48 protein-coding genes and 1 pseudogene (1 of these 49 running past the window's edge) are annotated in these 57,671 nt (G+C 62.8%); 18 read left to right on the top strand and 31 right to left on the bottom strand.

Translation table 11 applies throughout. From position 1 onward, the window contains the following. Positions 1–273, bottom strand: partial view of an alcohol dehydrogenase AdhP gene (gene adhP, locus T5B8_RS05945; protein WP_353177066.1) — the 5' portion only. The gene continues 753 nt to the left of window position 1, outside the view; the window shows 273 of its 1,026 coding nt (coding positions 1–273); the start codon lies at positions 271–273; its stop codon lies beyond the left edge, outside the window. A gap of 193 nt (positions 274–466) precedes the next feature. Between adhP and T5B8_RS05940 the strand changes: the two genes are divergently transcribed. From T5B8_RS05940 to T5B8_RS05920, 5 genes are all read left to right on the top strand, one after another. Further along, on the top strand, positions 467–1,987 hold the full coding sequence (locus tag T5B8_RS05940) for an aldehyde dehydrogenase family protein (RefSeq protein WP_353177064.1): 1,521 nt from the start codon (positions 467–469) through the stop codon (positions 1,985–1,987). Positions 1,988–2,147: 160 nt separating this feature from the next. Then, positions 2,148–4,007, top strand: coding sequence for an ABC transporter ATP-binding protein (locus T5B8_RS05935; RefSeq protein ID WP_353177062.1), 1,860 nt, complete (start codon positions 2,148–2,150; stop codon positions 4,005–4,007). Then, positions 4,007–4,909 carry a DMT family transporter gene (locus tag T5B8_RS05930; RefSeq protein ID WP_353177060.1) on the top strand — a complete coding sequence of 301 codons (903 nt, stop codon included), beginning with the start codon at positions 4,007–4,009 and terminating at the stop codon, positions 4,907–4,909. Before T5B8_RS05935 ends, T5B8_RS05930 begins: the two co-directional genes overlap by 1 nt. Before the next feature lie 152 nt (positions 4,910–5,061). Then, positions 5,062–6,318 carry an ATP-binding protein gene (locus T5B8_RS05925; protein WP_353177058.1) on the top strand — a complete coding sequence of 419 codons (1,257 nt, stop codon included), beginning with the start codon at positions 5,062–5,064 and terminating at the stop codon, positions 6,316–6,318. After that, positions 6,315–6,869, top strand: coding sequence for a response regulator transcription factor (locus tag T5B8_RS05920; protein ID WP_353177057.1), 555 nt, complete (start codon positions 6,315–6,317; stop codon positions 6,867–6,869). Before T5B8_RS05925 ends, T5B8_RS05920 begins: the two co-directional genes overlap by 4 nt. Here the strand turns inward: T5B8_RS05920 and T5B8_RS05915 are convergent. From T5B8_RS05915 to T5B8_RS05900, 4 genes are all read right to left on the bottom strand, one after another. Further along, positions 6,866–8,296, bottom strand: a complete 1,431-nt coding sequence (locus tag T5B8_RS05915) for a PepSY-associated TM helix domain-containing protein (RefSeq protein ID WP_353177055.1) — start codon at positions 8,294–8,296, stop codon at positions 6,866–6,868. The two genes, T5B8_RS05920 and T5B8_RS05915, sit on opposite strands and share 4 nt — an antisense overlap. Beyond that, on the bottom strand, positions 8,293–10,488 hold the full coding sequence (locus tag T5B8_RS05910; RefSeq protein WP_353177053.1) for a TonB-dependent receptor: 2,196 nt from the start codon (positions 10,486–10,488) through the stop codon (positions 8,293–8,295). Before T5B8_RS05910 ends, T5B8_RS05915 begins: the two co-directional genes overlap by 4 nt. Before the next feature lie 137 nt (positions 10,489–10,625). Next, positions 10,626–11,339, bottom strand: a complete 714-nt coding sequence (locus tag T5B8_RS05905) for an RES family NAD+ phosphorylase (RefSeq protein WP_353177052.1) — start codon at positions 11,337–11,339, stop codon at positions 10,626–10,628. Next, positions 11,336–11,758, bottom strand: coding sequence for an antitoxin Xre/MbcA/ParS toxin-binding domain-containing protein (locus tag T5B8_RS05900; RefSeq protein WP_353177050.1), 423 nt, complete (start codon positions 11,756–11,758; stop codon positions 11,336–11,338). The genes T5B8_RS05905 and T5B8_RS05900 overlap by 4 nt, the downstream gene beginning before the upstream one ends. Positions 11,759–11,894: 136 nt before the next feature. On the opposite strand from T5B8_RS05900, the gene T5B8_RS05895 reads away from it, so the two are divergent. From T5B8_RS05895 to T5B8_RS05885, 3 genes are all read left to right on the top strand, one after another. Then, positions 11,895–13,145 (top strand): dienelactone hydrolase family protein, encoded by a 1,251-nt coding sequence (locus T5B8_RS05895; protein ID WP_353177048.1) that lies wholly within the window; start codon positions 11,895–11,897, stop codon positions 13,143–13,145. A 55-nt stretch (positions 13,146–13,200) separates the two neighbouring features. After that, positions 13,201–14,079, top strand: a complete 879-nt coding sequence (locus tag T5B8_RS05890) for a DMT family transporter (RefSeq protein ID WP_353177046.1) — start codon at positions 13,201–13,203, stop codon at positions 14,077–14,079. A gap of 78 nt (positions 14,080–14,157) precedes the next feature. Continuing rightward, positions 14,158–15,054 (top strand): NAD(P)-dependent oxidoreductase, encoded by an 897-nt coding sequence (locus T5B8_RS05885; protein ID WP_353177044.1) that lies wholly within the window; start codon positions 14,158–14,160, stop codon positions 15,052–15,054. Between the two features lie 199 nt (positions 15,055–15,253). Here T5B8_RS05885 and T5B8_RS05880 read toward each other — a convergent pair whose 3' ends face one another. Then, positions 15,254–15,850 (bottom strand): cyclodeaminase/cyclohydrolase family protein, encoded by a 597-nt coding sequence (locus T5B8_RS05880; protein ID WP_353177042.1) that lies wholly within the window; start codon positions 15,848–15,850, stop codon positions 15,254–15,256. A 131-nt stretch (positions 15,851–15,981) separates the two neighbouring features. Between T5B8_RS05880 and T5B8_RS05875 the strand changes: the two genes are divergently transcribed. Next, a complete protein-coding gene (locus T5B8_RS05875) occupies positions 15,982–16,344 on the top strand; it encodes a SpoIIAA family protein (protein WP_353177040.1) in 363 nt (120 codons plus the stop codon). Positions 16,345–16,374: 30 nt separating this feature from the next. On the opposite strand, the gene T5B8_RS05870 is transcribed toward T5B8_RS05875, so the two are convergent. The 8 genes from T5B8_RS05870 to T5B8_RS05835 all read right to left on the bottom strand — a co-directional run bounded on the left by T5B8_RS05870 (position 16,375) and on the right by T5B8_RS05835 (position 26,918). Then, positions 16,375–18,174: an IucA/IucC family protein gene (locus T5B8_RS05870; RefSeq protein ID WP_353177039.1), complete on the bottom strand. Its 1,800-nt coding sequence runs from the start codon at positions 18,172–18,174 to the stop codon at positions 16,375–16,377. Next, positions 18,174–18,764 (bottom strand): GNAT family N-acetyltransferase, encoded by a 591-nt coding sequence (locus tag T5B8_RS05865; protein WP_353177038.1) that lies wholly within the window; start codon positions 18,762–18,764, stop codon positions 18,174–18,176. Before T5B8_RS05865 ends, T5B8_RS05870 begins: the two co-directional genes overlap by 1 nt. A gap of 55 nt (positions 18,765–18,819) precedes the next feature. After that, the gene (locus tag T5B8_RS05860) at positions 18,820–20,160 is read right to left on the bottom strand and encodes a lysine N(6)-hydroxylase/L-ornithine N(5)-oxygenase family protein (RefSeq protein ID WP_353177036.1); all 1,341 of its coding nucleotides are present in this window, start codon (positions 20,158–20,160) and stop codon (positions 18,820–18,822) included. After that, entirely contained in the window at positions 20,153–21,739 is a 1,587-nt protein-coding gene (locus T5B8_RS05855; RefSeq protein WP_502950781.1) for a pyridoxal phosphate-dependent decarboxylase family protein, read from the bottom strand. Before T5B8_RS05855 ends, T5B8_RS05860 begins: the two co-directional genes overlap by 8 nt. A 142-nt stretch (positions 21,740–21,881) precedes the next feature. After that, positions 21,882–24,188 carry a TonB-dependent siderophore receptor gene (locus tag T5B8_RS05850; RefSeq protein WP_353177034.1) on the bottom strand — a complete coding sequence of 769 codons (2,307 nt, stop codon included), beginning with the start codon at positions 24,186–24,188 and terminating at the stop codon, positions 21,882–21,884. Positions 24,189–24,405: 217 nt separating this feature from the next. Beyond that, the gene (locus T5B8_RS05845) at positions 24,406–25,260 is read right to left on the bottom strand and encodes an SDR family oxidoreductase (protein ID WP_353177032.1); all 855 of its coding nucleotides are present in this window, start codon (positions 25,258–25,260) and stop codon (positions 24,406–24,408) included. 110 nt (positions 25,261–25,370) lie between these two features. Continuing rightward, positions 25,371–26,186, bottom strand: a complete 816-nt coding sequence (locus T5B8_RS05840) for a thioesterase family protein (RefSeq protein ID WP_353177030.1) — start codon at positions 26,184–26,186, stop codon at positions 25,371–25,373. 75 nt (positions 26,187–26,261) lie between these two features. Next, complete coding sequence (locus T5B8_RS05835; protein WP_353177029.1) at positions 26,262–26,918, bottom strand: HAD hydrolase-like protein; 657 nt, start codon at positions 26,916–26,918, stop codon at positions 26,262–26,264. 116 nt (positions 26,919–27,034) lie between these two features. On the opposite strand from T5B8_RS05835, the gene T5B8_RS05830 reads away from it, so the two are divergent. Continuing rightward, the gene (locus T5B8_RS05830) at positions 27,035–27,391 is read left to right on the top strand and encodes a septal ring lytic transglycosylase RlpA family protein (protein ID WP_353177028.1); all 357 of its coding nucleotides are present in this window, start codon (positions 27,035–27,037) and stop codon (positions 27,389–27,391) included. A gap of 9 nt (positions 27,392–27,400) precedes the next feature. Here the strand turns inward: T5B8_RS05830 and T5B8_RS05825 are convergent, their stop codons facing one another. Together T5B8_RS05825 and T5B8_RS05820 are read right to left on the bottom strand one after the other, a co-directional pair. After that, entirely contained in the window at positions 27,401–29,059 is a 1,659-nt protein-coding gene (locus T5B8_RS05825; RefSeq protein WP_353177026.1) for an FAD-binding dehydrogenase, read from the bottom strand. A 90-nt stretch (positions 29,060–29,149) separates the two neighbouring features. Next, a complete protein-coding gene (locus T5B8_RS05820) occupies positions 29,150–30,142 on the bottom strand; it encodes an alpha/beta fold hydrolase (protein WP_353177025.1) in 993 nt (330 codons plus the stop codon). A gap of 12 nt (positions 30,143–30,154) precedes the next feature. Here T5B8_RS05820 and T5B8_RS05815 point away from each other — a divergent pair, with 12 nt between their 5' ends. Both T5B8_RS05815 and T5B8_RS05810 read left to right on the top strand, forming a co-directional pair. Beyond that, positions 30,155–30,286 (top strand): hypothetical protein, encoded by a 132-nt coding sequence (locus tag T5B8_RS05815; RefSeq protein WP_353177024.1) that lies wholly within the window; start codon positions 30,155–30,157, stop codon positions 30,284–30,286. A gap of 186 nt (positions 30,287–30,472) precedes the next feature. Further along, positions 30,473–31,537, top strand: coding sequence for an aldo/keto reductase (locus tag T5B8_RS05810; RefSeq protein ID WP_353177022.1), 1,065 nt, complete (start codon positions 30,473–30,475; stop codon positions 31,535–31,537). Positions 31,538–31,747: 210 nt separating this feature from the next. Here the strand turns inward: T5B8_RS05810 and T5B8_RS05805 are convergent. Further along, positions 31,748–32,869, bottom strand: a pseudogene (locus T5B8_RS05805) (IS481 family transposase). Positions 32,870–33,767: 898 nt separating this feature from the next. Here T5B8_RS05805 and T5B8_RS05800 point away from each other — a divergent pair. After that, positions 33,768–34,670, top strand: coding sequence for a PHP domain-containing protein (locus T5B8_RS05800; RefSeq protein ID WP_353177020.1), 903 nt, complete (start codon positions 33,768–33,770; stop codon positions 34,668–34,670). A gap of 290 nt (positions 34,671–34,960) precedes the next feature. Here the strand turns inward: T5B8_RS05800 and T5B8_RS05795 are convergent, their stop codons facing one another. Then, on the bottom strand, positions 34,961–37,093 hold the full coding sequence (locus T5B8_RS05795; protein WP_353177018.1) for a TonB-dependent siderophore receptor: 2,133 nt from the start codon (positions 37,091–37,093) through the stop codon (positions 34,961–34,963). Between the two features lie 488 nt (positions 37,094–37,581). Continuing rightward, positions 37,582–39,756: a TonB-dependent receptor gene (locus T5B8_RS05790; RefSeq protein ID WP_353177016.1), complete on the bottom strand. Its 2,175-nt coding sequence runs from the start codon at positions 39,754–39,756 to the stop codon at positions 37,582–37,584. A gap of 76 nt (positions 39,757–39,832) precedes the next feature. On the opposite strand from T5B8_RS05790, the gene T5B8_RS05785 reads away from it, so the two are divergent. Then, entirely contained in the window at positions 39,833–40,096 is a 264-nt protein-coding gene (locus T5B8_RS05785; protein WP_353177014.1) for a hypothetical protein, read from the top strand. On the opposite strand, the gene T5B8_RS05780 is transcribed toward T5B8_RS05785, so the two are convergent. The 10 genes from T5B8_RS05780 to T5B8_RS05735 form a co-directional block, all read right to left on the bottom strand. Then, positions 40,084–40,410: a DUF3325 domain-containing protein gene (locus T5B8_RS05780; protein ID WP_353177012.1), complete on the bottom strand. Its 327-nt coding sequence runs from the start codon at positions 40,408–40,410 to the stop codon at positions 40,084–40,086. The genes T5B8_RS05785 and T5B8_RS05780 overlap by 13 nt on opposite strands. Beyond that, on the bottom strand, positions 40,403–42,109 hold the full coding sequence (locus tag T5B8_RS05775; RefSeq protein ID WP_353177011.1) for a PepSY-associated TM helix domain-containing protein: 1,707 nt from the start codon (positions 42,107–42,109) through the stop codon (positions 40,403–40,405). Before T5B8_RS05775 ends, T5B8_RS05780 begins: the two co-directional genes overlap by 8 nt. A 13-nt stretch (positions 42,110–42,122) precedes the next feature. Continuing rightward, positions 42,123–42,428: an iron uptake protein gene (locus T5B8_RS05770; RefSeq protein ID WP_353177009.1), complete on the bottom strand. Its 306-nt coding sequence runs from the start codon at positions 42,426–42,428 to the stop codon at positions 42,123–42,125. Positions 42,429–42,650: 222 nt separating this feature from the next. Next, positions 42,651–44,219 (bottom strand): sulfite reductase subunit alpha, encoded by a 1,569-nt coding sequence (locus T5B8_RS05765; RefSeq protein WP_353177007.1) that lies wholly within the window; start codon positions 44,217–44,219, stop codon positions 42,651–42,653. Positions 44,220–44,437: 218 nt separating this feature from the next. Next, on the bottom strand, positions 44,438–46,375 hold the full coding sequence (locus tag T5B8_RS05760; RefSeq protein ID WP_353177005.1) for a NirA family protein: 1,938 nt from the start codon (positions 46,373–46,375) through the stop codon (positions 44,438–44,440). 411 nt (positions 46,376–46,786) lie between these two features. Beyond that, on the bottom strand, positions 46,787–49,462 hold the full coding sequence (locus tag T5B8_RS05755) for a molybdopterin-dependent oxidoreductase (protein ID WP_353177003.1): 2,676 nt from the start codon (positions 49,460–49,462) through the stop codon (positions 46,787–46,789). Beyond that, positions 49,462–50,730, bottom strand: a complete 1,269-nt coding sequence (locus T5B8_RS05750) for an NAD(P)/FAD-dependent oxidoreductase (RefSeq protein WP_502950780.1) — start codon at positions 50,728–50,730, stop codon at positions 49,462–49,464. The genes T5B8_RS05755 and T5B8_RS05750 overlap by 1 nt, the downstream gene beginning before the upstream one ends. A 10-nt stretch (positions 50,731–50,740) precedes the next feature. Then, positions 50,741–52,108: a NarK family nitrate/nitrite MFS transporter gene (locus tag T5B8_RS05745; protein ID WP_353177001.1), complete on the bottom strand. Its 1,368-nt coding sequence runs from the start codon at positions 52,106–52,108 to the stop codon at positions 50,741–50,743. Positions 52,109–52,167: 59 nt separating this feature from the next. Further along, positions 52,168–53,544, bottom strand: coding sequence for a CmpA/NrtA family ABC transporter substrate-binding protein (locus T5B8_RS05740; RefSeq protein ID WP_353177000.1), 1,377 nt, complete (start codon positions 53,542–53,544; stop codon positions 52,168–52,170). 332 nt (positions 53,545–53,876) lie between these two features. Further along, positions 53,877–54,446, bottom strand: a complete 570-nt coding sequence (locus tag T5B8_RS05735) for an ANTAR domain-containing response regulator (protein ID WP_353176998.1) — start codon at positions 54,444–54,446, stop codon at positions 53,877–53,879. Between the two features lie 184 nt (positions 54,447–54,630). Between T5B8_RS05735 and T5B8_RS19985 the strand changes: the two genes are divergently transcribed. Next, on the top strand, positions 54,631–54,747 hold the full coding sequence (locus tag T5B8_RS19985; RefSeq protein ID WP_502950779.1) for a phage tail protein: 117 nt from the start codon (positions 54,631–54,633) through the stop codon (positions 54,745–54,747). A gap of 242 nt (positions 54,748–54,989) precedes the next feature. Here T5B8_RS19985 and T5B8_RS05730 read toward each other — a convergent pair whose 3' ends face one another. Further along, positions 54,990–55,784, bottom strand: a complete 795-nt coding sequence (locus T5B8_RS05730) for a hypothetical protein (protein WP_353176996.1) — start codon at positions 55,782–55,784, stop codon at positions 54,990–54,992. 62 nt (positions 55,785–55,846) lie between these two features. On the opposite strand from T5B8_RS05730, the gene T5B8_RS05725 reads away from it, so the two are divergent. Next, positions 55,847–56,305, top strand: a complete 459-nt coding sequence (locus tag T5B8_RS05725; protein ID WP_353176995.1) for a phage virion morphogenesis protein — start codon at positions 55,847–55,849, stop codon at positions 56,303–56,305. Here T5B8_RS05725 and T5B8_RS05720 read toward each other — a convergent pair. Next, complete coding sequence (locus tag T5B8_RS05720) at positions 56,289–56,810, bottom strand: hypothetical protein (protein WP_353176993.1); 522 nt, start codon at positions 56,808–56,810, stop codon at positions 56,289–56,291. The two genes, T5B8_RS05725 and T5B8_RS05720, sit on opposite strands and share 17 nt — an antisense overlap. A gap of 121 nt (positions 56,811–56,931) precedes the next feature. Between T5B8_RS05720 and T5B8_RS05715 the strand changes: the two genes are divergently transcribed. Both T5B8_RS05715 and T5B8_RS05710 read left to right on the top strand, forming a co-directional pair. Beyond that, positions 56,932–57,093 carry a hypothetical protein gene (locus T5B8_RS05715; RefSeq protein WP_353176991.1) on the top strand — a complete coding sequence of 54 codons (162 nt, stop codon included), beginning with the start codon at positions 56,932–56,934 and terminating at the stop codon, positions 57,091–57,093. Between the two features lie 3 nt (positions 57,094–57,096). Then, entirely contained in the window at positions 57,097–57,330 is a 234-nt protein-coding gene (locus T5B8_RS05710) for a phage baseplate assembly protein V (protein WP_353177338.1), read from the top strand. Positions 57,331–57,671 lie beyond the last annotated feature (341 nt).

The raw sequence follows: 57,671 nt of genomic DNA, 5'->3' as shown, positions 1-57,671 counted from the left end.
CCAGGCGATACCGACCGAATCCCCTTCCTTGAGATGGCTGACGCCTTCACCGACCTCAACCACCACGCCGGCGCCTTCGTGGCCGGGAATCAGCGGCAGGTTGGGCTTGACCGGCCAGTCGCCGTTGGCCGCATGCAGATCGGTGTGACACACGCCGGTCGCCTTGATCTGCACGAGCACTTCGTTGCGCCCGGGCGTGGGGATATCCACTTCTTCGATCGTCAACGGCTCGCCAAAGCGATGCACGACGGCCGCTTTCATCTTCTTGGCCATGATTGCGCCTTTCGGGTTCAAACCATTACCCGAATCTAGCGCCGCACGCCGTGCACGGGTTGATCCAGATCAACCCGTGGGTCAATCGGGGCGCGCCATAGTCATGACAATCAGTTCGCGCGACCCAATCGATCGGCGATCAGCGATCGGCCGACGGCGCGGACAGCCTCCATTTCAGCTCAGGAGCGACGTCATGGACGAAAAGGTCGACCCCCGCACACTCGAACAGCAAAACCTGCGCCAGCGCTACGATAATTTCATCGGCGGCGAATGGCGCGCCCCGAACAAGGGCCGCTACTTCACCAACAAAAGCCCGATCGACGAAAGCGTGCTCTGCGAAGTCGCCCAATCCGATGCTACCGATGTCGAACGCGCACTCGATGCCGCACACGGCGCACGCGCGGCCTGGGCACGGACATCGCCGGCCGAACGCGCCGACGTGCTCTACAAGATCGCCCAGCGCATCGACGACAATCTGGAGCTGCTCGCACGCGTGGAAACCCGCGACAACGGCAAGCCCATTCGTGAAACGCTCAATGCCGACATCCCGCTGGCGGCCGATCATTTCCGGTATTTCGCCGGCTGTATTCGGGCCGAGGAAGGGTCGATCGGTGAGATCGACCACGACACTGTGGCCTATCATTTTCGCGAACCGCTGGGTGTGGTCGGCCAGATCATCCCCTGGAACTTCCCGTTGCTCATGGGCGCCTGGAAACTCGCACCGGCCCTGGCGGCCGGCAACTGTGTGGTGATTAAACCGGCTTCGAATACGCCGATGAGCATGGCCGTACTCATGGACCTGGTCGGCGACCTGCTACCGCCCGGCGTGCTCAATGTGGTCTTCGGCCCCGGCGGCGAGGTGGGCAATGCCCTGGCTTCCAGCCCGCGTATCGCCAAGATCGCATTCACCGGCGAAACCACCACCGGCCGGCGCATCCTGCATGCCGCGGCCGACAACCTCATTCCACAGACCATGGAGCTGGGCGGCAAATCGCCGAACATCTTCTTCGCCGACGTGATGGACGCCGACGACGACTTCCTGGACAAGGCCCTGGAAGGCCTGGCGCTGTTCGCCTTCAACAAGGGCGAAGTCTGTACCTGCCCCTCGCGTGCGCTGGTTCAGGAATCGATCTTTGATGCGTTCATGGAGCGCGCGGTCGAGCGCGTGGCCAATATCCGTGTGGGCGACCCGCTGGACCCGCAGACCCAGATGGGCCCGCAGTGCTCGAGCAGTCAGTACCAGAAGATTCTCGAATACATCGACATCGGCAACAACGAAGGCGCGAACTGCCTGACCGGCGGCGAACGCGCACAGCTCGACGGCAATCTCGCCAACGGCTACTTCCTGCGCCCGACCGTATTCTCCGGCAACAACAAGATGCGTGTCTTCCAGGAAGAGATCTTCGGCCCGGTACTGTCGGTGACCACGTTCAAGGACATCGACGAGGCCATCGAAATCGGCAATGACACGCCCTATGGCCTGGGGGCCGGCGTCTGGTCGCGCAGTGTGCACAATACCTATCGCGTGGGCCGCGCCATTCAGGCCGGGCGCGTATGGACGAACTGCTATCACCAGTATCCGGCCCATGCCGCCTTTGGTGGCTACAAGGAATCCGGCTTCGGCCGTGAGACCCACAAGATGATTCTGGATCACTATCAACAGACCAAGAATCTTCTGGTGAGCTATTCCACCAAGGCTCAGGGTCTGTTCTAGGAATTCGGGCGGACGATCGAGCGCACGCCCTTGGCGCGCGCTCGGTCGCACCGCTTTCCGCATCAAGACCGCCGCTTCGACCCGCCCCGGCTGCCCGCCGGCCAGGCATACGCTAGACTGGCGCGCCTTTCGTAATCCGGCGCTGGTCGCCCGTTCGCCCATGTTTGGTCTGTTCGAACGCCTGGTCGCACCCTTTCCCGACGAGGCGCGCACGCCACCGCGCGACAGTCTGCTGCGCTATATCGCCTTCTATGCGAAGCCGGTGTGGCCGTTGCTGGTGGCCATGGCCGTGCTGACCACGGCCATTTCGGTGATCGAAGTCTCGCTGTTCGCCTTTCTCGGGCATATCGTCGACTGGTTTGCCAACTCGCCGCGCGAGACATTCGTGGCCGACAACGCCCTGGCGCTGACCGGCATGGCGCTGGTCATACTCGTGGTTCTGCCGCTGCTGGTGTTCGTGGAAGGGCTGGTAACGTTTCAGGCGTTATCCGGCAATTTTCCGATGCGTTTTCGTTGGACGGTCCACCGCTGGCTGCTCGGCCAGTCGCTGACCTTCTTTCAGGACGAGTTCGCCGGGCGCATCGCCACCAAGCTCATGCAGACCGCACTCGCCGTGCGCGAAACGGTGATGAAGTTCCTGGACGTGATGCTCTACGTGGCGGTGTATTTCACCGGCATCGTGGTGCTGGTCGCCGGTGCGGACTGGCGCCTGGCGATACCGTTCGTGTTCTGGCTGGCGGGTTATATCGCCCTGCTGCGCTATTTCGTGCCCCGCCTGGGCCGGGTGGCCGAGCGTCAGGCCGATGCGCGCGCGGCAATGACCGGGCGCGTGGTCGATGCCTATACCAATATCGCCACGGTCAAGCTGTTCGCCCATACCGAGCGCGAAGGCGACTACGCCCGCCAGAGCATGCAGACGTTTCTGAGCACGGTCTATGCGCAGATGCGCAAGATCAACGGCTTCTATGCCAGCCTGTATCTGCTCAACTCGCTGCTGTTGATTGCGGTGGCCGCCCTCGGTATCGGGCTGTGGCAATCGGCGGCGATCAGCGCTGGCGCGGTCGCGGCCGCGCTGGGTCTGGTGCTGCGTATCAATGGTATGGCGCAGTGGATCATGTGGGAGGTGTCGCAGCTGTTCGAGAATATCGGCACCCTGCGCGACGGCATGGCGACATTCTCGAAAAGCCGGGCCCTGGTGGATGCGCCCGAGGCCAAACCGCTGGTGGTGCACGACGGTGCGATCGCGTTCAACGATATCGGCTTTCACTACGGCCGTGGTTCTGGGGTGATCGAGCATTTTTCGCTTGCCGTCGCGCCTGGCGAAAAGATCGGTCTGGTCGGGCGTTCCGGCGCCGGCAAGTCCACGCTGTTGTCGTTGCTGCTGCGCTTTCACGATGTGGAATCCGGCCGTATCACTATCGACGGCCAGAACATCGCCGACGTGACTCAGGCTTCGCTGCGCGCGAATATCGGCATGGTCACCCAGGACACGGCCCTGCTGCACCGTTCGGTGGGCGACAACGTGCGTTATGGCCGGCCCGAGGCCAGCGATACGCAAGTCGAGGCCGCGCTGATTGCCGCCCAGGCACGCGATTTCATCGACGATCTGGTGGATGCCCAGGGCCGGCGCGGCTTGGAAGCAATGGTGGGCGAACGCGGCGTGAAGCTCTCCGGCGGCCAGCGTCAACGCATCGCCCTGGCCCGCGTCATGCTCAAGAACGCGCCGATTCTGTTGCTCGACGAGGCCACCTCGGCGCTGGATTCCGAAGTCGAGGCGGCCATTACCGGCAACCTGCATCGTCTGATGGAAAACAAGACCGTCATCGCGATCGCGCATCGTTTGTCCACCATCGCCGAACTCGACCGGCTGATCGTGCTCGACGAGGGCGCGATCGTGGAGGCCGGCACGCATGCCGAGCTGCTGGCCGCGGGCGGGCTGTATGCGCGTCTGTGGCAGATGCAATCCGGCGGCTTTCTCGCCGAACAGGTCACACCCGAAAATCGCACGCATACGGCGTAATGCGATCGTTCGCATCGAAGGCCGCACTGGCCTATCCGCTGCTCGTTGCCACCACGCTGGCCTGGGGGCTGAACGCGGTGGCCGGAAAATTCGCGGTCGGCCATATCAGCCCGTTGCTGCTCACCCATTTGCGTTGGGGGCTGGCCGGTCTGGCTGCCCTGCCGTTCGCCTGGCCGCATCTCAAACAGGACTGGCCGGTGATTCGCAGCCATATGCCGCTGCTTTTCGCCTACGGCGCGATCGGTTTTACCGGTTTCAACGCCGCCCTCTACAGCGCACTCAATCATACGAGCGCGATCAACGTGGTCATCGAACAGGCCGGCATGCCGGGCGTGATCTTCGCGCTCAATTTTCTGGTGCTGCGCGAAACCATTACCGCCCGACAGTTGCTGGGTTTCGTGATTACCGTGGCCGGGGTGGCGCTGATCGTATCGGGCGGCCAGTTGTCGCGTTTACTCGCGCTGGATCTCAATCGCGGCGATGCGCTCATGCTGGTCGCGATCACCTGCTATGGCGGCTATACCGCCGCCCTGCGCATCAAACCGCCCATGCACTGGCTGAGCTTCATCGCCGTGATTTCGGCCACCGCCTGGCTCGGTTCGTTGCCCTTCGCGGGCTGGGAATACGCCCGCGGCACGATCATCTGGCCGGATGCAGTCGGTTTGGCGGTGGTCGCATTCGCCGCCCTGGTGCCGGGCCTGATCGCCCAGACCGCCTTCATTCGCGGCAACGAGCTCATCGGCGGCAACCGCGCCGGCGTCTTTCTGAATCTGGTGCCCATTTTCGGGACGTTGCTATCGGTGGTTCTGCTCGGCGAAAGCCTGCACCTGTTCCATGTGGTGGCACTGAGCCTGGTACTCGGCGGCATTACTCTGGCCGAACGCGCCGGGCGTTCTTATTAACGCGGCAGGCTGGCCCGACACATGATCCCGGCTGCGACCGATTGTCGCAGACATACCGATACGTCGGGCCAGCCGCTATCATGGCGGGCTGGCGCCCGAATCCATGCCCGAGGCCCGCTCGCCGCAGCGCCCGGCACAGGGCAACACTGCCCATGCAGACTGTGTTCAAACTCACGCCCCTGCGTCTGCTCACCTGGCTGTACTGGCTGCGCTGGGCCGCGATCGCCTGCGTACTGCTGGCCGTGGCCGCCGCGCCCGCGCTGGCAACAATCAGCCTCGATAGCCGTGCGCTGATCGCCGTCACCGCGGTCGTCGCCGGGGTTAATCTGCTTATTGGCTGGAGCCTGCGCCGCACGCGCCCGGCCACCGAAGCCGAACTGCTGGCCCATCTGCTATTCGACGTGGCCGCACTCACTGCCTGGCTTGTCTGTACCGGCGGCTCGGCCAGCGCCTTCGTTTCCCTCTATCTGTTGCCGATCGCGATCGCGGCGACCACCCTGCCGCGCCGGCGTGCCTGGCTGGTCGCGGTCCTCGCGGCCAGTGCCTATACCGTATTACTGCTGCGTTTTTTCTACGCCCAGCCGATGGCCCATCACGGCGATTTCGCCCTGCATGTGCTGGGTATGTGGGCGAGCTTCGTCGTCAGCGCGGCATTGCTGGTAATCTTCATCGGCCGTATGGCCACGGCCGTACGCCAGCGGGATCGCGCCCTGGCCGACGCACGCGAACAGATGCTGCGCAACGAACAGATCACGGCCATCGGCGCGCTCGCCGCAGGCGCGGCGCATGAACTGGGCACGCCGCTGTCGACCATGGCCGTGATCGTGTCCGAACTGCGCGACACCCAGGCTGCGGATACATCACTGCAAGCCGATCTGGCGACGCTCGACCAGCAACTGGCGCTGTGTCGTCATCAAATCGGCCAGCTGCTGGGCGTGGCCGAGCCCGCCGAAGACGCATCCCGGCCCGTCGCCGTCACCGGCGCGCTGGAAAATATCGTTGCACGCTGGCGACTCATGCGCCCGGATATGCAAGCGCCGCTATCGATCAGCCCCGACCTCGACTCGGCCAGGCTCGCCGACGAGCCCGCCTTCGGCCAGGCGCTGACCAATCTGCTTAACAACGCCGCCGACGCATCGCAGGCCAACGCCAGCGATCGGGTCGACATCGCGGCCGGACGCGATGCCGATCGGCTGGAGGTGGTTATCGACGATCAGGGCACCGGTATTGCCGATACGGATACCGCCCGCGCCGGCCGGCTGCGTTTTTCCAGCAAACACGATGGCCGTGGCCTGGGGTTGATCGTGTCGCATGTCAGCCTCGAACGTCTGGGCGGCGAAATCAGCCTCAGGCGCCGGCCCGAAGGCGGCACGCGTACCCGACTTCTCCTGCCGCTTGCGTCGATATGAAATCGAACACCGACACAACGCCCATGCGCGTACTCATCGTCGACGACGATCATGTATTCGCCGCCACACTGGCACGCGCCCTTGGCCGCCGCGCAATCGAAACCGCGATTGCCCATGACGGCGACAGCGCGCTGGCCCGGGCCACGCAATGGCAACCCAGCCATGCCCTGCTCGATCTGAACCTGGGCAGCGATACCTCCGGACTGGCGCTGATCGAGCCACTGCGCGAACGCGTGGGCGATTTGAAAATCATCGTGCTGACCGGCTATGCCAGTATCGCCACCACGGTGACCGCCATGCAGCGCGGCGCGGCCGGCTATCTGGCCAAACCGGTGGATGCGCCGGCCGTGCTCGCCGCATTGGCCGGCGAGGCCGACGACCGCCCCGAGCACGATCCCGGCGAGCGCATGTCACTCAAGCGTCTCGAGTGGGAACATATCCAGCGCGTACTCGCCGAGCACGAGGGCAATATCTCGGAAGCCGCCCGTGCGCTGGGTCTGCATCGGCGGACCCTGCAGCGCAAGCTCGACAAGAAGCCGGTGCGGTACTAGCTCGGCACGGGCGCGCCGCGCCGCAGCATCTGAAACAAGCGGTCCCCGATCAGGACCGCAATCAGGCTGGCCCCGGCGAGCGGGAACAGCACGGCCATGGCGATCATGATCACGCCCAGATAACGCAACCGGATCGGTGCGCGCCGCGGCGGCGCACCCAGGCCGCCGGCCGGGCGACGACGCCACCACATCACGAAACCGGTACTCACGAGGATGACGATCGCCAGGCAGGTGGCGAGCATGACGAGCTGGTTGGCCAGTCCGAAGTAATTCCCCATATGCAGGGCAACGCCCAGTTCGATGGCCTTGCCCGCCACGCCGTAATCGCTAAACGTGATATCGCCCAGCACCGCCCCCCTGTAGCGGTCGATGAATAACGTGCGCTGCCCCTGTGGGCGATCGGGATACGTCTGCGCCTTGTACACGCCGGTGGCACCGGCGGGCAGCATGAGCCAGTAGTCCTCGGCCAGGCCCTGTTCGGCAAGGATCCGACGAACGCGATCCACGCCAATATCGGGCGCGGGCAGCGGGCGTTCATCGCGTGGCATGGCACCGCCGTGGTGTTCATGCCCGCCCGACGACATCGGCGCGGTCACGTTTTCCAGCACCCAGGGCGTGCCGCGGCCGCGTTCGGCCGGGGTGGTTCGCGGTGCCTCGGCCGCCGACGTCGGCGGCGTGCGGGCGCCGGCATACCCCAGGCCCAGGGCTTCGACGGCGGGCGTGAACAGCTGACCGCCCCAGATACCGGCCCAGGGCAAGCCAGTGAAGATCAGAAACAGAATCAGCGCCGCCGCATAGATTCCCGTAATCGCATGCAGATCGCGCCAGAAACGCCGGCCGCGCGCCGCCAGACGTGGATACCACACGCCCGCCCGGCCGCGGCGTCGTGGCCACCACAAATACAGGCCGGTCACGATCAGAATCGCCGCCCAGCAGGCCGCCAGTTCGACGAGCGCATCCCCCACCCAGCCGAGCATGAGCGACCCATGCACCGTATCGGCAATGCCCACGAGCGTGCGTTCATAGACGAACGAACCCAGCACCGCGGCCGTGGCCGGATCCACGAATACGCGCCGCGGCGCGCCCTGCGCCGGGGTCAGGAACAGCATCGCACTGCGACCGAGGGCGGTCGGCATATTGATTCGCGTGACGGTAGCGCCCGGAAAGGCCTGTTCGGCGCTGGCGACCCATTGGCTGGCGGGCATCGTCGGGCCGCTGCCGTCGACGAACATCAGATCCGGATAGATCGCATCGTTGAGCTCGGTATTGAACAGATAGATCGCGCCTGTCACGGCCAGGATCAGCAGAAACGGCGCCACCACCAGGCCGGCATAGAAATGCCAGCGCCAAACGGTCGCATACCAGCGCCCAACCGGGCGTACTTTCGATACGCGCGCCGTCGCCTCTGGCTGATCGGTTACGCTCAAAACGCGCCCGTCCAGGCCAGCTCCACGCTGCGCGGCGCACCGATATAGATCTGGCTCGCACTGTAACCCGACCACTCGCCATAGAATTCATCGGTGAGATTGCGCCCGCGCAGGGTCAGCGTGCCGTCTGCGCCGAAGGTATCGAGCGGCATGCTCACCCAGGCCCCGAACACCGTATGCCCGTCGACCCGAATGGTATTGGCCGTATCGGTATGGAAATCGCCTGCGTGCTGCACATCCGCGCCCACGGTGAATGGCAGTTGCGCGAGTGTGTAATAGCTGGACAGATTGGCCACGTGCTCCGGCACGTTCACTGGCGTGTTGCCGGACAGATTGCGTCCGCTGCCATCGAAAAGCCGGGCGTATTCGGCATCCAGCACGGCGAGATTGGCATCCAGCTGCCAGCGCTCGGTCAGGACCAGACCCAGATCCAGTTCCACGCCGCGCGATTGCAGGCTGCCACCCTGCACCGTCTGCTGCGGGTTGTTGGGGTCCTGGGTGAGGATATCGTTCTGCTTGATCTGGTAGAGCGATGTGGTCAGCGTGGCGCGGTCGCCCCAGAAGCGATTACGCAGGCCGATTTCGATGGCATCGCCCTCCGACAGATCGAACTCCGCGCGCGCGGTGTTCGACAGCAGCAGGCTGCCAACGGGCGCGACCGCATGGTTGAACTGGGCATAGAGCTGATCGCGGTCGCTGAGTTCATATACCGCCCCCACACGCCAGGACACCGGATCGAACGAACGGCCGAAGGTCGTGCGCGTATCGGCGGCCAGGTCGTCGATACGCCGATCCAGATCGATATGTTCGTAGCGCACGCCGGCCACGAAGATGAATTCGTCGGTGAGGTTGAGCGCGTTCTCGGCGAATACGCCGACCGTATCGACCTGACTGTCGTAGTTCACGCGGGTGGCGAAGTTGGCCGCGCTATCGCCCGGCACATGGCCACGATCCGGGTCGGCGACAGTCACCGACGTCGCGCTGCCGAAACGCCGCGGGGTGGTGAAATTGCTGTGTTTGTATTCGCCACCGACGGCGAAGCGATTGCGATGGCCGGCCAGTTCTCCGTCGAAGTGGGTATAGGCGCGTTCGCTGACGAAATCCTGATCGTGGGCGATCCGTCCGGTCGAGCGATCCAGCAGCCCGGTCGCCGGATTGAAGGTATAGCTGTCGGTTTCCACCCAGTTGCGATCGGCCGTGTAATAGGCCAGTTCGTTGATGAATTCCCACCGATCATTAAGCGTGTAGGCCGCGCGTGTGCGCAGCCAGTGGCTGTCCGATTCCATCACGGAATTGCGCGGGTTGTAGTTGGTATCGCGCTCGGCTTTGTCGAGCACGAGATCGCCCGGCGCGCTGACGATATCGGCGGGATCGCGGGCCACTGCACGGCCTACCAGCGGCGCGCCGTAGTACGACGCCGCATAGTGGTCACGAAAGTAGTCATAAGAAGCAGACAGCGACAGCCGGTCGGTTGCCTGGAACAGCACGCCGGTGGTGAGCTGGGTCGTGCGCGAGTCGTTGTCGTCGATGAAACCCTCCGAGCGGCGATGCGACAGATCCGCGCGCACCGCAACCCGATCCGAGAGCACGCGATTGCCGCCGATGCCGGCACGCAGCGTATCGAAACTGCCCACACTCGCCATCGCTTCGGCGCTGTTGGCCTCGAGCGTGGGTTTCTTGGTGACCAGATTCACTGTGCCGGCCAGGCCGCCGTCGCCGTGCAACACCGAGGCCGGGCCCTTGAGAATCTCGATACGCTCGAAGTTGAAGGTATCGAAATCGCGCACCACCAGTTCCGAATCGGCCGCGCGCATGCCATCGAACAGGTAGTTCACATTGCCGCGCGGCAAACCGCGCATCGACAACGATGCGGGCGAACCCGGGATATTGCCGCCGGTCACGCCCGGCAAGGTGCGCGCGGCTTCGGTAAACGTGGCCAGTCCGCGGCGCTGCATGGTGTCGCTTGTGAGCGTATCGACCGTGGCCGGGGATTCCTCGGCGCTGAGATTCAGGCGATTGCTGACTTCGGTTTCGCCGGCAATGGCTGGCACCAGGGCACTGTCTTCGATGGTCAACGGCGCGAGCGTCTCGCCTGCCGCATTATCGGGCTGGGCCAGACTCGGCGCTGCACTGAAAGACAAAGCCACAAGAAAACCCACACGCGGCCACGCCGCGGCAATACGAATCCGCATGAATCATTCCCCTGAGCAAGCGACGGCAAGCTTAGGGGCGGCCCGGGCAATTGCCCATGAGGCAAATTGTCGCAGCACGGTGCCAAACGACTGTCATGGCTCGAAAAAACGCGGGCGGCGCTAAGGCCGCACGCAGCTCAACCGTGGGGTGTGATCCCGCTTTCGCCGAGGGTGACCACATCGGTGATCCGCGCGCCGTCCCAGATATAGCCGAAATGCCGGCCCTGAACCGCGGGGGCGAGTACCGGCGTACGCATGACGGCCACACATTCGCCGCCGGGATCTCGCACGCTGGGATAGACGATGCCCGGCTCGCCGGCCATATACACCTGCACCCCGTAGCGCTGCGACTGGGCATAGCTGTCGCCATCGAGCAGCGGCAGGGCGGCAGGTCGATCGCCGCGCAGGTCGCGCAGATCGCCGTCGAGATCGACCCGATAGACCCGCATTTCGATGGTCATCGGCGGCTGCTGGCTATCGGCAAGAAACCGCTCGCGATGAAACACCGTCTCGCGTACCGCGGTGGCTTCGCTCTTCGCGGCATAGAAAACGCCGAAGCTGCCGTCGGAAAAACGCGAACCAGCCGGATTGACGTGGGTGAACGCCGCCATCACCGGCGTCGCGCCCGGGCCGGTCATACGCTCGTCGACCGGCACCCGCGACAGCTCGCCGACTTCGTCGCGCAGACGGTCGTTGGTGAGCGACTCGACCGCGAAAGTGGCTTCCAGATCGGCCGCGTCGGCGACACGATCGAACAATCCGCGCGGCGGAAACCGCGAGGGCACGAGCCGATAGCTGGGCTGCCAGCGCACACGCCGGCGCGCGAAATCGTCGACAGCCAGCCCACTCATGCCCAACCGCCCCGCTCGGCATCGAGATGACGCCGTACCACGGCCAGATCTTCGATATGCCCGGCAAGCATGCGCTCCAGCGGGGTCTTGCCGCCGAACAACGGGTTGTGGTTGGGCTGCTTGATCCAGCCATCGGCCGCATCGGCACGCGGCAGCAGCATTTCCAGGCTCTTGTAGATACCCAGTAGTAGCGACAAACGCTCCATCTGGCCGACGTCGAGGGTGATATTCGGGGCGCGCTTCCAACGCCGGTAGGTACTCACCGGCGTGCCCAGCAGGCGTGCCGCCTGAATATCGGTCAGGCCCCATTGCGTGGCGATCGCAAACCAAGTGCGCAACGCCCCGGGGCTGACCCGCCGCCGCAGCTCGGCGTCGTGAATATCGCCCGGGGCGGCCTGTTGGACAGCAGCAGATGTCATGACCGACTCCGATTAATCATATGATCACTTTATACTATTTTATGATCATTTGATACTTTCCATGCCGGCGCCACGTTTGGCCTCGATCCGCCGCTGTTCGATAATGCGCACCCGTTGCATGAGCCAGACAGTATTTATGAGTGCCGACACTATTCAGATCGATGCCCCGGACGGCAGCCGTTTCGACGCCTACCGCGCCCTTCCCGAAGCCGGCCACGGCCCGGCCGTAATCGTGCTGCAGGAGATATTCGGCGTGAATCGCCATGTTCGCGAGGTGTGCGATTTCTATGCCGAGGAAGGCTATGTCGCCATCGCGCCGGACCTGTTTCATCAGTTCGAACCGAATATCGAACTCGGCTACGCCCCCGAGGACTTCGAACAGGCATTCGGCTATTTCCAGAATCTGGATATCGAACGCACCATGGCCGATATCTCCGCCACCGTGGCCGCCGCTCGGGCGCTGGACGAAGTCGTCGCCGAACCCGGTCGTGGCGATGTGGGCGTCGTCGGTTTCTGCCTGGGCGGCAAGCTCGCCTATCTGGCGGCCGCCCAGTGTGATGTGGACTGTGCAGTCGGCTACTACGGCGTGGGTATCGACGAGTCTTTGCACCTGGCCGAGGCCATCGACTGCCCGATGGCGTTGCACTTCGGCGGCCTGGACAAGTTCTCGCCGCCCGAGACGATCGACAAGATCCGCAGCGTCTTTGCCGGCAACCCGGACGTGCAGATCTTCGTCTACGACAACGCCGATCATGCCTTCAACCGCTGGGGCAACGACCACTACAACCCGGGCGCGGCCCGATTGGCGCATACGCGCACGCTGGGTGTGCTGCGCGCCGCCCTCGGCCCGCGCTACGACCTGGCCGCCCTGGCCGATCATCACTTCGAGCTGGAATTCGCGGCCCGCGACGTCGACGAAACCATGAAGACCATGGTCGCCGAGCCCTATGTGAACCATGTCCCAACCATGACCGGCGGCACCGGCCACGACTATCTCAAACGCTTCTACAAGCACCACTTCATCCCGAAGAACCCGGCCGACCTGCAGATGAAGCCGATTTCGCGCACGGTGGGCGTGGACCGCATGGTCGACGAATTCGTGCTGTGCTTTACCCACGACTGCGAAATCGACTGGCTGCTGCCGGGTATCGAGCCCACCGGAAAATACGTCGAGATTCCTTTCGTGGCGATCGTGACCTTTCGTGGTAACAAGCTCTACAACGAGCATATCTACTGGGATCAGGCCTCGCTGCTGGTCCAGATCGGCAAGCTCGACCCGACTGGTTTGCCGATTGCCGGGGTGGAAACCGCGCACAAGCTGCTCGACAAGGAACAGCCCAGCAACGACCTCATGCCCAACTGGGCCACCAGTGCCGATCTCGACTGATGACGGCACATCGCGCGCCATATCGCCGTCGCCCTGAATCGACCGGAGCGCCGTAATGCTCGCCCGTGCCCTACCGTTGCTGTTCGTACTGATCTGGTCGACCGGCTTCATCGCCGCGCGGCTGGTCGCGCCCTATACCGATCCACTGACCTTTTTGTGTTATCGCTATCTGCTCACGATTGCCGCCTTTGCGGTAATCGCGATCGCGGTGGGCGCGCCCTGGCCGCGCGGTCTGCGCGCCTGGACGAACGCACTGGTCGCTGGCGTGCTGTTACAGGGTATTTATCTGGGCGGGGTGTTCTGGGCAGTCAATGACGGACTCCCCGCCGGCATCGCTGCGCTCGTGGTGGGCCTGCAACCGCTGCTCACCGCGGTGCTGGCCTTCCCGCTGCTGGGCGAAACGGTGGGCATACGCAAATGGCTCGGCATCGCCCTGGGTTTTGGCGGCGCACTACTCGTGCTGGAACCGCGTCTGGCCGTGGATATGGCCGATATCAGCGCCGCCCCGCTGCTGGCCGTGTTCGCCGCCATGTTCGGGATTACGCTAGGCACCATCTGGCAAAAACGCACCGGCTCGGCAGCCGATATCCGCACCAACGCCGCCGTACAGTTCATCGGCGCGACCATCGTCACCGCGCCGGTCGTGCTCTGGCTCGAAAGCGGGCGTTTCGAGATGACCTGGCAGGCCTGGACCGGCTTGCTGTGGTCATCGCTGGGGCTGTCGGTAGGCGCGATTTCGCTGCTGCTGTTTCTCATCCGCCGCGGCTCGGTGGCCAGCGTGGCCTCACTGTTCTATCTGGTGCCGCCGGTGGTCGCGATTCTCGCCTATCTGTTGTTCGACGAAACGCTCAATACGCTTCAGATCGTCGGCATGGGCGTGGCCGTGGCCGGTGTGGCGATTGCCAGTCGAAGTGGACCGGCGGCCAAAACCTAGCCAAGCCCATCGCGATACTCCGTGCATCATGCACGTGATAGCGTATGACGCCTTTCTCGTCCTGACTCGGAGCGATTCATGAAAACAGCTTTTCTCGGGCTCGGCACCATGGGCGCGCCCATGGCCCGCAACCTTCTGGCCGGCGGCGCGGACCTGACCGTCTGGAACCGTTCGCAGGCCCCGGTGGACTCGTTGCGCGAAGCCGGCGCACAGGCCGCCGATTCACCTGCGGCCGCGGTGGCCGATGCCGACGTCGTGTTCTCCATGCTCGCCGACGATGCGATCTGCGAACAGGTGACGGTGGAATCCGGCGCGCTGGCGGCGATGAAGCACGGCGCGATCCACGTCAACATGGCCACGGTTTCCGTACCATTTGCCAAGCGCATGGCGGCTCTGCACGCCGAACACGGGGTGGCCTATGTTGCGGCACCGGTGATGGGTCGAGCCGATGTGGCTGCTGCCGCCAAACTCAATATTCTGGCGGCTGGCGATCAACAGGCGATCGACACCGCCACCCCGCTGCTGGAAAAAATCGGCCAGAAGGTCTGGCCGGTGGGCGATTCGGCCGAAATGGCGAACGTGGTGAAGATCCAGGTCAACTTCATGCTGGCGGTGGCGATCGAGTCCATGGGCGAAGCCTGTGCCCTGGGCGAGGTCTACGGCATCGACACGGGCAAGTTCCTGGATATCGTCACCAACACACTGTTCGCGTGTCTGGGCTATCAAAGCTATGCAGGCCTGATTCGCGAATCCAGATACCGGCCGGCGAACATGCCGGCCACACTCGGTAACAAGGATGTGGGCCTGGCGTTGTCGGCCGCCAACGATCGTCAGGTACCGCTGCCGCTGGGCGGCGTGGTGCGAGACAGCCTCAACGAGATCATTGCCAACGGCGACGGCGACAAGGACTGGGGTGCCCTGGCCGAATACGCGGCCAAACGCGCGCGTATCGACCGTTCGCGGGAGCGTTCTTGACTCGCCAAGGAATAGCGTTAATTGTGTATGAGGTCGGCCGCGTTCATACAAGCATGCTGTCCGCAAATGAACGCCAAGAAGCGCAAATAAGGCATCAAAGCGCGAGATCGAAGTAACTGAAATCGGCGTCGCGGACCTGGTGCCGGTCTTTGTACATCAGAAATGACGTCACGGTGCCGGATTGTTAAGGCGTGCGCGATTACGAGCGAGCGCGAAGCAAACGCTCGAGCAGCCGGTCGGCCTCGGCCTGTAGCGAGGCGCGCTGGTCGGCCAGCTGGCGCCGCTCGGCTTCGTCTTCGAGCCCGTCGATGTTGGTATCCACGTTGATCAACACCATCGACAGACCGGCGTGGATGAGCTGTGCGCCGGCCCGGGCATCGCTTTGCAGCGCAGCCTTGATATCGCCTATGGCCTGTTCGGTGTATTCGAGGGCCTCGAGACAGCAGCGGGCCGTATCCAGCGGCACCTGATTGATGCGCTCCACAGCCTCTTCCAACTCCGCCTCCGAATCGCTCTTATCGTTGCGTTTCTTGGCCGCCAGATAAGCCTTGAAGGCGGCGATATCTTCGTCGGCATAGTCGCCGAGCTGTTCCAGCAGCCGCTGCGCCTGCGCGATCAAGCGCTGGGCTGTGCCATCGTCGTCGTTGGATTGCGTCAGCCGCAGCCCCTTGAGCACCAGGGCAAGACCGTTGGCCGCGGCGTTGGCCGCGACCGCGCCGCAGCCCGGCATGGCGCGGGACTGGATATCGTCTCGAAACGCGTCCAGCGTGATCTGCGTAATGGTTGATGTGGCCATGCCAATCGGCTCGTGTCGAATCAGATCGCCGAGTGTCGCACGGGCTGCCCGGCGCACCTCGCCCCGTGTCATCGAAACGCCAGCCATCTCTGATAGCGTGACGGTTCATTTCGAAACCGTAGAGCTACACGATGCTACGTATTGCCCCGTTCAAGCCCGATGTCGACTATGTCGTGCCCATCGAAATCGACGGCGAAATCAATTCCCGCGATTTTTCGAATGTGCTGTCCAAAATGGAAGAACAGCTGGCCAAGCACGACAAACTGCGCCTGTATGTGGAAATCAAGTCGCTGGGCGGCATGTCGGCGTCGACCGCGTTCAACGAACTCAAGGACGCGATCAAGCACTGGGAGCGTTTCGACAAGCTGGCCGTGGTGTCCGACGTGGAAGGCATTCGGACCGCCACCACGGTGATCGACAAGCTCTCGCCGAACACCGAATGCGAAACCTTTCGCTCGGCCGACCGCGACTCGGCCCAGGCCTGGGTGGCCTGAAGCCTGCGATGCGCCCGCGCCGGCCGGCGGCTAAGCCGGCGGCCGTGCGATCGGGTTGGCCAGCGTACCGGCAAACTGCAGATTACCGGCCGGATCGTCCAGATCGATCATCTGGGCGTTGTTGCGCAGTTGCAGCCGGTTAAGACAGGAGCGCTTGAACTCGGGCGCGAACAGGTCGTAGCGCGCGAACTTGTCGGCGAATTCCGGATGGGCGGCCTGATAGTCGTGCACGCAGTCGGCCACCTGCTGCCAGAACGCCTGCTGCGAATAGCCACGTTCGGTATGCAGAATCGCGCCGATGTAACGAAAGATCAGGTCGAACAGGTCGGTAAACAGGCTGAGCACCTTCAGCTCTTCGGGCACCTCGACCGATAACCGGGCAACCTCGCCGGGCAGCTCGACCTCGGTATTCATGATGCCGACCTCTTCGGCGATATCCTTCATGATCGCGCGTACCGGCACATTGTCTTCCAGCACTAGAATGATGTTCTCGCCGTGCGGCATGAACGCCAGATCGTGGGCGTAGAAACAGTGCAGTAGCGGGCTCATGTAGGCATCGAGATAGCGCGCCAGCCAGCTGTCGATATCCAGCGGTGAGGCATCGATGAGCGCGCCGATTACGGACGCTTCATCGGCGTCGCGATGCAGCAGCGCGGCCATGGTCATCAGGCGCTGACCCTTCTCGATCTGGTTGATCGGGCTTTCCCGCCAGAGCGCGGCCAGCATCTTGTTGTAGGCATCGGTTTTCGCCGCGGCCGCTTCGAACTGCGGGTGGCGGTAACCGATGGAGGCGACTTCGCGCAGGATGGAAAAGCCCTTGGTCTGCAGATAGGCATCGCTACGTATCAGCGTGTCGATCCAGTCGTTGATTTCGGGCGTGCCGCGCATGTAATACGGCGACAGGCCACGGGTGAAGCCCATATTCAGAATCGATAGCGCCATCTTCACGTAGCAACGCGCGGGGTGGTCGCGATTGAACAGCGTGCGTATCGATTGCTGGGCCTGGTAGGTATCCTGACCGAAGCCGAGATAAACCAGATGCCGGCTCGCGATCTCGCCGGCAAACAGATAGACCAGCTTGTTGTGCCATTGCCAGGGATGCACGGGCATAAGCAAATAGTCGGCGACATCCAGTCCGGCATCGGCCAGGCGCTCGGTGAACGCGGCATGGGTTGCGCCGTCCAGCTCGGCAGCCATATGTTCGGCGTAACTGCGGTCCGCGCTGCAGACGAACTCGGCACGACTGATATGGGCCGCGACCCAGACCAGCCGGATGGGGGCGGCGGCTTCCGGCGTGTAGGCACGATAGTCGATACTGTCGAATCCGATACGCCCGCTATTGGCCACGAAGGCGGGGTGCCCTTCGGTCATCGCCGCTTCGATACGCTGAAAGTCGCCGTCGACGAAATCGGCGGCCACCGGCCCGCCATGCGCGATCTTGTAGGCGATGCTGTAGAGCGTGGCGGTGATTTCTTCCAGATAGATGGGCAGCGCGGCCGGGCCGATGCCCAGCACGTCGCGCAGTTCGGTAACGAGCATGACCGCATCCAGGGCCGCGGGCACGTCGTCGACCGTCTTTTCCAGTGTGCCCGGTTCGATATGCCAGTGCTCAAGTTCGAGCACACGCGCGGCAAAGCGATACTGCACGCCCTGTTCGAGTGCCAGCGTATAGAAACCGTCACCGCCGGCCGCCAGCTCGGGCGTAATCAGCAATTCGTGGCTGAATTCGCTGAGCATCTTCGTGACCATGCGGGTATTGGCCGCACGCCAGGTACGTTCGTCGAGATGGGCGATGGCCTGTTCGGTGGCGGTGATGGGCATACGGGTCATCAGGCAGAATCCTTGGCTGTGAAGTCGCAGAGTGCGTCGCGGTAATCGGCGCGCGTACAGGTCGCAAACCAGGCGGTCTTGCCCGGCAATGCGACCTGACGGTGGTAGACGAAGCCGGCCCGACGGTTGATCGGATGAATCGCTTCGTTGGTGACGTCCGGCTCGACCACCACGCGCTCGACGCGCGCATCGCTGAACAGAAAATCCATGATCTGAACGAACACCGCCCAGGTGAATCCGGGGATGCGCTTGTCGGCCGGGGCGACCAGCACATGCATGCCGATATCGCCGGGCTGCACGTCGTAGTGCGCGCCGATGGCTTCGGCGGCCGGCGCGTAGCGCTCCACGAGAAACGTGGGCCGGCCCTCATGCAGGCCGATGAAGGCATCGAAATCGGGTGACGCAGCCAGCTCGACGAAATAGTCATGGACCTGCTGCGCATCCAGCGACTGCATGCCCCAGAAACGGGCATGGTCGCTACGCAGCCAGGCGTGGGCCGTGGGCACATGGCGCTCGATATCGAATGGCGTGATCGCCAGTTCGCCGATACCGGGAATCTGGCGCGCCTGAAGCACGGGGCTATCGCTCACGCGGGTTTCCTTGCTTGAAGTTGAAAAGATCGAAGTCGACCGATGTACGGGCCGCTCAAGCCGGGGCACGGCGTCGATCCGTGGCCGGCGCGCCGGGCGTATCCACCGCGAAATGCTGGAAGGCGATGCGCTGCTCGATCGCGTAGTGCTCGACGCCGGTCAACGCCCGCAGAATGCAGGCATTTCGATAACAGGCCATGCCCAGATCGGGCGTGACGAAACCATGGGTATGAATTTCGGCGTTCTGTACGAAGATCTCGGCGTTGTCGTGGTCGACTGCGTAATAACGTGATGCATCGAAACGCCCCTGGGCGTCCCAGCGGATACGATCGGCGATTCCGTCGATATAGTCCGGCACGCGATAGGCAAAACCGGTGGCCAGCACCACGCGCTCGCTGCGATGGGTGAAACCCGCGCCCTGCTCGTGCTGGAAGAAGTCCAGCTCGATACCGCCGCCATCGGCGCTATTGCGGGCATCGCGCAATTCCACATTCGCCTGCAGGCCGACATCCAGCGTGCCGGCCACGTCGCGTTCGTACATCAAGTCGTAGATGGCATTGATCAACGACTCGTCGATGCCCTTGTAGAGCGCCTTGTGTTCCTCGCCGAGCTTGTGGCGCCGGTGTTCCGACAGGCCATGGAAATAGTCGACATACTCCGGCGAGGTCATCTCCAAGGTGAGTTTGTCGTAGTTCAGGGCAAAGAACCGCGGCGAGCGGGTGAACCAGTCCAGCCGATAGCCGTGGCGTTCCTGCTCCAGCAGCAGGGCATGAAAGACCTCGGCCGCGCTCTGGCCACTGCCGACCACGGTGATCGAATCGCTGGCCTGGAGACGCTCGCTTGCCGGGCCGAATTCGCAGGCATGGATCGCGCGTTGGTCCAGGTCGCGACAGCACGCCGGCACATACCGATCGGGGCCGCTGCCGACCACCAACGCCCGGGCGTAGAGCGCACGTCGCTCGCCGCTGGCGGTATCCTCGAGGGTGAGCACGTAGCAGGCGTTGGCGTCATCGTAGTCGGTGGCCACCACCCGCGTGGCAAAGACGAGGTTATCCAGTCGCTCGGCGACCCAGCGACAGTATTGGTTGTATTCGCGCCGGAGCATGAAGAAGTTTTCGCGAATATAGAACGCGTAGATCCGCCCGGTCTGCTTCAGGTAGTTGAGAAAACTGTATTCGCTGGTCGGATCGGCTAGCGTGACCAGATCCGCCATGAACGGCGTCTGCAGGGTCGCGCCGTCGAGCAGCAGACCCGGATGCCAGTCGAAATGCGCGTTTTCGTCGATGAACACCGCGTCGAGCTCGTCGATGGGCGCGGCGAGTGCGGCCAGCCCCAGATTGAACGGGCCGATACCGATACCGGCCACGTCGTGGATGGGAGGTTGGCACTTATCCATGGCGGCGATACTCCGGGTTCGCGACCGGCGCGGCGTCGATCGATGTCGCGCCGGTTTCGGCGGCCATGCCGTAGGCCAGAATCAGATCGACGATTTCACCCATCTGCTCGACCGTGGTGGCCGGGTTGAGTAGCGTGAACTTGAGATAACGCCGGCCATCGACCTTGGTGGCCGCAATCATGGCTGCGCCGTCGCGGGCCAGCTGAGAACGAATGCGCGCATTGAGCGCATCCAGCTCGGCTTCGGAGGCGGTGAGACACGGCCGATAACGAAACACGATCGTGCTGAGTTCGGGCCGGTGCAACAGCTCCAGGCGTGGCTCGGCGAGCATGAGCTCGTAGGTCGCACGGGCCAGCGCCACCGCGCCGTCGAACGCCTCGCCGATGGCCTCCGCGCCCAGCGTACGCAGTGTCAGCCACAGCTTGAGCGCGTCGAAACGCTTGGTGGTCTGCAATGATTTATTGACCTGATCCGGTGTGCCGGCGGCTGCCGCTTCGACCGGGTTGAGGTAATCCGCATGATGGGTGATCAGCCCCAGGTCGGCGCCGCGGCGCACGATGAACGCACTACAGCTAACCGGCTGGAAGAACGCCTTGTGGTAATCCACGGTCAGCGAATCGGCGTTTTCGATACCGGCGCATTTGTGGCCGTGTCGGTTCGAAACCAGCAGCCCGCAGCCGTAGGCTGCGTCGACGTGCATCCATAGATGCTCGTCCCGGCAAACCGTCGCGATCGCATGCATGTCGTCGATGCTGCCGAAGTCGGTCGTGCCACAGGTGGCCGCGACCGCGATGGGAATATCGCCCGCCGCCCGACAGTCGGCGATCGCCCGCTGCAATGCCCTGGTATCCATACGCATGGCTTCGTCGCAAGCCACGCCCACCACTGCGTCGTGGCCCAGGCCGAGCAGTGCGGCGGCCTTGGACAGGCTGAAATGGCTGACTTCGGACACGAACACCCGTAGTCTCGCCGCTTCGCCCGGCAGGCCCTGCTTCTGCACCGTACCGTGGCCGTATTGGCGCGCGCACCAGCCGTCGCGCATGAGCAGCATGGCCATCAGGTTCGACTGGGTGCCGCCGCTGGTGAATACACCATCGGCCGCTGCGCCCAGACCGGCGCGATCGGCCGTCCAGGCAATGAGCTTTTGTTCGATGAATGTGGCCCCCGCGCTCTGATCCCAGGTATCCAGCGACGAGTTGATGGCACTGAGCACCACTTCCGCGGCGATCGAGGGCACCAGCACCGGGCAGTTCAGGTGGGCGGCATAGCGTGGGTGATGGAAATACACCGCATGGTCGAGATACACCCGACGTAGTTCGGCCAACGCCGCGCCCATGTCGTCACAGGTTTCATCGAGGTCGAGCTTTTCGAAGTCGGGCGCGAGTTCGCTGGGCAGAACCCCGCTATGTACACGCTTGGCGCGCCGCATGGCCGCGGCCACCGCGTCGGCGGCCTGATCGACCTGATCACGAAACAGGTCGAGATTGTGTTCGTTGAATACCTGCGCCCGGCGGGCGGTTTCGGCTGCTTCGATCGACTGTTCGCCGTGTATCGATGCCGGCTGATTCGAGGTGCGCAACACGCAGGCCTCCTTTTCGAGATAAAAACGCACGATCCCGCGCACGCAGGCTGCGCGGCCCTTCTCCCCTCGCTTTTATTTCGACATATCAGCGGCCCGTCATCGTCGCGACGACGGGCCACCTCATGAGTGGGTCAAAACCCTAGAACTGATAATCCAGCGTGGCGATCACCTCGCGGGCATAGCCGTAGTAGCAGTTGTTGGGGCTGAAGCAGGCCTCGACGTATTCCTTGTCGAATACGTTGTTGGCGTTCAACCGCAGCGTCGCCCCGTCAAGTGACGGCGCGAATTCGCCCAGCTTCACGCTGACCATGGCGTCGGCCAGGGTGTAGTCCGGCACTTTCACGTTGTTCGCGGCATCGGCATAGCTTTCGCCCACATAGCGCACGCCGGCGCCCACATCGATGGCGGAAGTCAGGTCGTATTTCGCCCAGGCGGAGGCCAGCTGATCCGGCGTACGGGTGAAGGTATTGCCGGCAATCACACCCTGATCGGGCACGCTGTCCTGATACTCGACATCGCTATTCGAGTAGGAGGCGATTACGTTGAGTCTGTCGGTGATATCTGCACGCGCGGACAACTCGATGCCTTTGGACTGTACGTCGCCCACGCTATCGAAGCGGGGCGGGCTCACGGCGAAACGCTGCAGCACGTTTTCCTGCGTGAGATCGTAGACCGCCAACGTAAACATCGCATCCACGCCGGGCGGCTGGTATTTCAGACCGGCTTCGTATTGATGGCTTTCCACGGGCGGCGCCACGCTGCCGTTGGCCGGCGTATAGGCCGTCGGGTTGAAGCCTTCGCTATAGGACACATAGGGCGACAACCCAAAGCGAGACTGATAGAGCAATGCAGCACGCCCGGTAAATGCATCGTCGCTACGATCGGCACGTTCGCCGCTGGTGCCGTTGACGTATTCACGCTTGAGATAATCCTGGCGCCCGCCCAGCACGAGATGGAACCGATTCCATTCCATCTGATCCTGCAGATAGAAGCCGACCTGGCGGGTCTTGCGATCATTGGGTGCAAGCAGGCTGTCGTCGTCGAGAATCGGGTCGCCGCCGTAGTTGGGGTCGAACGGATCCAGCGAGGTCGCCTGAAAGCCGCCTGCATAACGTACCGTGTTGTCGCGCTCTTCGTAGCCGAAACCGACAACCATACGATGCTCGATATCGCCGGTATCGAATGCGACTTCGCCGTAGTTATCGAAGCTCAGCGCCTTGAGATTTTCTTCGGCCCGGGAGTAGAAACGCGTTAGCGTGGCCGGCGGATCGCTGGGGTCGGCGGTGAAGCCGTTCTGATAAACCTGCTTGAGCGAGGTATCGACGTCGGAGTATCGACCTTTCGAAGTCAGCGTCACGTTGTCGTTGACTTCGTGATCGAGCTGGAACGAGAACAGGTTGATATCGCGGTCGAAATCCTCGTAGTTGCGTGCGCTATCCACCCATTCGTCATCCACCGTGCGGCCGAAGCGATCGCCGTTCACGCTGATGTCGTAGGGCACCGACCCATGGAAGCCACCTTCCGGGTCGCGCTGGATATAGGCCTGCAACAACAGCGAGGTGTCGTCGGCGAGATTGAAGCTGACCTGCGGCATGATCGTGAAGCGTTCGCGCTCGACCACGTCGTACTGGGTATCGCTGGTTTCGCCGCTGACCGTCACCCGGTAATTACCGATATCCGCGTTCGGCAAAGGCCCGGTCACATCGAGGCCCGCGCCGTAGGTACCGAAGCTGCCGCCGTAAACCCGGGCCAGGCCCTGCTGCTCGTCGAGCGGCTTCTTGGTGACATAGTTGACCAGCCCGCCCGGCTGGGCGCGCCCATACAGTGCCGAGAGCGCGCCCTTGATCACGTCGATGCGCTCGAGAAAGAACGGATCGATCTGGATGTTCGAATAAGCGCCCGGGTCATTGGCCAGGCGCATGCCATCGAGGAAAGTGTTATTGATATCGCCGCCGGGAAAACCGCGCAGTGCGATGGTGGTCTGGCGCGACGACGAGCCCGCCAGACCGGTGAATACGCCGGGCGTATAGCGCAGCGCATTGTTGATCGTGCGCGCGCCCTGATCTTCAACCTGCTCACGCGGAACCACGTCGATGGCCTGCGGCGTTTCGATCAAGGGCGTATCGGTCTTGGTCGCCGCGCGCGTGGCATCGGCGGAATAGCCGGTGGTGGGCGCGTCCGCACTGTTGATCGCCTCGCCTTCGACCATCAGCGGGGCCAGCGTCTGCGAACCCAGGCGCTGATTCCTCGCGCCATCGTTGCTGCCGGCATCGATCGTGGGCAGCGATTCGACGGCGCCGTCGGCGTTTTCAGAATCACCCGACTGCGCGAACGCGCTCGCCGGTAACACCGATATCCCGAGGCCGAGCGCGCTACAGACGGCGATATGCACCCAGAACCGGCGGTTGATTTGCGCGTGTGCTGCCTTGTGTTCGAAATCCGACATTCCCCACGTCTCTCCCTGACGAAATGAACCCGGTGCCACAGTCGAATTACGCGACACACTTGTTAATGAGAATGATTGTTATTCATATTATCGATCCCGTCAATGAAACTGGCATGACAGTTTCGCCCGGGCACAAAAAAGCCTGGACACAGACGATGCTGTGTCCAGGCTTGGGGAAAGCCGCTGTTGAGCCGCGGTCGCTGGCAGCTTGGCTGCCTTAGGTATTGAGAATGACCCCGCCGTTGAGATGCAGCGTCTGGCCGCTCATGTAGGACGACTCTTCACAGGCCAGATAGACATAGGCCGGAGCGATTTCACTGGGCTGCGCGGCCCGATCCATGGGCACCTGGCCACCGAAGTGGGCGGTTTTTTCAGCGTCGAAGCTTGCCGGAATGAGCGGCGTCCAGACTGGGCCGGGCGCGACCGCATTCACGCGTATGCCACGCCCGACCAGCGACTGGGCGAGCGAACGCACCAGCCCCTGGATCGCGCCCTTGGTGGCCGAATAATCGATGAGCGTATCGTTGCCCTTGAAGGCATTCACCGACGACGTGGCGATGATCGTATCGCCCCCGCCCATCTGCGCCGATAACGCCTTGCACAGATAGAAGTGGCTGAAGATGTTGGTCTGGAAGGTGCGCAGCAGCTGGTCGTCGGGAATCTCGGTGATATCGTCCCAGTCGTACTGCTCAGCGGCATTGTTGACCAGGATATTCACGCGCCCGAACGCGGCCAGCACGTCGTCGGCCAGCTGATAACAGAACGCGGGATCCCCCACGTCGCCGGCATATACCGTACAACGCGCGCCGCGGGCTTCGACCAGGCGTTGCGTCTCGGCGGCATCGTCGTGCTCTTCCAGATGCACGATCGCCACATCCGCACCTTCTGCGGCGTAATGCACCGCGACCGCGCGCCCGATGCCGCTATCACCGCCGGTGATGAGCGCGACCTTGCCCTTGAGCCGATCCGTGGCCCGATAGCTATCACGGATATATTCCGGCTCGGGCCGCATGGCCGACTCGTCGCCGGGCTGTTCGGACTGGGACTGCTTGGGCTGCTTCTGATCACTCATGGCGGCAGAACTCCTTGGGGATAAACGCTCCCGACTCTAGTTCTGCCGCCGCGGTGCAACCATCCGTTTAAATGCCGAGACGCCAGGCGCTGGCGTCCTGCGGCAGGGCCCTAATGGAAAATCGCGACGTTCTGGCGACCCACCACGATCGGCTGGCCGGCATGATTCCAGACCCGCATGGCCTGCGAGGAATAGCCATCGGCGCTGTGCTCGGCCACGCTCTGGCTCAACCACCAGCCGTTTTCGGTACGCGGGTCGTCGTCAAGCACATCGAACATCCAGGTCATGGTGCTGATCGGCGCCAACTCGCTGAAACTGGCCATCGCCGCCGGCGGCAACGCATCTGCCAGGGCCGCCAGGCCCACCACCACCGGGTCGATTTCAGCGTCCCGGTGGCGTAGCCAGATGACATATTCGGGATTATCCGATCCGCTGACCGGCATCGAGCCGCCGGCGAAACGGCCTTCGAAATGCTGGGTGAAATTCGGGGCGGTGCCGCCGGCGCGCTCGAAGAACGACTCACACGCATCGGGGTCAGCCACTTGCGGCGCGGGAAGATCTGCCTGGGCCACCTTCGAATCCCGGGCCTTGCCGAAGCAGAAAGTAGCCCGCGCGGCGATCTTGTCGTCGCTGAGCATGTCGACCGTAATGAACGCCGTGGACTTGCCCTGGCGCACCACCACCGGGCGCAGTGCCACATCGGGCCCCGCCGGGCCGATGAAACTCAGCAGCGCGCTACGCAGGGGCGGCAAGTCCCGGCCATGCTGCTCGTAGATCGACTGCAGACACAGCGCCGCGGTCAATCCGCCGTAAATGGCGCGCCCTTGCAGCCAGTCATCCGGCACATGAACACGACAGACATCGTCATCACAGGTCATGCCCGCCAGCAGTTGCGATAGCGGCGTACGCGCATCGGCATCGGTCATCTTCGAAATCCTTGCACAAATCAAAGCGCAAAGATTAGCGCAATACGCTAGCGTATGGAAAAGTAGCGGATGCTGTCAGGCGCGACAGGACAACAACGTGCGCTGCATATCGGCCAACGTGGGGAAATAGTAGTCGGGCGCTTCGGCCTCGAGTTCGGCGCGACTGCCATAGCCGTAGCCCACCGCCGCGTTGGCCACGCCGTTGTGGCGCGCCCCCATGAGATCGAACGACCGATCGCCGATCATCAGCGCATCGCCGGCCGCGATCTTCTCTTCGCGCAGGATATGCGCGATCAGGGCATGCTTTTCGGTACGCGTGCCGTCCAGTTCGCTGCCGTAGACACTGCAGAAGTACGAATCCAGCCCGAAATGCTGCACGATCTGGCGCGCATAGAACCAGGGCTTGGAGGTTGCGACGAACAACTGGCGACCACTGCCCTTCAACGCGGCGAGCAGTTCGACAATGCCCTGATAGAGCCTGTTCTCGTACATGCCGCTGCGCCCGAATCGCACCCGATAATCGTCGACCGCGGCCTGCGCCTGCACCGCGTCGAACCCATAGAATTCGATGAACGATTGCTTGAGTGGCGGCCCGATGAAACATTCCAGCCGGGCCAGATCGTCGACCTGAACGCCCTGACGGGACAACGCATACTGCACGCAGCGCGTGATGCCTTCACGCGGATCGGTGAGCGTACCGTCCAGATCGAAAAGCAGAACCTTATGGCGCATAAACGAAACTCTCTCCTGGCCCTCGCACCGTATTATCGCTTGCGCGCCGCGAATGGCTCGCGACGCCTATGAAACATATGCAAGAACCCGGCCGCCCGCGGTCTAGCGCAATCGCGATGTTGCTAACCGTCGTGCTGCTCGCGTCGCTGGCCGGCTGTGCCAGCGTGCAAAACCAAGGCGCGATCTATCAGCGCGGCGAGGCGGCCTATTACGCAAGCGCGTTCGACGGGCGCCGCACAGCCAGCGGCGAGCGCTTCGATTCGCGCCGTCTGACCGCCGCCCACCGGAGCCTGCCTTTTGGTACCCGGGTGCAAGTCACCAATGAGAACAACGGCCGCCATGTCGTTGTGACCATCAACGACCGCGGGCCCTATACGCGCGGACGCATCCTCGACCTGTCGCGGCGCGCGGCTGAACAAATCGGCATGATTCGTAGCGGCATCGCGCCCGTCACGCTGCGGGTGATCGACTAGCGGATATTCCTAGAGTTGTGCGGCCGCATGCCGGCCGGCACAGCGCCCGGAAAAGATGCAGCCGCCCAGGAATGTGCCTTCGAGCGCGTTGTAGCCGTGATAGCCGCCGCCGCCGAAACCGGCGACTTCGCCGGCCGCATACAGGCCGGGAATCGGCTGGCCTGATCCATCGAGCACCTGCCCGTCGAGATTGGTATGCAGGCCGCCCAGCGTCTTGCGGGTGAGGATATGCAGACGCACCGCGATCAGTGGGCCGTTGGCGGCATCGAGCAGCTTGTGCGGCGTGGCGGTACGAAACAGCTTGTCGCCCAGATAACGCCGGGCGCCGTGGATCGCGGTGATCTGCGCATCCTTTGAATAGGCGTTGTCGATCTGGGCATCGCGGGCCACGATCTGGGCTTCGAGCGCAGCGCGATCGATCAGATCGCTGCCGGCCAGCCGGTTCATGCCCGCCACCAGTTCGTCGAGGTTGTCGGCCACGACGAAATCCTCGCCGTGCTGCTTGAACGCCTCGACCGGCGGCGGCGCGCCTTTCGACAGTCGGCTCTTGAGCACTTCGCGCCACTGCTGCGAGGTCATGTCCGGATTCTGTTCGGAACCCGACAGGGCAAACTCTTTTTCGATGATCTTCTGGGTGAGTACGAACCAGGAGTAGTCGTAGCCCGTTGCCAGAATTTCGCGCAGTGTGGATAGCGTATCGAAGCCCGGCAGACAGGGGGCGGCCAGACGCTGGCCGGTCGCATCGAACCACAACGAAGACGGCCCGGGAATGATACGAATGCCGTGCATGGGCCAGATCGGATCCCAGTTCTTGATGCCTTCGGTGTAGTGCCACATGCGATCGCTGTTGATAATCGCCGCGCCCGCGTCACGGCTGATATCGAGCATGCGTCCGTCCACGTGATGCGGCACGCCCGAAATCATGTGCGCCGGCGCCGGCCCCAGTCGTTCGACCGGCCAGTTGGCGCGCACGCGTTCGTGATTGCCGCCGATGCCGCCGGCCGTGACCAGCACCGCGCCGGCGCTGAATTCGAATTCGCCTTGGATGTCGCGGCTGGATTGCTGGCCCCGCTCGACCGTGCTGGGCGCGAGGACCTCGCCGGCCACGCCGGTGGCCGCGCCGTCGGTCATGATCAGCCGGCTGACCTGATGCCGGCACTTGAGCGTGATCCGCCCGCTTTGCATGTGTTCGCGCACGCGGCGTTCGAACGGCGCCACCGTGCCGGGGCCGGTGCCCCAGGTCAGATGGAAACGCGGCACCGAGTTGCCGTGCCCGCTGGCCAGTGAACCACCCCGCTCGGCCCAGCCCACGACCGGAAACCAGCGCATGCCCTGTTCGTACAACCAGGGCCGCATTTCGCCCGCGGAGAATTCGATGAACGCCTCGGCGACCTTGCGCGGCCAGTAGTCTTCGTCACGGTCGAAGGCGGCCGAGCCCAGCCAGTCATTGAGCGCGAGTTCGGGGCTGTCCTTGATGCGCATACGCCGTTGCTCGGGCGTATCGATCATGAACAGCCCGCCCAGCGACCAGAACGCCTGGCCGCCGACCGAGTTCTCGCCTTCCTGTTCGACGATCAAAACCGACTTGCCGGCATCCGCCAGCTCAGCGGCTGCGACCAGCCCGGCCAGCCCTGCGCCGACCACGATACTGTCTGCGTCTTTCGCCATTCGCTGCCCCTCGTCCCGCACTATTTTTTATCTGGTCCGAGTGTAGCCACCCGCTCTAACAGCGGCTAGTCGACACGGATAGGTAAATTTCTAGTCACGTGCGATCAGCCAATCCGCGATCTCGCCCCAGGTTTCGGCCAAGGCCGTTTCGCTGGATACGATGCCGACGTGCCCGCCCTTGATCGTACGGCAGGTTACATCGTCGCTGGCCACGAAGCGCGTCATCGCCTGGCTGCAGGCGGGCGTGACGATCGGATCGCCGCGACCGCTGATATTGAGAATCGGTGCCTGCACGTCCGACAGGTCGGCGGGCGGATCGGGCATGGGCAGATGGCCTTCACCCAGCACGTTGTCGATCCACAGATAATCGATGAAATCAGCCACTACACCGCCCGGGTAGGCCACCATGTCGTCGAGAAACGCGGCGTTGGTGGCGTGATTGCTGACGTAGTCTTCGTCATGCAGATTCGCTAGAAGGCCCATATAGCTGCGAATCGCGGCACTCGGACTCGTGGCCTTGAACACTAGCGAGTTCAATACACCCGGCGAGCGCAATAACGATGTGGGCAGGCCATGCGCGCTCAGCCCGGTCTTGTCGTGGGTCCAGTGCCCGGCCCGGGCCAATGCCTTGTAGCGCTCGCCGAGCACGCCGTTGTCGTGGTAATCAACCGGCGCGCCCACGAGCACGAGATTGGCAATGCTGTCGGACGCGATCGCGGCATGACAAAGACTGAACAGGCCGCCGAAACTCCAGCCGTGCAGACTCAACCGCTGCACGCCGCTGTGCGCACGCACACGATCGAGCGCGGCCGGCAACAGCCGATCGAAGTAGTCCGCCAGATGCAGGTCATCCTGGCCACGGCCAGGCCGGCCCCAATCCACGAGATACAGCTCGAAGCCGCGTGCGCGCAGATACCGGACCAGGCTGCGCTCGGGGAACAGATCGTAGATAAGCATGTTCACCGCCAGCGGCGGCACGATCACCAGCGGCGTGCGTTGTGTCGTCTGGGCCACCGCGACGCGGCTGCCATCGGCGAGCACGATTTCTTTCTCGGCCAACGGCGGGTAATAGCGCAACGACACCAGACCGTCGTCGTGAATGATCTCAAACGGCGTCTGGCCAGCCTGCACGAGCGCCTGCCGGTCAAAGACACGCTGTCGCAAATGCCGTATCCGCGCCCGGTTACGGTCGAACTGGCGGCCGATACGCGTAGCGGCGGTGGATAACAAGGACATGGACAAACGCGCCTCGATCTCGAAAGGTACCGAGTCTAGGCGATTTTGCTGCGCCGCAACAACTCGCCCCGGTTGCGTTCGATCGCCTGGATCGGATTCCGGCGCAACGCCGATCTTCGTTTGAAACGTCGATCGGTCATACCAACCGTCCTCGCACATACAGCGACGGAGCCCGTCATGCAGTCCCGCACGCTCGGCAACAGCGGCCTGAAAGTTTCCAAACTCACCCTCGGCACCATGACCTTCGGCGGCGAAGGCTTCATGTCCAAGCTCGGGAATACCGGCGTCGATGATGCCCGCAAACTCATCGACATGAGCATTGATCACGGCGTGAATCTGTTCGATACCGCCAATATGTATTCGGCCGGCATGTCCGAGGAAATCCTCGGCAAGGCGCTGGGCGACAAGCGCAACGACGTGCTCGTAACCACGAAAGTGCGTTTTCCCATGGGCGACGGGCCCAACGAAGGCGGCCTGTCGCGCCTGCATATCCGCGAACAGATCGAGGCCAGCCTCAAGCGGCTGAACACCGACCATATTGATCTCTACCAGCTGCATATGTGGGACGGCACCACGCCTTTGGAAGAAACGCTGCAGCTCATGGACACGCTCGTCGGCCACGGCAAGATCCGTTACTACGGCATCTCCAACTTCTCGGCCTGGCAGGCGATGAAGGTGATGGCCGTCTGCGAACGCGAGGGCTTCACCAAGCCGATCAGCCAGCAGATTCACTACACGCCGCAGGCGCGTGAAGCCGAATACGAGCTCATGCCGATGGCTCACGACGCCGGTCTCGGCACGATGATCTGGAGCCCGCTCGCCGGCGGCCTGCTCTCCGGCAAGTATCGGCGCGACAAGGATGCGCCGGAAGGCACCCGCTTTTCCGAAGGCTGGCAGGAACCGCCGATCCACGACGAAAAGCGTCTGTTCGACCTGATCGAAACCCTGGTCGAGGTCGGCGATGCCCACGGCGTATCCGCGGCCCAGGTGGCCCTGGCCTGGATCACCGAACGCCCGGGCGTGACCACCGCCGTGATCGGCGCGCGCAAGGCACACCAACTGGAAGATAACCTCGCCAGTGCCCAGCTCGAACTCGGCGCCGACGAGCAAGCGGCGATCGAAAAGGTCAGCCGGCCGCATCTGGTCTATCCCTACTGGCATCAGGCCCTGAACGCGGCCGACCGCTTTGGCGCGGCGGACTGGGTGTTGCATGCCGATCACGCAGAGGATTATTCAGATTGATGATCCTGTGTCGCCACGCGACGCGAAACCGCAGGTTGGCCGGGCTTCCCAGCACCAATGGAGTCGCGGCCTCGGATCAACGCGGTTTGAATCAACGGTGCGGGTTCATTTTCACTTGAGGTTTCGCGCTGATGCGCGAGTGTCTTTTATTTGCTTGTCTGTACGGACCGGAGACATGGGTAACACCCGTGCCAGGACATGGGTAACAGTTTAGCGCGCGTTGCGTAGGTCGATCCGGGTCAGGTGGTGGTGGGCGAAATACAGCGAATAGCAGCCGTCGTTATAGGCTTACCGGTCGAAAGGCGACCGGTAAGCCACGTAGCGCGCAGGAGACTTTTACGATTCGCCCCTTGAAAGGCACGACGCCGTTGGCACGCACGGCGACAATCATATCGTCGGGCGCATACGTGATGGGCGCTAGAGTGCTCGGGAACGCACGCCCACTCGTGCGATAACGCGTGCTCGGGGTGGCCAGACCCAGTGAATCGTGGGGTCGTACGGTGTTATAGATTTCGCGCCAGTGATCGAATGCGCGCTGCAGCTGCGTTCGATCGGTGAAGGCGCGACCGTTGAGCACTTCACCAGCCAGCGCGCGATGAAAGCGCTCGTCCTTGCCGTTGGTCTGTGGATGAGCCGGGCGGCTGAAGCTGACACGGATGCCCAAACGCACCAACCAGATACTCAGCACGGTTAGCCCGCGCGAGTGACCCCGCGGGCTGCCCCAGGGCGAACCGTTGTCCATGTTCATTCGAACCGGTAAACCGTAGCGCCGGAAGGTGTCGGTCAATACCTTTTGCACCGTGGCGCTGCGCATGTCGGGAATGGCGCTCAGCGCCAGGTTATAGCGTGAGTGATCGTCCAGGACCGTCAACGGATCACAGCGGCCGCGGCCGAGCGCAATCGTGCCCTTGAAATCCATCTGCCAGAGATCGTTGGGCGCGTCGTGCTCGAAGCGTTGCCAGGGCTGGCTACGCGCCGCGTCGCGCTCGGGCATTAAGCCGTGTCGGCGCAGGATATGGGTGATGGTGCTGGGCGCCGGCACATCGGTATGACCGCGGTCGAGCAGCACCTGGCGCAACTTGCGCCCGCCCCAGGTCGGATAGCTGCGACGCAGCGCGATCACCGCCTGTTCGAGTGACGCATCCGTACGCGTGGGCGACGTGAGCGATCGGACAGTGGTTGTCCGGCCTTGGCACGGGCCAGCCACTTGTAAGCGGTCTTACGACTGATCCCGAAACGCCGGGCCAGCTCCGAGAGGTTCACGTCCTCGTTGCGGGCCAAAGCAATGAACTCGGTACGTAAGGTCATCGATGTGTGTTCCTTCCAGGGCATGAATCGGCACCTCGACGTCACCCATGAGCGGGCGTCGAGGTGTAACCCATGTCCTGGCACACCTGTTACCTATGTCTCCGGTCTATACACTTGTCCAAATAAAAGTCACCAAAACAAAAGACACCCTGTCTTGCGCCGATGCTACGCATCGGTGCCCTGCGCGGCTCCGGCCGAAAGAGGACAGCCGGAAACTCGCCGCGCTACGCGCGGCTCAGACATCCGGCTGTCTTTTTCTCTTTCGGCCTACACTGCTCGGCGCTGCGCCCAAGGGACCCAATACAGGCAAGCTCGCTGTCGCTCGCTCAAGGTCGCGTTCCTTAACGTCCGCCTGCGCATCCGCCGAAGCCAACGAGAACCACGTCGCGTGTTGGATTTCGGCTAACACGGCAAAGGCGACTCTTGCTGCGCGCTTGGCGTCTGTATTCAGGCCCGTTGCACGGCGACGGAGACACGGAGTGGCGACGGGTGTCCGGCGCACCGCGCCGGTGCGGCCAGCCTGTTTGAGCGTCGCCAAAGCGACGCGAGTTCTGGCCGCATCCCGTCGCCGCTGCGTGTCGGAGTGAACCGGCGCTTTGCGCCGGCGCTGTGCCCGGGTGTCCTTTTCCTTTGCTTACTTTCTTTTGGACAAGCAAAAGAAAGTGAGTCGCACTGCAGTGCGAAATCATAGGTCCGAAAAACTCGTGGAAGGACCAAAATACTCGTAGCCCAAATCAACCGTTATCGAACCGGCAACCGGGACGAGCTAATACATCAGCCCACTAACCACAGCGCCAAGGATCAAACAAGTCCAGACACCAACAGCATGCCTGCTGCGATTTGGACGCCGCGCCTGAAACCGCAAACCAACGGTCTGCAAACCCAACCGGGATCCACACACCGAACATGCGACCATACACGCGTGATCGATCTCCACGCCCACTCCACCTGCTCCGACGGCCGCCTGACGCCGACCGCGCTCGCCGCACGCGCAGCCGAAGCCGGCGTGACGACCTTCGCGCTCACCGATCACGACACCGTCGACGGCCTCGACGAGGCCCGAACCGCCGCCGATACGCACGGCATGACGTTCATCAACGGCGTCGAAATTTCGGTTACCTGGCAGCGACGAACCCTGCACGTCGTCGGCCTGGCGTTCGACAGCCGCAATCCATCGCTGGTCAACGGTCTGGCGACGCTGCAAAAGGCGCGGCGCGATCGCGCGGCACGCATCGCAGCCAAGATCGAGAAGCTCGGCGTTACCGACGCAATGGCCCGTGCACAGGCAATGGCCGGCGACGGCCAGATCACACGACCGCATTTCGCCCGCCTGCTGATCGAGGACGGCATTTGCCGTAACAACCACCAGGCATTCAAGAAACATCTGCGGCCGGGCCGCGATGCCCATGCCGCGATCGAATGGGCCGCACTGGAATCCGCGATCGGCTGGCTGCATGCAGCCGGCGGCATTGCCGTACTCGCTCATCCGTTCGGCTACGGCTTTTCGGGTGCCTGGCGCCAGCGCGCGATCGCGGCCTTTGCCGACGCCGGCGGCGACGCACTGGAAATCTGTACCGGGACCACGGATCGGCAGCAGGAAGTCACCGCCGCGCGCGACGCCGCGCAGCACGGGCTCGTCGGCTCGGTGGGTTCCGATTTCCATGCGCCGGAACAATTCTGGCTCGGGCTCGGCCGCCTGCGCGCCCTGCCCGCAAATACGCAACCGATCTGGAGGGACCCGCGCTTCTCTGAAGCGCCAAGCGACGCGTCGCAGCTTAGAAGCCGAAGAGGTAGCCAAGATGGCATGGATGACGCTTTGTCTTGAATACCTCCTCGCGCCCACGTCATTAACCGCGTTCGATACGGTCCCCCGTTAAATCGTCGATACGCGACGGTCGGCCAGCCGGACATCGGAGGCCGGCTCCGTGCCAGCGTATGACGCGCTCGAGCAAACCGAGGCAACGATCCGACGTACACCTGTGCATCGACGCGGCGCCCTGTCATTCAGGGCTTGCCCCGTGGACCGGATTGAGGAGCCGCTTGAAAAAGAACTGGCGTTACACTTTTTCCAAAACCGACGCCCGGGGCCGCCAGGGCATCGATCTCAAATGCGTCTTACCACTGATAGCTCAGCCGGGCCGTGATCTCGCGCCCATCGTTGTAGAAGTCCGAGGTGCCGGAGCCCACAACGTGTTGTTCGTCCAGCAGGTTGCGCACATTGACCGTGATATCGGTGTTTTCGCTCAACACATGAGTCAGCGCTGCATCGAACAGAGTCGCCGCGTCGCTCTCGTTGGTGTTGGCCGCATCGAAGTAGTAAGAGCCGGTATAGCGGGCGCCGAGACCGAAACTCGTGTCGATGCGCGGCACGCTGTAGAACGCCCAGAGCTTGGCGGTATGCTCGGGGGCGATCGCGGGTTCGTTGCCTTCGAGCGATGTCCCGTCGCGAAGCGTGCCGCGAATCACTTCCGCATCCAGATAGGAATAACCGCCGGTTACGCTCAGATTAGCCGTCAGCTCGGCCTTGGCTTCGAGATCGAGACCCCGCGCACGGGATTCACCGATGGTCTCGCGCTCGATGACCCCGCTGTCCTGGACCACGGCGATCGTGATGTCTTCCCGACTCAGATCGTAGATCGCAGCCGAGAACAGCGCGTTCATCCCGCGCGGCGCATATTTCACGCCGATTTCGTACTGCTCGCCGCGCTCGGGCTCGACGCCAATGGTCGGCGGCGCGACCGACTCCACCTGGCTGATATAGGCAGACAATTGCTCGGTGAACTTGTAGGTAAGCGCGCCACGAACCGAGGTTTCGGAGAAATCATCCGACGTACGCACACCGCTTAAATCGGTACTCGCCAGGTCCAGCCAGTCGTGGCGGATACCCGCCGTGGCCACGACACGATCGTAGAACGACAGATTCTGGGTGGCGAAAACCGACTGGGTCTTGAAGTCCTGATCGTTGGCGCTGAAGACCGTGAGGTTTTCCGGCGCGCCCCCGAATTCGGGATCGGCGATATCGATTGGATCCGCATTGCCGTAGATGGAACTGTCTTCGGTGGACGCGTCCCGGTACTCGACGCCGGCCAGCGTGCTGCTGTCGATATGATCGAAACTGATGTCGTATTGCAGGATGGCGTTACCGATCAGTTCCTCGGCTTCGCTATCGGTGCCGAAATAATCGCGATCCACGACCGTACCGGCGCGCGCCGGGGAATCCGTCAGGTACACATAGCCGAAGTCGTCAGTCAGATCGCTGTAGCGCGCATTCGCCTGCAGCGTCAGCCCATTGTCGAAATCGTGCGTGAACAGACCCGTCGCGCTGGTGCGTTCAACATCATGGTAGTTGAAGCCGGGCTCGCCGAAGAAATCGTTGCGGCTGTACTCCCGGTCGAGTGGGTACCCGCCGCTGTTCGGCGTATTGTCCTGGTCCAGATAATCGAAGATGAACGTCGCGGAGGTGTAGGCGCTCGGCTCCCAGGTGATGCCGCCGAGCACGAATTGATCATCGTCTTCCGAATAATCGTACTCGCGCTTGCCGTCCTTGAACTTGCCGACGAAACGATACGCCAGGGTCTCATCCTCGTTGAGCGTATCGCCGACGTCCACGCCGACTTCCTTGCTGTTGAACGAGCTGTAGGACAGATAACCCAGGCCGAAGCTTTCGAACTTCGGCCGTTTGCTCACGAAGTTGACGGAGCCGCCCGGATCCGCCGGGCCGAACAGCGTCGAGTTCGCGCCGCGCAGCACCTCGATGCGCTCGTAGGCAAAGGGTTCCTCGCGCACGCCGCGCATCGAACCGAGGGTCAGGCCGTCGCGGTAGGTCGTGGCCTGGAAGCCGCGAATCTGGAAATAGTCGTTGCGATCGTCGGTGCTGTAGTAATCCGTGACCACGCCGGGGGTGTATTGCAGGACCTGCTCCGTCGTATTGGCGTCGCGCTGCTCGATTTCCTTCTCCGTGATCACGGAAACGGAAGCCGGCGTGTCCTGGATACTGGTGGCCACCTTGCCGCCCATCCAGAGTTCGCGGGCCACGGTGGTCTCCCGGTTATCGTCGGGTAGGACGCCAGCATTCACGATCACCGGCGCAAGGCGATACTGGGACGGGTCGCCGTTGTCCACCGAACCATCCTGCTGGGCCAGGCCGCATACGGGCAGTGCGGCCACCGTCGTGCCGCAAAGAGCCAGAGTCGTGATATGCGCACAACGCGCGCGTGCCGGCATCAGCCGGTTTTTTCCGTGAGCCATAGTTGACAATCCAAAATTTGAGAATCTCGTATCCCGAGGATTGGCCAAGCAGAAGCGGCTTGTACGGCTATTCAGACAGATCAAGACGGCCCCCTCGTATCCCCCGGCTGCGTCATCGAACGCGTCCCCTCGCGCTCAAGTATCGGTCTTAGACATTAAGCGGGGCTCTCGTGCGTGTCAATGTAATTACGAACGATTCTCACTAAGATTCTTTAAAACATATTGGAGGACGTCAACGCCCCACGACGGATATCGCTGCGAACACTGAACGATACGTTGTTAATTCCTGACTTTCTGATTTTGGTCGGAGGACCGGCGCGTGCGTCTGTGAAGTCGTTGCTGGCTACTACGCCGAGCCGGCGGCCCTGCCCTCTTCTTATGTTTCGGTTTACGTTGGCATCGCCGACCCGCTGCGCCCTGCTGGCTTCGGGTGAGAGGGTCGAGCACGCGGCGATGCGCGCTCGACCGACCCCCTGTCCATGCCTTGTCTAGAAATCCACGGTGGCAGAAAGCTTGAACGTACGCGGCTCGCCCTGAACGAGATAGCCGCCCTGGGCCGATGCCCAGTAGTTCTCATCGGCGACGTTCTCCACGCGCGCGCGCCACGTCACATCCCGGTCGGCGATCTCACTGCGATAGGTCAGCCCCAGGTCGAAGCGTGTCCAACCGTCGACCTTGAGATCGTTGGCGGCGTCCACGTACTGCGAGCCGTTACGAATGGCGCGCGCGTTGACCGTCCAGTCTTCGGTGTCGGGCAGGTCCCAGTCGCCGCCAAGCACGACCCGGTATCCCGGTACGCCCACGGCATCGTTGCCGTCGTTCGCCCCGTCCTGCGTGCCGGAGAGCTTGGTGTCGATGAGCGTCGCGCTCGATATCAGGCGTAGGCCGTCGACCGGCTCGCCGTTGAGCGCAACTTCGACGCCGCGGTTCGTCTGATCGCCGATATAGCGAAACACGCCACTGTTATCGAGCGCGGCATTCGGCTGCTCGATTTCGTAGAGCGCCAGGCTCGCGCCCAGACGCCGGGTGTCGTATTTGATCCCCACTTCGTTCTGCTTGGACTCGGCGATGCCAATACTCTGGCCGGCATTCACCGCCGCGGTCGGCGCGACTTCGCCCGGCTGCAATGCCTCGATGTGATTGGCATAGACAGCGACATCGTTGCGCAGCTTGTACACGACACCGTAGACCGGCGAGATCTTGTCGTCGCTGGGCAGGTTGTTGCGGTCGAGCTCGCCGGCATAGCTATAGTTTCTGACCTCGATGTCCTGATAGCGGGCGCCGACCGTCACCAGCAGGCGATCGTCCATGAAACCCAGCGTATCGGACAGGGCCACGCCATCGGCGCGGGTGCGGCTGCGTACGTTCGGGTCGTCGAGATCGCCGCCGGAGAACGTCGTCGGCGGATAATCGAGGTCCGCCGGATCATAAATATTGGTCGGCTGAGCACCGGCAAAGGTGTACGCCGTCGACGTCTTGCGGTAGTAGCCGGAGTAGCCGAGGTTGATCTGGTGACTGACCGGTCCGGTATCGATCTGACCGCGCACACCCGCCTGCCCGGCGAACGCCTTCGCCTCGAAGGGCACGCCCAGCCGGCCGGCCGTGGCACTGCCGTCGGTATCGGTGACGGTCGGCGAGGCGTATTCACCCAGTTCGTCGGTATCGTTGGCCCCCACGCCGCCGTAGACCGTCCAGTCGTTGGTGAGGTCGTATTCGGCGCGCGCCATGGCAAACACGGTCTCGAGGTCGCTGAATGTATAGCCGGGCGCATAATTCGTCGAGGCATCCGGCGCGTCCGGAACCGTGTCGAGACCGGCGCCGGTATAAACCACGGAACGGCCCCCGTCGATAGCCTGTTTCTGATAACCGACGTCGAGCGATGCCCGGGCACGATCGCCTTGCCAGTCCAGGCCGACCGAGGCCGACCGCGCGCGCCGGTGTTCGTCGTCGATAGCGGTATCGCCGCTGCCGTATTCCAGATTCACGCGCGCGCCGAACTGGTCGTCGTCGCCAAAACGGCGGCCAACATCCAGGGCGTATTCGCCGATGCTGTCCGACTCGTAGCCAACACGGGCACGGGTCAGCGGCTCGTCATCGGCACGCTTGGGTTCGAGGTTGATCGCGCCGCCGACGCCGGTACCACTCGGCGTTACACCGTTGGTAAAGGCGTTGGACCCCTTGAACAGCTCGACGCGCTCGACGAAGTTCGTGTTCACGATCTGGCGCGGCAACACGCCGTACAGGCCGCCGAACGAGACATCCTCGCCGCCAAGGCGGAAGCCGCGCACGACAAACAGTTCCGCGTAGTTGCCGAACCCGAACGTGCTTTGCACCGCGGCGTCGTTGAGCAGCACGTCCGCGACCGTATCGGCCTGCTGCTCGCGCACCAATTCGTCAGTGAAGCTCACCACGGAAAACGGCACATCGATGGCTTCCTTCTGGCCCAACACGCCAAGACGACCGCCCGAAGCAACCTGTCCGCCGGCGCGTGGCGCGGACAACGCATCGCCGCCGGCCAAGGCCTCGTCGGTTACGCTGATCGTGCCAAGCGATGCCTCCTCGCGGGCCGTGTCGGGTGCCTGCGCTGCCACCGTCGTGGCACAAAGCGTGCCGACGCACAACGCCATCCCCGCGCCGCAGCGCGCGTTGTCGATAAAAGTCATGTGTTTGTCCCCAATGGTAAGCAAAAGCCTCGACGCGACCAGCGGCTAACGCCGGCGCGATAATGATTGCGCTCAAATGCGATTGATTCTCATTTTCTATTGGAATCGATTCGAGCGCAACTGTCACGACCCCGGCGCGGCGAACCAGCTCATTGATTCAGCTGATATTCGAGCGGTCTTCGAGCGGCACCCGACGGTCCGCCGGCTCAATGTACTGATCGATGACACAACGGTCCGTCGCCTCGATAGCTCGACGGTATCTCGTGGCCTGATGTCGTCGCGGGTGATCGCACTGCGCACCGGGCAACGGCGCACGCAAACCGCGGGCTATCTATCGTGAACGCGCGGCGCCAGAGGCCAGAGGAGCCGAAGAAGATCGGGCCGGCGGGATAGCATCATCGCCACGGCGACGCCGGCGGCGCTGGCGAGCATAATCCACACCAGCACCGCAATGCTCGGGTGATCCGCCCGGATACAGCAGGCGCCGGCGCCGATCACCGCGGCCGTTGCGAGTACCCGAAGAATCCAGCGGGGTGGAGATCCAGCCGAGGCCGCAAAAACCTGTTGCCAATGACCGGGCTTGGCCAGCGCGAACCAACCCATGCCTGCCCAAGAGAGCACTACGGCCACCGTCAGCCAGAGCCAATCAGCCATGCACCATGCCCGTCCGGGATCGATGCTGGCGCGCCGTTTCAGCGGGCCGTGCAGCCATGCGTTCGCGTAGCGCCAGTTTGCGTGCGGCCCACATTGCGACCACGGCGCTCGCTATCAGGCTTAGGTCGACACCGGCCACCGGCCAGTACGGTTCCAGAAACACGGTCCGGATCAGATGGTCGCCCGTGGTAATCCAGTTCGCGACCACCGCAGTGGTGGCCACTGCCGCGATCGCCCAGCACTGTTCGCGCCAGGCCGGGTTGATGCGCACCGATCCGGCACCGCCGGCCCGTAAGGCCGCGTGCACCACGGCCAGCAGCCAGGCGCCCCAGAAAATGCGCATCTCCCAGGCGCCGCGGGCGGGCAGTTCGGCCGGCAGCAGCCGATTCCCCAGGAGCATCGTGACCGTGGCGACCACCATGCCGGTCACCGTGACCACCGCCAGCGCGTCCACGACGCGGCTGCCCAGCTGCCCGGACTCGGCGTGCTTCGTCTTGCGCTTTTCCACGAAGAAGATGAAACCGGTGGCGATGCATACACAGCCGAGCAGTCCGCCCACCACGTAGAGCCAGCGCAGCAGCCAGTGTTTGAAATGCTGCAGATGCAGCCCGGTGAGAAACGCGTTGATGGCGCCGACGCTAGAGCGCGGCGGCGCTTCCAGAATCACATCGCCGCTACTGGCGTCGAAATGGATCGCCTCGCCGACGAGTGCGACGCGATCGGTGCCCGCGCGATAGACGCTGACGTAGCCGTTGGCATCCCCCAGATGGTTGATCGTCAACAAGCCGACCTCACCGGCCATGTCGCGCTCGGCCCACCGCCGCTTGGCCTCGGCCACCATCGCATCCACCGACCCGAGCGGCGCATCGACACCGGCCGCCTCGTGCGGCAAGCCGGTACGTTCGGCCTCGGCGATCTCGTGGCGCTCGTGCAGCGGCTCGAGCAGGGTATGCGATACAGGAAAATAGTAGGCGCTCGCGAAGATGACGAGCCCGGTGAACGCGAAGAAGAAATGAAACGGTAGCGCCACGACACCGGTGAGGTTATGCAGATCCAGCGCGCTGCGCAGGGTGCGTTTTTGCGGCCGGAAGGTGAAAAATTCCTTGAAGATCTTGCGGTGCATGACCACGCCGGTCACCAGCGCCACGAGCATCGTGAACGCGGCAAGACCCACGATCCATATGCCCAGATTCTTCCAGTCCAGATGCAGGCTGTAGTGCATGGGGTAGAAGAATTCGCTGCCGATCTTGAGCTGGTCGTCCGGCAGTTTTTCGCCGGTACGCGGGTCCACCGTGGCCCAACCGTGAACATGCAGATGGTCATCCGTCGGATCGAGGGGTTCGTTGGGTATGCCGAATTCGCCGCCGACGCGCAGCACCGGATCACGATGCGTCGTGTAGGCATAGAGCGATTCGAGCGTCATGGTCCCGGGCGGCGGCAGATCACCCACCACACGCTTCGCGGTGGCCGCCATGTCGATCGGGTGCGGTTCGAGGCGTTCGAACACCGGCTCGAGCATGCGATCGAACGACGGCATGGGCTGGGCACCGAAACGGGTGTCCGGCAGCGACCAGCGATCGATCTCGCGGTCGAAAACCGACAGCGCGCCAAAGAAAAAGCACGCCATCAGAACGAAGCCCAGCACCAGACCGAACCAGGTGTGCAGCCACGTCATCGCCTGCCGGAAGTTTGCGAACACGACCCTCCCCTCCCTAGCCAAGTATCGTCTGTTGCAGGCCCCAGGCGGCGCCGGTCATCAGGATGGCGCCCATTGCGAATACGGTGCCCACACGAACCAGGCTCGGCGCCACAAACGCCCAAAGAAACAGCCCCAGATAGACGAGAAACGCGCTCAGCAGTGCCAGCGTTTCGGCGTCATGGAAATCGAGCCCGGCCAGGAACAGCGTACTGGTAACCAACGCCACGAAACCCCAGGTGAAGGCATAGCCGCCCACCGTCGCGACGGCGACACGAGCCGTCAGGGCCCAGTGGCGCGACAAACGGATCGGGATAGCCATGGTTCGAACTCCGGCGCCTGCGATTGCGCTTTGGGCAATGCATGCCCTGCCACGCCGTCTTTGGGCATCGATTATAGAATGAGAACCATTATCATTTGTATCGATCAAGGGCGCAAGCGCGCGGGAATTGCGGGTTCAAAGGGTCGTTCGCGGAAAGGTCGGCGCAAAATACGCACTGGTAATCCGAGTATTGGCCGCGACACCAGCGTGCCGAGAATATCTTCAATACACGTCGCGCAGATAGCGATGCTCGGAGGCTAGCGTTTCCACATAGCGCCGGGCTTCGGCTTCGCTCATGCCGCCCTGCTCGGCCACGATATCGTGCAGGGCTTTGTCGACATCCTTGGCCATACGCTCGGCGTCGCCACAGATATAGATCACCGCACCCGCTTCCAGCCAGGCCCAAAATTCGTGGCCCTGTTCACGCATGCGGTTCTGTACGTAGACCTTTTCCTTCTGATCGCGCGAAAACGCCAGCGTAAGCCGACTGATCAGCCCGCTGCCGCGCCATTTTTCCAGCTGTTCCTTGTAGATATGATCCTTGGCTGATTCCGGGTTGCCGAAGAACACCCAGTTCTTGCCCGCGTCGCCACGCGCCTCGCGTTCCTGCAGAAACGCCATGAACGGGGCGATGCCGGTGCCGGGGCCGATCATGATCGCCGGATGGTCCGGATCCTTGTTGACCCGAAATTCCTGACTGGGCTGGATGTACATCGGCACTTCACCGTGGCGCGAAAGACGCTTGGCTAGGAACGTCGATGCCACCCCCTTGTAACCGCGCCCATACACGGCCGTCTTCACCACCGCGACCGTGGTATGGATTTCGTTTGGGTACTGCCGCGACGAGGAGGCAATCGAATACAACCGCGGCTGGAGCGGGCCGAGCGCATCGACCATGTCCTGTAATTTCGGCCGGGCACTCGGGTAGACCCGTACGATTTCCAGCAAAGTCTGGCCTTCTTCCACCCCGCGCTCGGCGAGCATGCGCAGATCTTCGGCTTCATCCGCATCGGTGGCGGATTCTGCCAGCACCGAGACGACATCGTCGCTGGGCTTGGTGATATCGACGTCCTTGAGCAGCACCTGGCGCAGCAGCTTGTTTTCGCCGTCGTGGGATTTGACCTTTTCCCCGCCGGAGGCATCGATATCGGCAAGAATGGCGTCCACGGTGCGCGGGTCGTTCTCAGGATAGATGCCCATGGAATCCCCGGCCTCGTATTCGATGCCGGAATCCCCGAGGTCGATCACCACATGGCGGGTGTCCTTGCTCGAGCCTTCAGCGTTGAGCGGCGTGCTCGACTTGAGCTTGGCCATGTAGGGGTTGTCGCGCGTGCCCAGCGGCGCCTTCTTCTTCGGCTTGGGTTCGGGTTTGGGCTTGTCTTCCTCTTCGCTCGCGCCGCCCTTGGCCGCCTCGTGCTCGGCCACCAGCTCCTTGAGCTTGCGTTCGGTTTCCTTGGCGCCCGGCACACAGCGGTTGAGATCCTCGCCTTCGAAGGCGATGGCTTCTGCATAGGTCTTGCAAAGATAGCCACACTGTCCGCAGTCGAGCTGGGCCATGGCGGCCATGAGCTGGCGTTCATGCGGCTTGCCTTCGGCGAGCTCCATACGCTCGTCCATCTCCAGGCCCGGATCGTGCCAGGGGAAGGATTCCTTGGCCTCACCGCCGCCCTGCTCGGCGCCACCGAGCGAGCCTTCCCAGCCGGCCAGCGCCGATATCAGGCCGTTGAGCCACTCGCGCTGTTCGGCCTCGAACGGCGCGTCTTCGGGAATCAAATCGACTTGTGTGGGCATGGGGTTACCTCGTTGTGTTTACGAGAGCGTTCTTTGTTTTCCGCAGATCTACGCAGATTCACGCAGATCAATACCGGGAGAAAAATGAGATGAAGCCGCAAATCGGCGCTAACTAGCGCAAATTACATATCCGGTCGTACCGATTCTCGATCTCGGACTGTCTTCATCTGCGTAAATCTGTGTCGATCTGCGGTTAAATGTCTTAAAGGACTCGGCCCTCAAGCCGTTGTCTGCTCATCGGTTTCAGAATCGGAATCCTCGGGCCTACGGTCATAGTCATCCGTCGCGGCTTCGTCGCGCTCGGTTTTGACCTCTTCCGGCGTATCGGCCTGGGCCTCGGCTTCGGAATAGGCTTTTTCCTCGGATTCGGTTTGCGCCACGGCTGCCTTGTCCGAGCGCTGGGCGAGGCGCTCTCGCAGCTCGTCGATGTCCTGGCGGCGTGCAAAGGCAACGAAGCGCTCGCCGTCGTGGCGCTCTTCCAGATACAGACCGAGCAGATTTTCGAGATAGGCGTTCAGGTGTACGACCGGAATCGAGCTTGCCAGCTCGCGGGCGATACCTTCCTCGCTTTCGTAGCCGCCGCCGATATAGACATGGAAACCATCGACCTGATCGGCCTCTTCCGGATCGTCGGCGTCCGGGTCGGCCACGCGCGCACCGAGCAGGCCGATATCGCCCACATAATGCTGGGCACAGGAATTCGGACAGCCGGTCATATGGATATTGAGCGGCTCGTCGAGATCCAGCTTGGCTTCGAGATGGTCGACCAGCTTGAGCGCGTTGCCCTTGGTTTCGGCGTTGGCGAACTTGCAGCCAAAGCTGCCGGTACAGGCCACCATGCCGGTACGCGCGGGGCTGGCGTTCACATGCAGGCCGAGTTGCTCGATACCGCTGACCAGCGCGTCCATGTCGGACTTGTCGACGTTGCCCAGCACCAGGTTCTGCCAGACGGTGGTACGCATCTTCGAATCGGCATAGCGATCGGCCAGATCCGCCAGACCGTGCATCTGTTTCACGGTGAGCTTGCCAACCGGCAGCACGACGCCAGCGTACTGTTTATTGTCGCCGTGGTCGTGAATACCGATATGGCCCGCTTTTTCGACCGGGTGCCGGGCTTCGCAGCGCGACAGCGGATAACGCCGCAAAGTGAACGGCAGCTGCTTCTGGACCTCGCGCATGAACTTGTCGAAGCCCCAGCGATCGAGCACATATTTCAACCGGGCCTTGTCACGGCTGGTGCGATCCCCGTTGGCCAGGAATACGTGCAGCACCGCATGGGCCACGGGCACGCATTCCTCCGGCTTGAGCATGACGCCGGTATCGCGGGCGAAATCCTTGTGCCCGGTAATGCCACCCAGCCCCATCCGGAAATACGGCCGGCGTGGCAGCGGGCCGTCGGCTTTCGGCAGCACCGCCGAAAAACCGATGTCGTTAGTGCCTTCCAGCGCGCTGATACGCCCCCCGCCGTCGAACGCGATATTGAACTTGCGCGGCAGCCCGTAGAGCTCGCGATGATTGAGGATATGGTGGTGCATCTGCTTGCAGTAGGGCGTGACATCGATCAGCTCGTCCGGATCGATGCCGGCCAGCGGGCTGCCGGTGATGTTGCGGATGTTGTCGCCACCCGAGCCCTGCACGATCAAGCCGACGTCGGCCAGGCCGCTGAGTACGTTCACCGGATCCTTAGCACCGATCTCGCGAATCTGCAGATTGGCGCGCGTGGTGACATGGGTATAGCTACCGCCGTAGGTTTCGGCCAGATCCGCCACGGCCCGAAACTGGTGGGACGAGAAAATACCGCCCGGCATACGCAGCCGACACATGTAACTGTCCTGATTGGGCGCGACATAGAACATGCCGCGCCCCTTCATCAGGAAGACGTCTTCGCCCTTGGGGTATTCGCCGGCGTTGGCCAGCTGCACCATCTCGTCCCACATGTCGTTGGGGTTGAGATCGGCCTTGGCCTGTTCCTGGCTGGTCAGCTCGCCGCCCATCGCCTGGGCACGAATGCGCGCCTGCGAATGAAAATCGTCGGGGCGCAGGCGCTTGCCGGTGGTCAGCCCCGTCATGCCGGGCACGCCGCGGGCGATATGCAGCCCGGCGGTCACGCCCTTGAGATAGCGCTGCTGTTCTTCGTCGAAACTCTGGTCGGTCATGTTGGGCTCCGAATCGTTAAATCACGAGTCGTGTTCTTGAAGGCGTCATCCGCGGATCAACGCCGGTCTACGCAGATAAAGGACGCAACCGACCGCGAATGTCGGTTCGCGAGGATCGATTGAATTCGTTCGCGGGCAAGCGATGAACGAAGAAATCGTCCGCAAATGAACGCGAATAAACGCGAATGGCACAGCGGCTGTAAGAACCCACCGGCCGCGAGCGCAACAGGGCGTTCCGGACGACCATCCTTTCTTCTACAAAAACTTTTCCATCTGTTCTCATCTGTCCATTCGCTCGCGATGGTTCTCGTCTTTCCTGTTTTATCTGCGTAAATCTGTGTCGATCTGCGGAAAAACGTCTTTTATTTAATCCACTTGGACGGTGGCGTCTGCTAATAAACACCCTTGTCGTCATTCTTCGCCCGCTTCGGCAATCAGCGCGGCGATTTCGGGCTTGCAGGAACCACAGTTCGTGCCCGCGTCGAGCGCCTTGCCGACGGCCGCAACTGAACCCAGCCCCTGTTCGTTGATCGCGCGCAGAATCGTGTTGCGGCCCACGCCGAAACAGGAGCAGACCTGCGGGCCCGGATCGGCACCCGGGTCAGCGGGCCGGCCAGCCAGCAGGCCGATACGCTCGGCCTCGTCGACCGGTTCGCCGGTGAACAGCCCGGCCAGCCAGCTGCGTTCGGGCAGTGCAGCCGGCTCGGGGGCGACGAATACACAGGCTTCGATATGCCCGGCATCCATATGCGCGGCGCGATAGTGGCCGGCTTTCGCGTCCGCGGCCTCCATCCAGTCGGCCGTGCGCCCGCCCACGCCAATCCAGCTGCGTGCAGTCGTCGCCCAGTCGCCGGGCAAGTGCAGGCCGGCGACTTCGTAGCGATAGAAACGCTCGCCCGGCACCTTCACCCAGTAGTCGATGCTCGCCTCACCGGCCAATAGCAGCGGCCGGCTGGCCAGAATGAAGCCGTGCCAGGCAGCCTTGAAGGGCGCGATCGCGGCCGGCGTATGCTTGAATTCGGGTTCGCCCGAAATCGGGCAGACCGCCGGATTGGCCAGCGCGCCGACGCGCGCTCGCGCGGCGAACTGGTCGTTCCAGTGCATGGGCACGAACAGCGTGCCCGCCCGCTGCGCGCCGGTCACAATCACCCGCACATGGGCCTGGCCCCACGCCGTCGAGACGGTCGCGATCGCCCCGTCGACCACGCCGTAGCGTTCGGCATCGGCGGGATGTACCTCCACGAACGGTTCGGGAATATGGGCCGACAGGCGGGCCGACTTGGCGGTACGCGTCATGGTGTGCCAGTGATCGCGTATGCGCCCGGTATTGAGTGCCAGCGGCCATTGTTCGCTGACCGCATGGGCCGGGCCGCGCGGCGTGACCGCTACCAGATGCGCCTTGCCATCGGCGGTGGGATACACCCCGTCGACAAACAGACGTCGGCTGTCCTGTTCGGCGGCCATCGCGCCCACCGCACGCAGCGCCTGGGTGGCATGCACCGGCCAGCGCACGGGTTCGAGGGCGTCGTATTCAGCGTCGTCGATCTCGGCCAGGCCGTCGAGATTGAGCACGCGCTCGCCGTCATTTTCGAAGGCGGTCAGCGCGGCATGCTCGCGAAAGATCGCGGCCGCGCTATCGAAGGCGAAGCCCTCGGCAAACCCCATCCGGCGGGCCACATCGCAGATGATGTCCCAATCGGCACGCGCCGCCCCCGGCATGGGCAAAAACGAACGCTGGCGGGAAATAATGCGCTCGGAGTTGGTCACCGTGCCGCTTTTTTCTGCCCAGGCTGCGGCAGGCAGCAGTACGTGGGCACGGTCGACCGTATCGGTATGCCGTATGCAATCCGATACCACCACGAACTCGCAGGCCGCGAGCGCGCGCCGGGCACGATCGGCATGCGGCAGGCTCACCAGCGGGTTGGTGGCCATGATCCACACCGCCTTGATCTCGCCGCGCTCGATCGCCTCGAACAGCTCGACGGCTTTGAGTCCCGGTTCGTCAGCAATGGCCGGCGAGCCCCAGAAACGTTGCACTCGCTCCGCCGCGTCGAAGCCCATATGCGCGGCCAGCGTGCTGGACAACCCGCCGACCTCGCGCCCGCCCATGGCATTGGGCTGGCCGGTGATCGAGAACGCACAGGCGCCTGGCTTGCCGATTCGATCGGTCAGCAAATGGCAATTGAGAATGGCGTTGACCTTGTCCGTCCCCGCCGAGGACTGGTTCACGCCCTGAGAAAACACCGTCACCGTACGTTCGGTTTTTGCGAATAGCGCGAAGAAGGCGGCAACAGTTTCGGCGTCCACGCCGCAGGCTTCGGCCACCGCCTCGATATCGCCCATTGGCTGCGCTTCGGCGACCGCCTCCGTGGCACCGCGCAGATCGCTTTCGATGCCCTGGCCGGCCAGATAAGCCAGTAATCCGTTGAACAGGTGGACGTCGGTACCGGGCGCCAGCGGAAGATGCAAATCGGCCCCGTCGGCGGTCGCCGTACGGCGCGGATCGATCACGACAAGTTTCTTGTTGGCATCCCCTTCCTGCGCCGCGACGATGCGCTGGTAGACCACCGGATGACACCAGGCCGTATTCGAGCCGACCAGCACCACCAGATCTGCAAGCTCCAGATCTTCGTAGCAGCCGGGCACCACGTCCTCGCCGAAGGCACGCTTGTGGCCGGCCACCGCCGACGACATGCACAGCCGCGAGTTGGTATCGATATTCGCCGAGCCGATATAGCCTTTCATCAGCTTGTTGGCGACGTAGTAATCCTCGGTGAGCAGCTGGCCGGAGACATAGAACGCCACCGCGTCGGGGCCGTGCTCGGCGATGATCTCGCCAAAGCGCGTCGCGACTTCATCGAGCGCGTCGTCCCAGCTCGCCCGCCGACCATCCACCATGGGATACAGCAGCCGATCATTCAGGCCCACGGTATCGGCCAGGGCCGTGCCCTTGGAGCATAGACGGCCGCGATTGGACGGATGCGCATCGTCGCCGGCCACACTGACCGCATCGTCTTCGACGATGGCATTCACCCCGCAGCCCACACCGCAGTAGGGACAGGTCGTACGTGTGGTCACGGCGCTCATCACGCGGCCTCCGCGTCGATCGGTTCCTGCTGCGCTACATAGGCCTGGCCGAACAACAGCAGATCGCGAAAGCCCGATACATCCACGCCTTCGCGCATGAGTTTGAAATACCAGCCGCCGTCGCGGGTATCGCCATAGAGCACGACACCGGCGATACGGTCGTCACGCAGTACGATGCGCTTGTACACGCCGCGGCGCAGATCGGAGAACACCAGCGCCTCGCTGTCCTCGCTGTCGGAGAAATCGCCGGCGGAATAGACATCGATGCCGGTAACCTTGAGCTGGGTGGCAGTCACAGAGCCTTCGTATTGGGTATGGCCGCGATAGGCCAGATGATTGGCACAGACCTTGGCCTGATCCCACAACGGCGCGACCAGCCCATAGACGGCCTGGCGGTGTTCGACGCACTCGCCCACGGCATAGATACGCGGATCGTAGGTTTGCATGGTGTCGTTGACGACCACGCCCTTTTCGCAATGCAGACCGGCTTTTTTCGCCAGTTCGACATTGGGCCGGATGCCCACCGCCATCACCACGATGTCGGCCGCAAGCTCCGAGTCGTCGGCATCGTCGAAACGCAGGCCGGTCACCTGGTCGTTTTCGTCGCCGAGAATGGCCGCGGTCTTGGCGCCCATGCGAAACGACAGCCCGCGCTGGGCCAGCGAGTACTGCAACAGCTCGGCCGCACGCGGGTCGAGCTGGCGCTCCATGAGCGTTTCCATCAGATGCACGATGGTCACGTCCATACCGCGCTTGTGCAGGCCATAGGCGGCTTCGAGGCCCAGCAGGCCGCCGCCGATGACCACCGCCTTGCCCCCGTTTGTACTGGCCTCGACCATGCGATGAACATCGCCGATATCACGGAAACTGATCACGCCATCGAGCGTGTGGCCGGGCACGGGCAGAATGAACGGCGTGGAACCGGTGGCCATGAGCAGCCGGTCGTAGCCGATCTCACGCCCGGATTCGGAGACCACCATGCGTCGGCGCCGGTCGATATCGACCACGGCTTCGCCGGTATACAGGGTGATGTCGTGGTCTTCGTACCAGTCGCGACCGTGGGTTTCGATTTCGGCGAAATCCTTGTCGCCCGCGAGCACCGGCGAAAGCATGATGCGGTTGTAGCCGGCATGCGGCTCGGCACCGAACACGGTGATGTTGTAGCGCTCCGGCGCGGCGTCCAGCAGGTCTTCGAGCACGCGCACGCCAGCCATGCCGTTGCCGATGACCACGAGATCGAGTTTTGGTTGGGTCGCGTTATCGCTCACCGCGCGGCCCCTATGCCGGTTCCGGCGAATCGCTGCCACGAACCTTGATCGGGTCGTCGCCGGCCGAGGCCGTATCAAAGGCCGCTTTTTCTTCGGCCAGCACCTCGGCCGAGAAACGCACGAAGAAGGCGAAGAACGAACATACGATCACCGCACAGCCGAGAATCATCAGCCCCTGGCCGTAGGACAGCGATTCGCTCTTGAACAGAAAGCCGGCCAGTACCGCGCCCGCATTGCCGCCAGCACCCACGATGCCGTTCACACCGCCCAGCGCCTTTTTGTTCATGAACGGCACCAGACCGAAGGTCGCGCCTTCGGACATCTGTACGAACAGGCTGAACACGATCATGGTGGCGATAGCGGCGGCGAGCACCTCCATCTGCGAAAACGCAATCAGGGCAATGCCTTCGATGAACATGGCCAGAAACAGAAAGCGCACGCGCCCGTTCAGGCCCATGTAGCGGGCCGACAGATCGGAAAAGAAGCCGCCCATGGTGCGCGCGAAGATGTTCATCAGGCCGAACAGGCCGGCGATGAGTCCCGCGGTTTCCAGATTCACTTCGAAGTTGTCGAAGAAATAGATGGCGGCGACGTTGTTGATGGTCAGCTCGACACCGAAGCAGCCGGCATACACCACGAACAGCGCCCAGACCCGATAGTCCTTCGCCGCCTTGCGAAAGCTCGACCAGCCGCTGTTTTCATCCTTGGCCTCGGGGATCTTGCCGGCCGCGCGCAAGTCCGAATAGTTGCCGTCGGGCGCGTCCTGGGTGAATTTCCAGTACGCGATACCCAGCGCAAACAGAATCACGCCCGGCACCACCATGGCCAGACGCCAGCCCAGCGTTTCGCTCACCCCCAGCGATACGATAGCGGCAAAGATCAGCGGCATGACGATCTGGGTGGTCCCGCCACCGAGATTGCCCCAGCCCGCGGTGGTGGCATTCGCCGTGCCCACGATATTGGGCGCGAACATCACCGACGTGTGGTACTGGGTAATCACGAACGACGCGCCGATTGCGCCGATACACAGCCGCGCCAGCAGAAAGCTCTCGAAGCTGTCGGCAAAACCGATACACATCACCGGGATCGAGCCCAGAATCAACAGCGACGAGTAAGTCTTTCGAGGACCGAACTTGTCGCACAGCGGGCCGATGAGCAGGCGCACCAGCACCGTAATCGCCACCGAGGCGATGATGGTCGAACCGATCTGGGACTTGTCCAGCCCGAGGTCTTCACGCACCACCGCCATGAGCGGCGCGATACCGAACCAGCCGAAGAAACACAGATGAAAGGCCAGCCAGCTCATGTGGAAGGCCCGCATCTGTACCGATTTGAAATCGAACAGGCGGATGCGGGTCGCTTTATTGGCAAGTTCCATGATTCAGGCGCTCCAGCGGATGAAATCGGTAAGCAGAGACAAGGGGTTACACAGGCGCATCAGTGGGTCGCCGCGGTTTTTGGCATCCCTTCGACGCACGCCGCGAGGGGCGAATTGAGCGCCTGCAGACGCCGGTATAGCGCTGGTTCGAGGCGCGGCGCATGGGCTGTGAGGTAGGCCATGACGTCGCCCGGATCGAAAATTTCGCCGTCGAAAAACCGATCCGAGGCCATGGCGATACGCCGACCGTCGCTGGCCGCAAGCGACCAGGGCTGGCTGTGCGTGCCTTCGATCTTGTGATCGCCGGCCGGGCAAGCGATGCCAAGCGGCTGTACCGCCTCCCGATAGATGTCCGGGCGATACACGCAGTCCGCAGTCGCGGCGATATCCACCGCTTCGCCGAGCTGGCCCCAGCGCAGCATCTGGGCGATGAACCACATCGCATGCGAACGCCACGCAAACGTTGCCGCATGCCGATGAAACACGTTGAAAAACGGTGCCGGGCGCGGCGCCGCCCCGGGTTGATAGCAGAACCGCCCGGACAGGGTGCGCCGGATGACTTCCGCCGGCGCGTCCACATAGCCGGGCGCGGCAATGATGTCGGCCGCAGCTTCGCGGTTGTCGTGGCTATCCAGCCACGCCGCGGTACGTACAATCGCGCGCACCAGCGCGCGGTGGGTACGCGGATAGGCCTCGGCCCATTCGCGGGTGACACCCAGCACTTTTTCCGGGGCGTTGTTCCAGATTTCGTAGCCGGTGATCAGTGCCCTGCCCAAGCCCGCGCGTACCGCCATCTGGTTCCAAGGCTCGCCCACGCAATAACCGGCCAACCTGCCGGCGCGCAGATTGGCCACCATGCGCGCCGGCGGCACGACGATCAGGCGCACATCGCGGTCGGGGTCGATACCGGCCGCGGCCAACCAGTAGCGCAGCTGGTAGTTGTGCGCCGAGGTCGGGTGCACCATGCCGAACGTCATTGGCGCGAGCCCGGCCGCGCGATCGGCCTCGATCACCTTGCGCAGTGCCTGGGCGGAACAGGGGCGAGACAACGTCGCCTGCGAATCCAGCGCCTGCATGCGCTCGAACAACGCGTTGGAGACGGTGATCGCATTACCGTTCAGCCCTAACGATACCGCGGTGACCATGGCATGCGGCGCGGCCCCCACGCCGAGGGTCGACGCAATCGGCATACCGGCCAGCATCTGCGCGCCATCGAACAGACCGAGCGCCACCTTGTCGCGAATCGCCGCCCAAGAGGATTCGCGCGACAGGGTTACATCCAGCCCTTCAGCGGCAAAAAAGCCGGCCTCCCTGGCCATCACCAACGGCGCACAGTCATTGAGCGCGATAAAACCCAGCTTGAGCCGGGGCCGCTCCACGCATGGATCCACCGCATGGGGCATACGTCCGAATGTTGCTTCGTGCCAGTTGGTCATCGCTTTGCGTCCTTTTTCCACCCGCCACTGCGGGCCCGTTTTTCGCGCATAAAAAAAGCCCGGCTGCCTGCGTGGCGAGATGCGCCACGCGGCATGCCGGACTTCGTTGTCCTGATCGGGTTGTGTCGTGCGTCGCGATCGTTCGCGCTATCGCACTCGGGGCTTATCCAAGCGAAAACCGTGCCACCTAATACCGGCAGTGTGCGCTTCCATTTCAGTTCATGTACTTGCCCATCGAACGGAATGCGCCAGCCGAAGCGAACACGACGCCGCTATGACCCGCATCGACGTTTCGCAGTGCACAATCGCACTCTATTCGTGCAGCCGCGGCGTCACTCGTTGGCCGCATGAACCATGAGCTGGCGCGCGATTTCGGGCAACGGCAGTCCACGGTCCATGGCGGTCTTGCGCAGCCGCGTATAGGCCTGTTTTTCGCTGATCGCGCTGCGCTCCATGAGCAGGCATTTGGCGCGATTGACCACCTGGCGATCAGCCAGGGTTTCCCGGGTTTCGGCCAGTTCGCGCTTGAGCGACTCCATCTGTCGGTACTGACGCATCGCCACGTCCACGAGCGAGCGCACCAGCGCGGGCGAGAGCCCCTCCATGACATAGGCGCTGATACCGGCCTCGGACGCCTGCGCCATGAGCCGGCGATCGTCTTTCGAAGACAACATCAACAGTGGTTTGGGATAACGCTCGCCGAACGTGGCCAGATCCTCGAGCACGTCGCGCGAGGGCGACTCGGCGCCGACCACGATCGCATCGGGCGCATGGCGTTCGACCGCCGCATACAGATCGGCGTCCTCGTCGAGCACATCGACGACCTCGAAGCCGGCCTGCTCGATGACGGCACGAAGCGTCGACAAGCGAGCCGAATGGCGATCTACGAGCAACACACGCATGTCCGTGTCTCATGGACGATCCACGTCTGCATTGGAGCAACAAACGTGCCATTGGCGAGCGTCAAACTCGAACCACAACACGGCCGAGGCCCGCGGCCTAACGTGCATTTGCTTATCGATCACTCGCGGCCGGCGCCGCTCGCCCCTTTGGAGCGCAGCCCCGGCCTCGCCCCCGGCCCGGATCGTGGTTACCGACTACAGCGGCGCCATCGACACAGTCATCATTCCGCTGGTGAACTGGCTTTGCATCTACGAGCCCGACCTCAGGCCCGACGAAGCCGTGCGCTTCGACGCAGAATGAAACATGGGACTTAGCGCTGACCGTCACGCTCACTGAACGCGTGGCGGCTACCGCGGACTGCGCCGCCAGCGAGATTCATAACGAGCACCGAATGCCGGCGCACCCCGAGGCGCTATGCGGCCCAGACCAATGGAAAATTTATCTACGCGACCCGGGTGCTAAAGACTATCGTCTGATCGCTCAATGGAAAGCCTACGATCATGTCGATGGAGTTCCTCGAAGCGACGGCATCCAGCAATTATTCAATAGCGGTTGAACTCATAAGCGGTCATCGCGTCTTGGACGATCGACTGCTGAAAGGCGTCAAGACGATCAATATCAACCACATCAATCAACCGGTATTCGTTGGGCGAACCGTGATAGGCGTATTGAACCTCCAGCTGGAAATTCTTGTTGATTTTCTCGGGCTCTTGTTCGCCTTCTCCAAAGAAATCGACTCGATACAGTTGGTCGAACCCGCCACAGACAATCACCGGAAACTCAAGCACCGTGTTCGGAACCTTACCGCCGAACGAGGCATCTCCGGCCCGCCCTTGCATCGCGAAAGACGCGTGCAGTACTTGGTTGAGCGCTTTGTAAAACGGATCTTGCTGTTCCGACATCGCCTGCCCACCCTTGTGAGATTTGGTCTGGAACAATTTGGCCACGCGAAGCGACTCGTCGAGATAGTGGTGCACCACGATTTCCCGAGGGTCACTCGGAAATTGCCCCTCGGCGCTCACGAGCCGCCGCGCATTGTCTCTCTTCTTTTTCGCGAACCAGAACACGGTGAGGCTCGGCACAAACTTGCACTCGATGAAAAGCCGAACGCCCACGTCGTAGTTACCGATGCCAAGTCCCCGCGGACGTCTCCTCTTATCAGGCAACACCCATTCCGCCACGAGATCGACCTCGCGCGCCTTCTGGTGCGATTGATCCATGTAATACGGACTGATCGTTACTTCCCAGCCGTTATCCACAAACCAACGCGCGACACGGGCATGGAAGTTGTGGCCGCTGCCATCAATCAACTGACGCAGATCGTCGGATACGCTCATCGGCCCACTCGTTTCAGATGCTCAGCCTATCCTGTTTGCCCGGTCCGCAAGGTGCAAGCCTCATGACAGACGAACTCCAAGCCCTGAAAGACTGGGTCGAGCCCCTACTCGCCAAGCTCTCCCGCAGCGAACGCCGCCAACTCACCCGCCGCGTCGCCCGCGACCTCCGTCGCAGCCAGGCCCAGCGGATCGAATCCCAACGCAACCCGGACGGCATACCCTACGCCCCGCGCAAGCCCCAGAATCGCCGCAAACAAGGCGCGATACGACTCCGCGCCATGTCCAGTGAGATTCGCACAGCGAAATACATGAAGATCAAAATAGACAGCGACGGCCTCACCGTTGGCTTCACCGGGCGCGTCGCAAAGATCGCGCGCGACCACCAGGAAGGCCGAACCGCGATGGTCAACCGTAACGGCCCGCGCGTTGCCTACCCCGCCCGTCGCTTACTCGGCTTTGCTGGCGGCGACGTGGAACTCGTGCGTAGCAGCGTGCTGCGCCATATCATGCCGATCGACTAGCACGAACTTCTGCGCTATGGCGTGCTGCCGCCTGGCGACCTTCTTCGGTAAGCATGTACGTGCCTAGAAATTTCGTCACATAATCGGCTTTACATAAATCGTCGAGCCAATTAATGACGTCAAAACGGTTCAAGTCTTCGCCGGACATTCGAGACAACTCACGGCGAAGCTCCTCGCTATCCCAGCTACCATTCTCATGATGATGGGCGGCAACCACAAGTACGATCATATGGTCCTCCGTAAGTACACCGCGCTGTGCCTTTTTACGAGAAGACTGTCGGTGCTTTTTCACCCAAGCGATGGCTTTTCGTCCTGCGGCGACTAGCACTAACGTTGTGCACGTACCGAAAACAAGCCACAGCAACCATACCAATTCCGGAGGAGGCAACGGAAAGAGCGATTCCGATACGAAGTGGCCAATCAGCGGTATCCCAGTGCCAATACAAACCGCTGTGGCAAGCAAGGTTGATTTCTCGACCCGCTCGACGATTTTGTCCCAAGCCAAACCAGTCTCCCTTTATGCGCATACCCGCTGAACTTTGACAGAAATCGAGCGCCCGCTGTCAGTGCACGTCTAACAGCGCCCCCAACTCAAACACCCAACGCCCCACCGTCAGCATAGGCACATGCAAAGCCTGGCCGACGCCTACCGCCTCATCCATAACCTCGTGCGCGTCGGCACCATCGCCGACGTCGACACTGCAAGCGCCGTGCCGCTTCACGACGGCGACCTGCTCACCGAATGGCTGCCTTGGCCCGAACACCGCGCACGTACAACCGGCGACTAGAATCTGCCCACGAACGGCAAACAATGCATGCTGTTTAGCCCCGGCGGCGACCCCGCTACTGGTCTGATCGTCACCGGCATATTCAGCAACACGCACCCAGCGCCGTCCGACGATCCAAACCTATGCCGTCGTACCTACCCGGACGGCGCGGTCATTGAATACGACCACGCCGCGCATCGTTTGCAAAGCACGATCTCCCTCAGTGCGACGAGGGATGCAAAACTAACGTCGCCTTAAAAGGCAGTAGCGTAATCGCCTCGAGGCCGTGGCTATCTGGCCACGCGACATATCCGATTCCGACTAGCTACGGGTCTGCTGCCCTTCACCAAGCTAGCTTTAGATGCAGGCGATTTCTGATTGGATTGGTTTATCTAGCTGCCCGAGGCGCATTCGCCTACGGATGATTCGCGGCTGACGACGCTCACCCCCTTCGGGACCCGTGGCGCTACGCGCCCCGGTTCTCGCGAGCAGTGCTCGCTCGTCGAACCGAAGGGCTCGAACCCGGACCGGTTCCCCGCCCAGCATCCATAAAAAAAGGTTCATCGCAGATTAGCGGGACGCGGGTGTAAGAAGCGGCG

It is taken from the genome of Salinisphaera sp. T5B8 (assembly GCF_040361255.1).
Classification (GTDB): Bacteria; Pseudomonadota; Gammaproteobacteria; order Nevskiales; family Salinisphaeraceae; genus Salinisphaera.
This window is presented reverse-complemented; position numbering and strand designations above follow the sequence as displayed.

What these genes read in the sequence shown, in the direction of transcription:
- T5B8_RS05940 (WP_353177064.1), top strand. Translation starts at nt 467, where the DNA reads ATGGACGAAAAGGTCGACCCCCGCACACTCGAACAGCAAAACCTGCGC.
- T5B8_RS05935 (WP_353177062.1), top strand. Translation starts at nt 2,148, where the DNA reads ATGTTTGGTCTGTTCGAACGCCTGGTCGCACCCTTTCCCGACGAGGCG.
- T5B8_RS05930 (WP_353177060.1), top strand. Translation starts at nt 4,007, where the DNA reads ATGCGATCGTTCGCATCGAAGGCCGCACTGGCCTATCCGCTGCTCGTT.
- T5B8_RS05925 (WP_353177058.1), top strand. Translation starts at nt 5,062, where the DNA reads ATGCAGACTGTGTTCAAACTCACGCCCCTGCGTCTGCTCACCTGGCTG.
- T5B8_RS05920 (WP_353177057.1), top strand. Translation starts at nt 6,315, where the DNA reads ATGAAATCGAACACCGACACAACGCCCATGCGCGTACTCATCGTCGAC.
- T5B8_RS05910 (WP_353177053.1), bottom strand. Translation starts at nt 10,488, where the DNA reads ATGCGGATTCGTATTGCCGCGGCGTGGCCGCGTGTGGGTTTTCTTGTG.
- T5B8_RS05905 (WP_353177052.1), bottom strand. Translation starts at nt 11,339, where the DNA reads ATGAGTGGGCTGGCTGTCGACGATTTCGCGCGCCGGCGTGTGCGCTGG.
- T5B8_RS05900 (WP_353177050.1), bottom strand. Translation starts at nt 11,758, where the DNA reads ATGACATCTGCTGCTGTCCAACAGGCCGCCCCGGGCGATATTCACGAC.
- T5B8_RS05895 (WP_353177048.1), top strand. Translation starts at nt 11,895, where the DNA reads ATGAGTGCCGACACTATTCAGATCGATGCCCCGGACGGCAGCCGTTTC.
- T5B8_RS05890 (WP_353177046.1), top strand. Translation starts at nt 13,201, where the DNA reads ATGCTCGCCCGTGCCCTACCGTTGCTGTTCGTACTGATCTGGTCGACC.
- T5B8_RS05885 (WP_353177044.1), top strand. Translation starts at nt 14,158, where the DNA reads ATGAAAACAGCTTTTCTCGGGCTCGGCACCATGGGCGCGCCCATGGCC.
- T5B8_RS05880 (WP_353177042.1), bottom strand. Translation starts at nt 15,850, where the DNA reads ATGGCCACATCAACCATTACGCAGATCACGCTGGACGCGTTTCGAGAC.
- T5B8_RS05875 (WP_353177040.1), top strand. Translation starts at nt 15,982, where the DNA reads ATGCTACGTATTGCCCCGTTCAAGCCCGATGTCGACTATGTCGTGCCC.
- T5B8_RS05870 (WP_353177039.1), bottom strand. Translation starts at nt 18,174, where the DNA reads ATGACCCGTATGCCCATCACCGCCACCGAACAGGCCATCGCCCATCTC.
- T5B8_RS05860 (WP_353177036.1), bottom strand. Translation starts at nt 20,160, where the DNA reads ATGGATAAGTGCCAACCTCCCATCCACGACGTGGCCGGTATCGGTATC.
- T5B8_RS05850 (WP_353177034.1), bottom strand. Translation starts at nt 24,188, where the DNA reads ATGTCGGATTTCGAACACAAGGCAGCACACGCGCAAATCAACCGCCGG.
- T5B8_RS05845 (WP_353177032.1), bottom strand. Translation starts at nt 25,260, where the DNA reads ATGAGTGATCAGAAGCAGCCCAAGCAGTCCCAGTCCGAACAGCCCGGC.
- T5B8_RS05840 (WP_353177030.1), bottom strand. Translation starts at nt 26,186, where the DNA reads ATGACCGATGCCGATGCGCGTACGCCGCTATCGCAACTGCTGGCGGGC.
- T5B8_RS05835 (WP_353177029.1), bottom strand. Translation starts at nt 26,918, where the DNA reads ATGCGCCATAAGGTTCTGCTTTTCGATCTGGACGGTACGCTCACCGAT.
- T5B8_RS05830 (WP_353177028.1), top strand. Translation starts at nt 27,035, where the DNA reads ATGTTGCTAACCGTCGTGCTGCTCGCGTCGCTGGCCGGCTGTGCCAGC.
- T5B8_RS05825 (WP_353177026.1), bottom strand. Translation starts at nt 29,059, where the DNA reads ATGGCGAAAGACGCAGACAGTATCGTGGTCGGCGCAGGGCTGGCCGGG.
- T5B8_RS05810 (WP_353177022.1), top strand. Translation starts at nt 30,473, where the DNA reads ATGCAGTCCCGCACGCTCGGCAACAGCGGCCTGAAAGTTTCCAAACTC.
- T5B8_RS05795 (WP_353177018.1), bottom strand. Translation starts at nt 37,093, where the DNA reads ATGGCTCACGGAAAAAACCGGCTGATGCCGGCACGCGCGCGTTGTGCG.
- T5B8_RS05790 (WP_353177016.1), bottom strand. Translation starts at nt 39,756, where the DNA reads ATGACTTTTATCGACAACGCGCGCTGCGGCGCGGGGATGGCGTTGTGC.
- T5B8_RS05785 (WP_353177014.1), top strand. Translation starts at nt 39,833, where the DNA reads ATGCGATTGATTCTCATTTTCTATTGGAATCGATTCGAGCGCAACTGT.
- T5B8_RS05780 (WP_353177012.1), bottom strand. Translation starts at nt 40,410, where the DNA reads ATGGCTGATTGGCTCTGGCTGACGGTGGCCGTAGTGCTCTCTTGGGCA.
- T5B8_RS05770 (WP_353177009.1), bottom strand. Translation starts at nt 42,428, where the DNA reads ATGGCTATCCCGATCCGTTTGTCGCGCCACTGGGCCCTGACGGCTCGT.
- T5B8_RS05765 (WP_353177007.1), bottom strand. Translation starts at nt 44,219, where the DNA reads ATGCCCACACAAGTCGATTTGATTCCCGAAGACGCGCCGTTCGAGGCC.
- T5B8_RS05760 (WP_353177005.1), bottom strand. Translation starts at nt 46,375, where the DNA reads ATGACCGACCAGAGTTTCGACGAAGAACAGCAGCGCTATCTCAAGGGC.
- T5B8_RS05755 (WP_353177003.1), bottom strand. Translation starts at nt 49,462, where the DNA reads ATGAGCGCCGTGACCACACGTACGACCTGTCCCTACTGCGGTGTGGGC.
- T5B8_RS05745 (WP_353177001.1), bottom strand. Translation starts at nt 52,108, where the DNA reads ATGGAACTTGCCAATAAAGCGACCCGCATCCGCCTGTTCGATTTCAAA.
- T5B8_RS05740 (WP_353177000.1), bottom strand. Translation starts at nt 53,544, where the DNA reads ATGACCAACTGGCACGAAGCAACATTCGGACGTATGCCCCATGCGGTG.
- T5B8_RS05735 (WP_353176998.1), bottom strand. Translation starts at nt 54,446, where the DNA reads ATGCGTGTGTTGCTCGTAGATCGCCATTCGGCTCGCTTGTCGACGCTT.
- T5B8_RS05730 (WP_353176996.1), bottom strand. Translation starts at nt 55,784, where the DNA reads ATGAGCGTATCCGACGATCTGCGTCAGTTGATTGATGGCAGCGGCCAC.
- T5B8_RS05725 (WP_353176995.1), top strand. Translation starts at nt 55,847, where the DNA reads ATGACAGACGAACTCCAAGCCCTGAAAGACTGGGTCGAGCCCCTACTC.
- T5B8_RS05715 (WP_353176991.1), top strand. Translation starts at nt 56,932, where the DNA reads ATGCAAAGCCTGGCCGACGCCTACCGCCTCATCCATAACCTCGTGCGC.